Origin of the sequence: Bacillus sp. 204(2023) (genome assembly GCF_037027505.1) — a bacterium.
Classification (GTDB): domain Bacteria; phylum Bacillota; class Bacilli; order Bacillales; family Bacillaceae; genus Bacillus; species Bacillus subtilis.
On record NZ_JAXCHE010000006.1, the window covers coordinates 230,687 to 287,595 of the forward strand.

Annotated in this window: 58 protein-coding genes and 2 pseudogenes (1 of these 60 cut by a window edge); 41 read left to right on the forward strand and 19 right to left on the reverse strand. The window is 45.8% G+C overall.

The features are described from left to right. From acoA to WA279_RS14105, 6 genes are all read left to right on the forward strand, one after another. Positions 1-205, forward strand: partial view of an acetoin:2,6-dichlorophenolindophenol oxidoreductase subunit alpha gene (gene acoA, locus WA279_RS14080; RefSeq protein ID WP_003242898.1) — the 3' end only. 797 nt of this gene lie to the left of the window's left edge; the window shows 205 of its 1,002 coding nt (coding positions 798-1,002); its start codon lies off the left edge, out of view; the stop codon is at positions 203-205. A 3-nt stretch (positions 206-208) separates the two neighbouring features. After that, positions 209-1,237, forward strand: a complete 1,029-nt coding sequence (gene acoB, locus WA279_RS14085; protein WP_047182289.1) for an acetoin:2,6-dichlorophenolindophenol oxidoreductase subunit beta — start codon at positions 209-211, stop codon at positions 1,235-1,237. A 13-nt stretch (positions 1,238-1,250) separates the two neighbouring features. After that, positions 1,251-2,447 carry an acetoin dehydrogenase complex dihydrolipoyllysine-residue acetyltransferase gene (gene acoC / locus WA279_RS14090; protein ID WP_251188088.1) on the forward strand — a complete coding sequence of 399 codons (1,197 nt, stop codon included), beginning with the start codon at positions 1,251-1,253 and terminating at the stop codon, positions 2,445-2,447. 20 nt (positions 2,448-2,467) lie between these two features. After that, complete coding sequence (gene acoL, locus WA279_RS14095; RefSeq protein WP_251188089.1) at positions 2,468-3,844, forward strand: acetoin dehydrogenase complex dihydrolipoyl dehydrogenase; 1,377 nt, start codon at positions 2,468-2,470, stop codon at positions 3,842-3,844. 115 nt (positions 3,845-3,959) lie between these two features. Next, on the forward strand, positions 3,960-5,774 hold the full coding sequence (gene acoR / locus WA279_RS14100; RefSeq protein ID WP_336155714.1) for an acetoin dehydrogenase operon transcriptional activator AcoR: 1,815 nt from the start codon (positions 3,960-3,962) through the stop codon (positions 5,772-5,774). A gap of 54 nt (positions 5,775-5,828) precedes the next feature. Beyond that, positions 5,829-6,008 (forward strand): small acid-soluble spore protein H, encoded by a 180-nt coding sequence (locus tag WA279_RS14105; protein ID WP_015383119.1) that lies wholly within the window; start codon positions 5,829-5,831, stop codon positions 6,006-6,008. 35 nt (positions 6,009-6,043) lie between these two features. Here WA279_RS14105 and WA279_RS14110 read toward each other — a convergent pair whose 3' ends face one another. From WA279_RS14110 to WA279_RS14130, 5 genes are read right to left on the reverse strand one after another with little or no spacing between them, the layout of a single operon-like run. Continuing rightward, positions 6,044-6,373, reverse strand: coding sequence for a YnfA family protein (locus WA279_RS14110; RefSeq protein WP_010886445.1), 330 nt, complete (start codon positions 6,371-6,373; stop codon positions 6,044-6,046). A 49-nt stretch (positions 6,374-6,422) separates the two neighbouring features. After that, entirely contained in the window at positions 6,423-6,980 is a 558-nt protein-coding gene (locus tag WA279_RS14115) for a YfjD family protein (protein ID WP_336155716.1), read from the reverse strand. Positions 6,981-7,003: 23 nt separating this feature from the next. After that, on the reverse strand, positions 7,004-7,771 hold the full coding sequence (locus WA279_RS14120; RefSeq protein ID WP_336155717.1) for a hypothetical protein: 768 nt from the start codon (positions 7,769-7,771) through the stop codon (positions 7,004-7,006). Positions 7,772-7,782: 11 nt separating this feature from the next. Then, a complete protein-coding gene (locus WA279_RS14125) occupies positions 7,783-9,006 on the reverse strand; it encodes a hypothetical protein (RefSeq protein WP_141949807.1) in 1,224 nt (407 codons plus the stop codon). A gap of 5 nt (positions 9,007-9,011) precedes the next feature. Then, the gene (locus WA279_RS14130; RefSeq protein WP_003243177.1) at positions 9,012-9,326 is read right to left on the reverse strand and encodes a WXG100 family type VII secretion target; all 315 of its coding nucleotides are present in this window, start codon (positions 9,324-9,326) and stop codon (positions 9,012-9,014) included. Positions 9,327-9,661: 335 nt separating this feature from the next. On the opposite strand from WA279_RS14130, the gene glvA reads away from it, so the two are divergent. The 8 genes from glvA (at position 9,662) to WA279_RS14170 (ending at position 19,547) form a co-directional block, all read left to right on the forward strand. Next, positions 9,662-11,011 (forward strand): maltose-6'-phosphate glucosidase, encoded by a 1,350-nt coding sequence (gene glvA / locus WA279_RS14135; protein WP_014476180.1) that lies wholly within the window; start codon positions 9,662-9,664, stop codon positions 11,009-11,011. Positions 11,012-11,075: 64 nt separating this feature from the next. Next, complete coding sequence (gene glvR / locus WA279_RS14140; protein WP_336155719.1) at positions 11,076-11,840, forward strand: MurR/RpiR family transcriptional regulator GlvR; 765 nt, start codon at positions 11,076-11,078, stop codon at positions 11,838-11,840. Between the two features lie 14 nt (positions 11,841-11,854). Next, entirely contained in the window at positions 11,855-13,438 is a 1,584-nt protein-coding gene (gene malP / locus WA279_RS14145) for a PTS maltose transporter subunit IIBC (protein WP_003233606.1), read from the forward strand. A 105-nt stretch (positions 13,439-13,543) separates the two neighbouring features. After that, a complete protein-coding gene (locus WA279_RS14150; protein ID WP_336155721.1) occupies positions 13,544-15,265 on the forward strand; it encodes an ABC transporter ATP-binding protein in 1,722 nt (573 codons plus the stop codon). Continuing rightward, positions 15,259-17,073 carry an ABC transporter ATP-binding protein gene (locus tag WA279_RS14155; RefSeq protein ID WP_042978122.1) on the forward strand — a complete coding sequence of 605 codons (1,815 nt, stop codon included), beginning with the start codon at positions 15,259-15,261 and terminating at the stop codon, positions 17,071-17,073. The genes WA279_RS14150 and WA279_RS14155 overlap by 7 nt, the downstream gene beginning before the upstream one ends. A 153-nt stretch (positions 17,074-17,226) precedes the next feature. Next, entirely contained in the window at positions 17,227-17,631 is a 405-nt protein-coding gene (gene catD / locus WA279_RS14160; protein ID WP_015252533.1) for a DoxX family oxidoreductase CatD, read from the forward strand. A 17-nt stretch (positions 17,632-17,648) separates the two neighbouring features. Continuing rightward, a complete protein-coding gene (gene catE, locus WA279_RS14165) occupies positions 17,649-18,506 on the forward strand; it encodes a catechol 2,3-dioxygenase (protein WP_336155724.1) in 858 nt (285 codons plus the stop codon). Between the two features lie 96 nt (positions 18,507-18,602). Next, a complete protein-coding gene (locus WA279_RS14170; RefSeq protein WP_336155726.1) occupies positions 18,603-19,547 on the forward strand; it encodes an AraC family transcriptional regulator in 945 nt (314 codons plus the stop codon). A gap of 66 nt (positions 19,548-19,613) precedes the next feature. On the opposite strand, the pseudogene WA279_RS20890 reads toward WA279_RS14170, so the two are convergent. Continuing rightward, a pseudogene (locus WA279_RS20890) lies at positions 19,614-19,748 on the reverse strand (MFS transporter); the annotation flags it as partial. Between the two features lie 23 nt (positions 19,749-19,771). Between WA279_RS20890 and WA279_RS14175 the strand changes: the two are divergent. The 8 genes and pseudogenes from WA279_RS14175 to lnrN all read left to right on the forward strand — a co-directional run. Beyond that, positions 19,772-19,885, forward strand: a pseudogene (locus WA279_RS14175) (hypothetical protein); the annotation flags it as partial. Between the two features lie 27 nt (positions 19,886-19,912). Then, the gene (locus WA279_RS14180; RefSeq protein ID WP_336155727.1) at positions 19,913-20,854 is read left to right on the forward strand and encodes a sugar phosphate isomerase/epimerase family protein; all 942 of its coding nucleotides are present in this window, start codon (positions 19,913-19,915) and stop codon (positions 20,852-20,854) included. A 9-nt stretch (positions 20,855-20,863) separates the two neighbouring features. Next, positions 20,864-22,045: a Gfo/Idh/MocA family protein gene (locus tag WA279_RS14185; protein WP_336155774.1), complete on the forward strand. Its 1,182-nt coding sequence runs from the start codon at positions 20,864-20,866 to the stop codon at positions 22,043-22,045. A 123-nt stretch (positions 22,046-22,168) separates the two neighbouring features. Continuing rightward, entirely contained in the window at positions 22,169-23,371 is a 1,203-nt protein-coding gene (gene lnrJ / locus WA279_RS14190) for a two-component system sensor histidine kinase LnrJ (RefSeq protein ID WP_336155728.1), read from the forward strand. Then, complete coding sequence (lnrK, locus tag WA279_RS14195; RefSeq protein ID WP_063335709.1) at positions 23,368-24,030, forward strand: two-component system response regulator LnrK; 663 nt, start codon at positions 23,368-23,370, stop codon at positions 24,028-24,030. Before lnrJ ends, lnrK begins: the two co-directional genes overlap by 4 nt. Before the next feature lie 143 nt (positions 24,031-24,173). Then, positions 24,174-25,109: a linearmycin resistance ATP-binding protein LnrL gene (gene lnrL / locus WA279_RS14200; protein WP_336155731.1), complete on the forward strand. Its 936-nt coding sequence runs from the start codon at positions 24,174-24,176 to the stop codon at positions 25,107-25,109. A 12-nt stretch (positions 25,110-25,121) separates the two neighbouring features. Continuing rightward, positions 25,122-26,312 (forward strand): linearmycin resistance permease LnrM, encoded by a 1,191-nt coding sequence (gene lnrM, locus WA279_RS14205; protein WP_327828929.1) that lies wholly within the window; start codon positions 25,122-25,124, stop codon positions 26,310-26,312. 14 nt (positions 26,313-26,326) lie between these two features. Next, on the forward strand, positions 26,327-27,484 hold the full coding sequence (lnrN, locus tag WA279_RS14210) for a linearmycin resistance permease LnrN (protein ID WP_336155733.1): 1,158 nt from the start codon (positions 26,327-26,329) through the stop codon (positions 27,482-27,484). 38 nt (positions 27,485-27,522) lie between these two features. Here the strand turns inward: lnrN and WA279_RS14215 are convergent, their stop codons facing one another. After that, complete coding sequence (locus tag WA279_RS14215; RefSeq protein ID WP_336155735.1) at positions 27,523-28,125, reverse strand: GNAT family N-acetyltransferase; 603 nt, start codon at positions 28,123-28,125, stop codon at positions 27,523-27,525. Between the two features lie 49 nt (positions 28,126-28,174). Then, positions 28,175-28,723: a transcriptional regulator PadR gene (gene padR, locus WA279_RS14220; RefSeq protein WP_187954522.1), complete on the reverse strand. Its 549-nt coding sequence runs from the start codon at positions 28,721-28,723 to the stop codon at positions 28,175-28,177. Positions 28,724-29,000: 277 nt separating this feature from the next. Between padR and estB the strand changes: the two genes are divergently transcribed. Further along, a complete protein-coding gene (gene estB, locus WA279_RS14225) occupies positions 29,001-29,633 on the forward strand; it encodes an esterase EstB (RefSeq protein ID WP_251188104.1) in 633 nt (210 codons plus the stop codon). Between the two features lie 217 nt (positions 29,634-29,850). Then, positions 29,851-30,939 (forward strand): acyltransferase family protein, encoded by a 1,089-nt coding sequence (locus WA279_RS14230; protein ID WP_336155738.1) that lies wholly within the window; start codon positions 29,851-29,853, stop codon positions 30,937-30,939. Between the two features lie 35 nt (positions 30,940-30,974). On the opposite strand, the gene WA279_RS14235 is transcribed toward WA279_RS14230, so the two are convergent. Together WA279_RS14235 and WA279_RS14240 are read right to left on the reverse strand one after the other, a co-directional pair. Next, complete coding sequence (locus WA279_RS14235; RefSeq protein WP_327828925.1) at positions 30,975-31,592, reverse strand: TetR family transcriptional regulator; 618 nt, start codon at positions 31,590-31,592, stop codon at positions 30,975-30,977. Beyond that, complete coding sequence (locus WA279_RS14240) at positions 31,558-32,811, reverse strand: MFS transporter (RefSeq protein WP_336155741.1); 1,254 nt, start codon at positions 32,809-32,811, stop codon at positions 31,558-31,560. The genes WA279_RS14235 and WA279_RS14240 overlap by 35 nt, the downstream gene beginning before the upstream one ends. Positions 32,812-32,935: 124 nt before the next feature. Here WA279_RS14240 and bstA point away from each other — a divergent pair, with 124 nt between their 5' ends. Then, positions 32,936-33,472, forward strand: coding sequence for a bacillithiol transferase BstA (bstA, locus tag WA279_RS14245; RefSeq protein WP_336155743.1), 537 nt, complete (start codon positions 32,936-32,938; stop codon positions 33,470-33,472). Here the strand turns inward: bstA and WA279_RS14250 are convergent. Together WA279_RS14250 and WA279_RS14255 are read right to left on the reverse strand one after the other, a co-directional pair. Then, the gene (locus WA279_RS14250; protein ID WP_336155744.1) at positions 33,469-35,025 is read right to left on the reverse strand and encodes an MFS transporter; all 1,557 of its coding nucleotides are present in this window, start codon (positions 35,023-35,025) and stop codon (positions 33,469-33,471) included. The two genes, bstA and WA279_RS14250, sit on opposite strands and share 4 nt — an antisense overlap. A 112-nt stretch (positions 35,026-35,137) precedes the next feature. Then, positions 35,138-35,620, reverse strand: a complete 483-nt coding sequence (locus WA279_RS14255; protein ID WP_003233577.1) for a MarR family transcriptional regulator — start codon at positions 35,618-35,620, stop codon at positions 35,138-35,140. A 171-nt stretch (positions 35,621-35,791) separates the two neighbouring features. Here WA279_RS14255 and mprF point away from each other — a divergent pair, with 171 nt between their 5' ends. Beyond that, the gene (gene mprF / locus WA279_RS14260; protein WP_336155746.1) at positions 35,792-38,362 is read left to right on the forward strand and encodes a bifunctional lysylphosphatidylglycerol flippase/synthetase MprF; all 2,571 of its coding nucleotides are present in this window, start codon (positions 35,792-35,794) and stop codon (positions 38,360-38,362) included. A gap of 18 nt (positions 38,363-38,380) precedes the next feature. On the opposite strand, the gene WA279_RS14265 is transcribed toward mprF, so the two are convergent. Next, positions 38,381-39,358 carry an ABC transporter substrate-binding protein gene (locus tag WA279_RS14265; RefSeq protein ID WP_088325471.1) on the reverse strand — a complete coding sequence of 326 codons (978 nt, stop codon included), beginning with the start codon at positions 39,356-39,358 and terminating at the stop codon, positions 38,381-38,383. 130 nt (positions 39,359-39,488) lie between these two features. Between WA279_RS14265 and WA279_RS14270 the strand changes: the two genes are divergently transcribed. The 4 genes from WA279_RS14270 to WA279_RS14285 all read left to right on the forward strand — a co-directional run bounded on the left by WA279_RS14270 (position 39,489) and on the right by WA279_RS14285 (position 43,186). Next, complete coding sequence (locus tag WA279_RS14270; protein ID WP_003233570.1) at positions 39,489-40,490, forward strand: FecCD family ABC transporter permease; 1,002 nt, start codon at positions 39,489-39,491, stop codon at positions 40,488-40,490. After that, positions 40,487-41,518: a FecCD family ABC transporter permease gene (locus tag WA279_RS14275; protein WP_336155750.1), complete on the forward strand. Its 1,032-nt coding sequence runs from the start codon at positions 40,487-40,489 to the stop codon at positions 41,516-41,518. Before WA279_RS14270 ends, WA279_RS14275 begins: the two co-directional genes overlap by 4 nt. 114 nt (positions 41,519-41,632) lie before the next feature. Next, positions 41,633-42,514: a PhzF family phenazine biosynthesis isomerase gene (locus WA279_RS14280; RefSeq protein WP_336155751.1), complete on the forward strand. Its 882-nt coding sequence runs from the start codon at positions 41,633-41,635 to the stop codon at positions 42,512-42,514. Positions 42,515-42,601: 87 nt separating this feature from the next. After that, positions 42,602-43,186 carry a nitroreductase family protein gene (locus tag WA279_RS14285; protein WP_003243940.1) on the forward strand — a complete coding sequence of 195 codons (585 nt, stop codon included), beginning with the start codon at positions 42,602-42,604 and terminating at the stop codon, positions 43,184-43,186. Between the two features lie 38 nt (positions 43,187-43,224). On the opposite strand, the gene WA279_RS14290 is transcribed toward WA279_RS14285, so the two are convergent. The 3 genes from WA279_RS14290 to WA279_RS14300 all read right to left on the reverse strand — a co-directional run bounded on the left by WA279_RS14290 (position 43,225) and on the right by WA279_RS14300 (position 44,559). Next, entirely contained in the window at positions 43,225-43,416 is a 192-nt protein-coding gene (locus WA279_RS14290) for a YfhD family protein (RefSeq protein ID WP_003233561.1), read from the reverse strand. Between the two features lie 66 nt (positions 43,417-43,482). Continuing rightward, positions 43,483-43,593: a YfhE family protein gene (locus WA279_RS14295; RefSeq protein ID WP_003223230.1), complete on the reverse strand. Its 111-nt coding sequence runs from the start codon at positions 43,591-43,593 to the stop codon at positions 43,483-43,485. A 54-nt stretch (positions 43,594-43,647) separates the two neighbouring features. Then, entirely contained in the window at positions 43,648-44,559 is a 912-nt protein-coding gene (locus WA279_RS14300) for a TIGR01777 family oxidoreductase (protein WP_336155753.1), read from the reverse strand. Between the two features lie 88 nt (positions 44,560-44,647). On the opposite strand from WA279_RS14300, the gene recX reads away from it, so the two are divergent. The 3 genes from recX (at position 44,648) to WA279_RS14315 (ending at position 47,094) form a co-directional block, all read left to right on the forward strand. Next, the gene (recX, locus tag WA279_RS14305) at positions 44,648-45,442 is read left to right on the forward strand and encodes a recombination regulator RecX (protein WP_336155755.1); all 795 of its coding nucleotides are present in this window, start codon (positions 44,648-44,650) and stop codon (positions 45,440-45,442) included. 1 nt (position 45,443) lies between these two features. Then, entirely contained in the window at positions 45,444-45,758 is a 315-nt protein-coding gene (locus WA279_RS14310; RefSeq protein WP_049140592.1) for a YfhH family protein, read from the forward strand. A gap of 142 nt (positions 45,759-45,900) precedes the next feature. Next, the gene (locus tag WA279_RS14315; RefSeq protein ID WP_336155759.1) at positions 45,901-47,094 is read left to right on the forward strand and encodes an MFS transporter; all 1,194 of its coding nucleotides are present in this window, start codon (positions 45,901-45,903) and stop codon (positions 47,092-47,094) included. Positions 47,095-47,125: 31 nt separating this feature from the next. On the opposite strand, the gene WA279_RS14320 is transcribed toward WA279_RS14315, so the two are convergent. Continuing rightward, positions 47,126-47,278 carry a small, acid-soluble spore protein K gene (locus tag WA279_RS14320; protein WP_003223241.1) on the reverse strand — a complete coding sequence of 51 codons (153 nt, stop codon included), beginning with the start codon at positions 47,276-47,278 and terminating at the stop codon, positions 47,126-47,128. 124 nt (positions 47,279-47,402) lie between these two features. On the opposite strand from WA279_RS14320, the gene WA279_RS14325 reads away from it, so the two are divergent. The 6 genes from WA279_RS14325 to WA279_RS14350 all read left to right on the forward strand — a co-directional run bounded on the left by WA279_RS14325 (position 47,403) and on the right by WA279_RS14350 (position 53,477). Then, positions 47,403-47,672 (forward strand): YfhJ family protein, encoded by a 270-nt coding sequence (locus WA279_RS14325; protein WP_003243789.1) that lies wholly within the window; start codon positions 47,403-47,405, stop codon positions 47,670-47,672. A gap of 144 nt (positions 47,673-47,816) precedes the next feature. Beyond that, on the forward strand, positions 47,817-48,335 hold the full coding sequence (locus WA279_RS14330; RefSeq protein ID WP_336155760.1) for an SH3 domain-containing protein: 519 nt from the start codon (positions 47,817-47,819) through the stop codon (positions 48,333-48,335). Between the two features lie 84 nt (positions 48,336-48,419). Then, positions 48,420-48,752 carry an SdpC immunity protein SpdL gene (spdL, locus tag WA279_RS14335; protein ID WP_336155761.1) on the forward strand — a complete coding sequence of 111 codons (333 nt, stop codon included), beginning with the start codon at positions 48,420-48,422 and terminating at the stop codon, positions 48,750-48,752. Beyond that, positions 48,739-49,599 (forward strand): epoxide hydrolase EphM, encoded by an 861-nt coding sequence (gene ephM, locus WA279_RS14340; RefSeq protein WP_336155762.1) that lies wholly within the window; start codon positions 48,739-48,741, stop codon positions 49,597-49,599. The genes spdL and ephM overlap by 14 nt, the downstream gene beginning before the upstream one ends. A gap of 231 nt (positions 49,600-49,830) precedes the next feature. Then, positions 49,831-50,820, forward strand: coding sequence for a glycosyltransferase family 2 protein (locus WA279_RS14345; RefSeq protein WP_003244113.1), 990 nt, complete (start codon positions 49,831-49,833; stop codon positions 50,818-50,820). A 71-nt stretch (positions 50,821-50,891) separates the two neighbouring features. Continuing rightward, complete coding sequence (locus tag WA279_RS14350) at positions 50,892-53,477, forward strand: YfhO family protein (RefSeq protein ID WP_336155764.1); 2,586 nt, start codon at positions 50,892-50,894, stop codon at positions 53,475-53,477. Here the strand turns inward: WA279_RS14350 and WA279_RS14355 are convergent. Continuing rightward, entirely contained in the window at positions 53,470-54,453 is a 984-nt protein-coding gene (locus WA279_RS14355) for a metal-dependent hydrolase (protein ID WP_014476212.1), read from the reverse strand. The two genes, WA279_RS14350 and WA279_RS14355, sit on opposite strands and share 8 nt — an antisense overlap. Before the next feature lie 215 nt (positions 54,454-54,668). Between WA279_RS14355 and mutY the strand changes: the two genes are divergently transcribed. Then, entirely contained in the window at positions 54,669-55,778 is a 1,110-nt protein-coding gene (gene mutY, locus WA279_RS14360; protein ID WP_336155766.1) for an A/G-specific adenine glycosylase, read from the forward strand. Positions 55,779-55,785: 7 nt separating this feature from the next. Here mutY and WA279_RS14365 read toward each other — a convergent pair whose 3' ends face one another. Continuing rightward, positions 55,786-56,010: a hypothetical protein gene (locus WA279_RS14365; RefSeq protein WP_003233542.1), complete on the reverse strand. Its 225-nt coding sequence runs from the start codon at positions 56,008-56,010 to the stop codon at positions 55,786-55,788. A gap of 81 nt (positions 56,011-56,091) precedes the next feature. Between WA279_RS14365 and fabL the strand changes: the two genes are divergently transcribed. Then, the gene (gene fabL, locus WA279_RS14370) at positions 56,092-56,844 is read left to right on the forward strand and encodes an enoyl-[acyl-carrier-protein] reductase FabL (RefSeq protein ID WP_003223262.1); all 753 of its coding nucleotides are present in this window, start codon (positions 56,092-56,094) and stop codon (positions 56,842-56,844) included. Positions 56,845-56,909: the final 65 nt, after the last annotated feature.

The following is a 56,909-nucleotide window of genomic DNA, read 5'->3' on the forward strand; positions in this document are numbered from 1 at the left end:
TGAGCACCTTGAAGAAAAGGATGCCATTCAAGGTTTTAAAAACTACCTTTTAAAAGAAACAGATGCTAATAAGCTGTCAGACATTGAACAGCGTGTCAGCGAATCGATTGAAAAAGCCGTTTCGTTCAGCGAAGACAGTCCATATCCAAAAGATTCGGAGCTGCTGACAGATGTGTACGTGTCATATGAAAAAGGAGGAATGTAAGAGATGGCGAGAGTCATAAGCATGTCAGACGCGATCAATGAAGCAATGAAGCTTGCGATGAGAAAAGACGAAAATGTGCTTTTGATCGGTGAGGATGTCGCCGGGGGAGCGGCGGTCGATCATTTGCAGGATGATGAAGCATGGGGCGGTGTATTAGGGGTCACAAAGGGACTCGTACAGGAATTCGGGCGTACAAGAGTGCTGGACACTCCGATTTCTGAGGCGGGCTATATGGGTGCGGCTATGGCTGCGGCATCAACCGGTTTGAGACCGATTGCCGAGCTGATGTTTAACGATTTTATCGGCACGTGCTTTGATCAGGTGATCAACCAAGGGGCGAAATTCCGTTATATGTTTGGCGGAAAAGCGCAAGTGCCGATTACTGTCCGCACCACATACGGAGCAGGGTTCCGGGCCGCTGCCCAGCATTCGCAAGCGCTGTATGGCCTTTTCACGAGCATCCCTGGACTGAAGACGGTTGTTCCATCCAATCCGTATGATGCCAAAGGTCTTCTGCTTGCAGCAATAGAAGATAATGATCCGGTGTTCTTCTTTGAAGACAAAACGTCCTACAACATGAAGGGCGAGGTGCCGGAAGATTATTATACAATTCCCCTCGGAAAGGCGGACATCAAACGTGAAGGCAAGGATGTCACGCTATTTGCAGTCGGCAAGCAGGTCAATACCGCGCTTGAAGCGGCTGCACAGCTTTCAGAGAGGGGCATCGAAGCCGAGGTGCTTGATCCCCGCAGTCTGTCTCCTCTGGATGAGGATGCGATTTTCACATCGTTAGAAAAAACAAACCGGCTGATCATCATTGATGAAGCCAATCCGCGATGCAGCATTGCCACGGATATTGCTGCGCTTGTTGCTGACAAGGGCTTTGATTTGCTTGATGCGCCGATTAAACGGATTACAGCGCCGCATACACCGGTTCCGTTTTCACCAGTGCTTGAAGATCAATATTTGCCGACACCAGATAAAATTGTCAGGGTCACGCTTGAATTGCTTGGCGAGCCGGCAATGAATTAAAGGGGGGACACAAATGGCGGTAAAAGTAGTGATGCCAAAATTGGGAATGGCCATGAAACAAGGGGAAGTATCGATATGGAATAAAAAAGTAGGCGACCCGGTTGAAAAGGGAGAAAGCATTGCCAGCATTCAATCGGAGAAAATTGAAATGGAGATCGAAGCGCCTGAAAAAGGAACGCTGATCGATATCAAAGTGAAAGAGGGAGAAGAGGTTCCGCCCGGCACAGCAATCTGCTATATCGGGGACGCCAATGAGTCGGTGCAGGAAGAGGCGAGCGCGCCTGTTGCTGAAGACAGTGTGCCGCAAGCCGTTCAGCCCGTCAAACAAGAAAACAAACCCGCAGCCTCCAAAAAAGATCGAATGAAAATATCTCCAGTCGCCAGGAAAATAGCAGAAAAAGCAGGATTAGACCTAAAACAGCTGAAAGGAACTGGACCAGGCGGACGAATCGTGAAGGATGACGTGACAAAGGCCCTTGCTGAACAGAAAAAAGATCAGGCAAAGCCTGTGTCGGAGCAGAATGCGCAGGAAATCCCGGTGACAGGCATGAGAAAGGTCATCGCTGCCCGAATGCAGGAAAGCTTGGCAAACAGCGCGCAGCTGACGATCACAATGAAAGCTGATATCACCAAGCTTGCCACTCTTCAAAAACAGCTTTCACCAACTGCGGAAGAGAGATACGGCACAAAACTGACGATCACTCATTTTGTCTCAAGAGCCGCCGTTCTCGCTCTGCAAGCTCACCCTGTGCTGAACAGCTTTTATCAAAATGAGCGCATCATCACACATCCTCATGTGCACCTTGGTATGGCTGTAGCCTTGGAAAATGGCTTAGTGGTGCCTGTGATCCGCCATGCTGAAAAGCTATCGCTGATTGAACTGGCTCAATCTATCTCAGAAAATGCCAAAAAAGCACGCGAGGGACGTGCGGGAAGCGAAGAACTGCAAGGCTCTACCTTCTCCATTACAAACCTTGGCGCGTTTGGAGTTGAGCATTTCACACCGATACTAAATCCGCCGGAAACAGGCATTCTCGGCATCGGAGCAAGCTATGACACGCCGGTGTATCAAGGGGAGGAGATCGTCAGAAGCACAATCCTGCCGCTCAGCCTGACATTTGATCACAGAGCGTGTGACGGCGCCCCAGCCGCTGCATTCCTGAAGGCGATGAAAACATATTTGGAAGAACCCGCAGCATTAATTTTATAGGAAAAGCAGGTGAAAACGACATGACATTAGCCATTATCGGCGGCGGACCTGCAGGCTATGCGGCTGCGGTTTCCGCGGCACAGCAGGGCAGAAACGTGCTGCTTATTGACAAAGGCAAGCTTGGGGGGACCTGCCTGAATGAAGGCTGCATCCCGACAAAGTCTTTGTTAGAAAGCGCAAACGTTCTTGATAAAATCAAGCATGCCGACAGCTTTGGGATCGAACTTCCGGCAGGTGCGATATCAGTCGATTGGAGTAAAATGCAAAGCCGAAAACAACAGGTTGTCAGTCAGCTTGTCCAAGGCGTTCAGTACCTAATGAAGAAAAATCAAATACAGGTTGTAAAGGGAACAGCCTCCTTTCTTTCTGAAAGAAAGCTCTTAATCGAAGGAGAAAACGGAAAAGAAATCAGAGAGGCTGATCAAGTATTAATTGCCTCCGGATCAGAGCCAATCGAGCTGCCTTTCGCTCCGTTTGACGGCGAATGGATCCTCGACAGCAAAGACGCGCTTTCTCTTTCCGAGATTCCGTCTTCACTAGTCATTGTCGGCGGCGGTGTCATCGGGTGTGAGTATGCAGGGCTGTTCGCCAGATTGGGATCGAAGGTGACCATCATTGAAACAGCGGACCAGCTGATCCCGGCTGAAGATGAAGATATTGCCCGTCTCTTTCAGGAAAAGCTAGAGGAAGATGGTGTTGAAGTGCATACCTCATCCCGGTTAGAACGGGTGGATCAAACGGCCAAAACGGCAATATGGAAAAGCGGTCAGCGAGAGTTTAAAACGAAGGCCGATTATGTGCTGGTGGCGATCGGCAGAAAACCCCGTCTTGACGGATTGCAGCTGGAACAGGCCGGAGTTGATTTTTCTCCAAAGGGCATTCCGGTGAATGGGCACATGCAGACGAACGTGCCTCATATTTACGCGTGCGGAGATGCTATAGGGGGCATTCAGCTCGCGCATGCCGCTTTCCATGAGGGCATCATCGCTGCTTCTCATGCTTCCGGAAGGGATGTCAAAATCAATGAGAAACATGTGCCGCGCTGCATCTATACGTCCCCGGAAATCGCGTGTATCGGAATGACAGAACGACAGGCAAGAAGCATATACGGCGATGTGAAAATTGGCGAATTTCCTTTTTCCGCAAACGGCAAGGCGCTCATTAAACAACAAGCGGAAGGAAAGGTCAAAATCGTGGCTGAACCGGAATTCGGCGAAATCGTGGGTGTCTCGATGATTGGCCCGGATGTAACCGAGCTCATCGGCCAAGCGGCAGCGATCATGAATGGTGAGATGACGGCAGATATGGCGGAGCATTTTATCGCCGCCCATCCGACTTTATCGGAAACATTGCATGAGGCGCTGTTGAGCACGATCGGCCTTGCGGTACATGCATAATAAAGGAAAAAGCAGGCGCATGGATATAAGGTGCCTGCTTTTTTATTGTTGAAAGCGCTTTATTTTTCCCCTACAATAGATGAAAACGGCGTGTAAGGGAGGAGCGATCAAGGAAATGAATTCGGTCCCAAACGATTTGCAAACCTGGAAACGTTTTGTGAAAGACGGTGTGCTTGACGAAGCCCGATTAAGAAAACGGATTGCCGAGTCATGGCATCGCTGCAAAAAAGCTGAGGTCAATCCTTATTTAGAAAAAGGCCCGAAGGTTTTACAGCAAACGGAGCTGGATCAGCAGTCAAAAAAACATTCATTCTTCTTGACGACCGCAAAGCCTTACCTCGAAAAACTGCTGCCTGCCATAAAAGAAATGGAAATGATGGCGCTGTTAATTGATTCAGACGGTGTTGTTCTGGCATTGGACGGCCATCCCCGCGCGCTCTATGAAGCCAAACGCATCAACTTTGTTGAAGGGGCATGCTGGACGGAAACGGCTGTCGGAACAAATGCGATTGGCACAGCGCTCCACATCAGCGAGCCGGTTGCGATACAAGGATCAGAGCATTACTCCATTGCTTCCCATCTTTGGAACTGTTCAGCCGCTCCGATTCACCATGAGGATGGCAGCCTTGCGGGTGTGATTGACATATCGTGTCCGGCGGCAGGCGCTCATCCTCATATGCTCGGTATTGCCACTGCGATCGCCTATGCAGCTGAACGGGAACTCGCAGCAAAAAGCCGTGAGAAAGAGCTCGAGCTGATCAGCCGTTTTGGAGAGAGGGCTGCATCCAGTGTGCCGATGGTGCTATGCAACAAGCAGCACATCATCAGTGCGAGCATACCGATTCGAACCTCAATGCCTGATTGGCAGGGCCGGCACCTGTATGAGTTGAAGGAACGTGGCTACTCAATCGAAAAAGCTGTCACCATAGGAGATGGCGGCACTTGTTTTTATCTTTCGGAACATAAGAAAAAGAAGGTGTTTCGATTCAATGGAGTGATCGGGCAAAGCGGCCGATCGCAAGCGATGCTGATGAACCTTGAACGTGCAGCTGCGGCAGATGCAACGGTCTGTTTGTCGGGTGAAACTGGTACGGGAAAGGAAGTCGCGGCTCGCGCGATTCATGAGAACAGTGAGAGACGGCACGGTCCGTTTGTTGCTGTCAATTGCGGAGCGATTCCGTCTGATTTGATTGAAAGCGAACTGTTCGGATATGCAGAGGGCGCTTTTACGGGAGCGAAACGAAATGGCTATAAGGGCGCCTTTCAAAAAGCGAATCAAGGCACATTATTTTTAGATGAAATCGGAGAAATTTCCCACTCGATGCAGGTTGCGCTTTTACGAGTGCTTCAGGAACGCAAGATAACGCCAATCGGCGGGACGAAAGAAATTCCGGTTGATATCAGAGTTATTGCCGCCACACATTGTGATTTACGCGAGCTTGCTGAAAACGGAAAAATCAGAGAGGACTTGTTTTACCGTCTTCATGTCTATCCAATTGAACTCCCTCCATTACGCGATCGCACCGAGGATATCCCGGACCTCTTTGAGTACTACAAACAGAAGAATCATTGGCCAGGCGAACTTCCTTCTGATTTTTGTAATGTGCTGAAGCAATGGAAGTGGCCGGGAAATATTCGCGAGCTGTTTAATGTATTTGAACGTCTTTCTATCAGATTTCCGGACGGCAAGCTGAGGGATGAACCGCTACCCGCTTTACTGGAAGCTGCTGGATTGCCGGCCAGCTCTTCAGAAAAAAAGCCGGCTGCTGCCGGAGTGCTTACTTTTCGTGAGCAAATCCAAAAGGATATGATGATCAAAGCACTTGAATCTGCAAAAGGAAACGTCTCTCAAGCTGCCAAAATCAGCGGGATCCCCCGTAGCACTTTCTACAAACGCCTGAAAAAATTCAACTTGTCCGCTGAATCATAAAGCATACTTCCTTCAGGAAATGGAAACGTTATGTATTGAAGGAGGGTGTTTACGATGAATATTCAAAGGGCGAAAGAAATTGTAGAATCTCCCGATATGAAAAAAGTAACATACAACGGCGTTCCTATATACATTCAGCACGTGAATGAAGAAAACGGAACAGCAAGAATTTATCCGCTTGACGAACCGCAAGAGGAGCATGAAGTGCAGCTGACTAACTTAAAAGAGGATTAAACAAAAATGGCCCGCTTCATAAGCAGGCCATTTTGTTATCCGCGCGGCGCAAATAAAATAACACAGACACCGATGAGACAAATGAATGCGCCGATCCAGTCATACAGATCAGGTGTTTTCCGGTCAACAAGCCATCCCCACAGGACAGCAAGCACGATGAATACTCCGCCATAAGCGGCGTATACACGGCCGAAGGAAGGGAAGGACTGAAACGTCGGAAGAATGCCGTATACAATGAGGATCAGCGCCCCGGCGATTCCGTAGCCGGCTGGCTTTGCCTCTCTCAGCCATAGCCAAACCAGATATCCGCCGCCAATTTCAGCAAGCCCTGCCGCGAGAAATAAAAGAATGGTAATCAGCATCATGAGCACTCCTCAATTTGCATTTATCATTCATTATAGAGGAGGAGAGCTTTTAAAGCTTCGGATGATTCTCAAATTCCTTCAAATACGCTTTTCGCTGAACCTCTGTAAATTGGCTGATCCAATTGTTTTGAGCCTCTTCATTCAAATGGGGAAGGATATAGCGTTCAACCGCTTCGAAAAAAAGCGGATTCGCGATGATGTTCCAGGTAGGGATGCGAACGATTTTCCCGTCTGTTTTCTCGATGATAATATCCTCAAAAAAGATCCCTTTCAAACTGTATTGATGACGTCCCATATAAAGCCGCTTCACCTCGGAAAACAGCACGCTGCGCTTTCTCGAAAAGATCTCGCCACTAGGTCCGGTCTTTATGCTGAAAATGACATTTCCACGGCTTGTGAACGCAGGAAAAGCCATAAAGAATGTGATCAATCCATAAATTATCGCCAGTAATCCGCCGCCCAAATAAAGCAGGGCATATTTAGATTCAAACGTGAGAGCTTCAGACACCAGCCAGACTCCCACAATAAAGGCGCCCCCTGTAGCGAGGAACAGCCATATTCTAAAAAACAGTCTGCTTTTGACCTTAATTACTTCATTGTTTTTCAATTGCTATTCTCCTTTATCGCTCTTTAGCAAAAAAGTATTCCTTTTATCACATCTTTATTTGCTGTTACGATAGAAAATTCATTTTGGGTAATACCTGTTACCAGCCAAGTATGATGGCTGCCAGGCAGAACGAAAGCCATGTCAGCCACTTCCGGGGAGTTGTCTTTGTCATAAACCAGCCGCATCAGCGTATCCATTTTTCCTTTTCGCAAAGCCAGATCATTTACAAAACGGGTAACGTCCTCTTGGTGATCATGCTTATCTAGAAACTCCTTGAGATGTGTGGGAGTGTCTGAAGCGCCCTCCAAAAGCAATTCAAATTCAGTTGATGTCAGAGAGATCAGTGATTCTTTGTGATCTTCTGCATCTATTATATTTAAAAACACGGATGTTTTAGAGAGTAATCCATTAGTTGAATCCATTTTTTTGATTCTATGCACCTGTTCATCAAACAGCAATTCATGAGAGTAAGTGCCAAACTTTGAAACATGGCAGGATATATTCTGTTCTTTGCCTTGTTCATCAAATTTGGACAGCTTCACTGTATAGTCGGCGTCGTTTAACACATGGATAAACGGACAGTATTCGTCCTTTAGCCGATATTGATGATTCCGATATTCCGCCGCATCCTTGGCTAAGAGTGAGCGGCACGCGGCTTCAAATAAGGCGCCGAGCTGTTCATCTTCTATTTCGGGAAAATAGGCTTGTTTTAAGGCCATTCCCTGTTCGAAAAACCCTTCGCTGTAAAAACAAAACAAGAGTTCTTCTATGCTGATTGTAAACTGCTTCATTGTTTATTCTCCTATCCAAATGAAAATTTCCCTTTAAGGAAATGGGTTGCGCCGTGTATGAGCGAATCCGCTGTTTTCTTTGCTTTTTCTATTCCTTTTTTCGCACTGTCTATCCCTTTATGTATCGTTTTATTCGCCGCATCTATGCCGTCATTCACTGATTTGACGACTTTGCCGGCTGATTCCAGTCCTTTTTTGGCTGTATCAACGACAGCATGGATCGGTTCTTTAAGTTTTATTGCTGCTTTTTCAGCATAGACTGATGTGAATTTTGCGATTTTTTCCCCAACAAACCCTCCTACTGCCGAACCAATTGTGCCTCCGATTACTGTGCCGACAGGACCTAACACACTTCCTACGGCACCGCCCACAACAGCACCAGCTGTGGCACCGCCGGCAACAAAAATCGTATTATTCACAGCATTCCCGACGGCCTTGGCGTTTTCACGCTTGAGAACTTCGGGTTTGTCCTGGTATTTTGCATAATTTTCAGCAATTTTCACGCCTGCTCCGAATGTTTCGGTCGCACCGGTAATCAGTGTGGCGGTAATGGCATTTCCTTTCGCGAATCTCAAGCCCGTTTTTCCCACATCCTTCAAAGTGGAGCGTACGCCGGCTTCATTAAGAAATCCTTTTGTGTAGCTTCTGACGCTGTTTGAAAAATCCACCGTGTCCTGAGGGAAGTATTTTGTAAACTTTTTATGTACCAAATCTGAAAATGGACGGTTTGTCTTTTTCAACAAATATTTAGGATTCAAAAGCACTCTTGCCGCTTTTTGATAACGTGAGCTGTCAACGGCCCTGGAAATATCCAAGAGCAGTTTTGAGTGCTGGGCTGTATGCAAGCCGCTTGGCTGTTTCACAAATTTCGTAAGCCCTAATCCGTAATATTTTCCCTGCGTCAGCATAAGGGCGGTTAAGCTTGTCATCGTACCGTATTTGTCGTAGGCATTGTAGAGCTTTCGCAAAATATCATCTTGTTCCACAAATTTATCGCCCGTTTTTCTGATGAAAATCTCATTGTCACTCAGCTTAGTGACGAGCGCTTTTCCTGAGCTCCACGCATCGCCCACTCCGGAAAAACAGCTGCTGTAGCGGGGATCGCATTGCAAAATCATCTGCCCCAGCTCCACATGCAGGTCCTTATATTTGTTTTCCATATCAGTTAATTCAGTGACTACATCATTTGCAAGCTGTTCGAGCTTATCCGGATCAATTGCAATGTTTCCTGACACACCGTTCACCTCCCGAGTTTATGTCTTTCCTCTCTTGCTTTACGCTCCAGTTCTTCCATTCTGGCAATTTCAGCTTTTCGTTCTTCTATTTTGACAGCGGCAGCCTTCAGCTCTTGGCTTGTTTCAAGCAGCTCCTGTTCGAATTGATCGTAGGCGGCTTTCGTTTCCTCGAAATCCTGGTCAAACGAATCTCTTGCTTTGCCCTGCCAAGCATCTCCCAATGCAGATAACCGGGATTCAAGCAGCATTTTGGAGCTTCTGACCTCTTCTGCGGCCGCACTGTACTTGTTTGCCAGCTCAATGACTTTATATGAGTCCAACTTTTGTCCCCTGCCTTTTCTAAATTCACGCACAATTGGATGTTTTATATAAATGATTATAAATAATTAGGCATGTATCCGAATCGTACAAAAGAACCTTTTCATAAGAATTGGAAGGGCGTATATTCACTTAAAATTCACAGTTGGTGAGACTTTAAGATTACAAAAAAGGTAAAAAAAACAAATCTCTCAGACATAAGGCAAATGAGAAATTTCCCGCTCTATGGGAAAAAACACTAAAGTTGATCAAATGACCTAAGTGCTCCAACCGTGTTACGGGACGGGCTATCTCATGGTATAAATGGAATTGTAAACGTTATCAAGGAGGTCGTCATATGAAGAAAAAATCATTCTCAATCGTAATAGCGGGCGGAGGGAGCACTTTCACTCCAGGGATCGTACTCATGCTCTTGGACCATTTGGAGGAGTTTCCGATCAGAAAGCTGAAGCTGTATGATAATGATAAGGAGAGACAGGATCGAATTGCAGGCGCCTGTGACGTTTTTATCAGAGAAAAAGCGCCGGATATTGAATTTGCAGCGACGACTGACCCGGAAGAAGCTTTTACAGATGTCGATTTTGTTATGGCGCACATCAGAGTAGGGAAATACGCGATGCGTGCGCTTGATGAGCAAATTCCGTTAAAGTACGGAGTTGTCGGCCAGGAGACGTGCGGGCCGGGCGGGATCGCATACGGTATGCGATCGATCGGCGGTGTGCTTGAAATATTAGATTACATGGAAAAATACTCGCCTGATGCGTGGATGCTCAATTATTCCAATCCGGCGGCAATTGTGGCTGAAGCTACGAGACGCCTTAGACCGAATTCTAAAATTCTCAATATCTGTGATATGCCGGTTGGGATCGAAGACCGGATGGCGCAAATTCTTGGCTTATCCTCAAGAAAAGAAATGAAGGTCCGCTATTACGGATTAAATCACTTCGGCTGGTGGACATCAATTCAGGATCAAGAGGGCAACGATTTAATGCCGAAGCTGAAGGAGCATGTATCTCAATACGGCTATATTCCGAAAACAGAGGCTGAAGCGGTGGAGGCGAGCTGGAATGACACATTCGCCAAAGCGCGTGACGTGCAGGCCGCAGATCCTGACACACTGCCGAATACGTATTTGCAATATTATTTGTTCCCGGATGATATGGTGAAAAAATCAAATCCGAATCATACGCGGGCAAATGAAGTGATGGAAGGTCGCGAAGCTTTTATTTTCAGCCAATGTGACATGATTACACGTGAGCAGTCCACGGAAAACAGCGAAATCAAAATCGATGACCACGCATCATATATCGTTGATCTTGCCCGGGCGATTGCCTACAACACAGGTGAAAGAATGCTGTTGATCGTTGAAAATAACGGCGCAATTGCGAACTTTGACCCGACTGCGATGGTCGAGGTGCCATGCATTGTCGGCTCAAATGGGCCTGAACCTATTACCGTCGGCACCATTCCGCAATTCCAAAAAGGGCTTATGGAGCAGCAGGTATCCGTTGAGAAGCTGACTGTTGAAGCGTGGGCGGAGAAATCGTTCCAAAAGCTGTGGCAGGCGCTAATCCTGTCAAAAACAGTGCCGAACGCGCGTGTGGCAAGACTCATTCTTGAGGATTTAATGGAAGCAAACAAAGACTTCTGGCCTGAGCTTGATCAAAGCCCGACCCGCATATCATAACTGAAATTCCCCCATTTTCGAATCTGTAATTGTATATAATAGAAAGAAAATGGGGGGATCTGATATGCAGCTCGAAGAACTGATCAATCAGCACTACAGCAAATTGAATGACAACGATTTTCATATTTTAAAATATATATTGAATCATAAGCACACATGCTATCACCTTGGAATCGACGCGCTTGCCAAAGCTTGCAGTGTATCGCGTTCCTCAATTTTACGGCTTGCCCAAAAGCTCGGTTTCAGTGGCTACAGTGAATTTCGCGTCTTTTTAAAGTGGGAAGATCAGCCGGAAGAAGGCGAGAGTATGAGTTTTGAAAAGCTGCTTGATGATATTGAAGCAAATTTGAAGTTCTTAAGGACAAAGGAAATGACGGACATGTGCCAGCTGATTGATGAAGCGGACCGCATTTTCGTCTACGGTTCAGGAAATGCGCAAAAGATATGCGCCCGCGACCTGCAAAGAATGTTTATTCCGCGCCATCGCTATCTTATTTTAATTGAAGACACAAATGAATTTAATTTGATGCGCGATGATTTTAAAGTAAACGATCTGTTTATCATCATTTCTCTTTCCGGAGAAACACCGGAGCTGATTCCTCAGGCAAGAATGCTTTCTGCAAAGGGTATTCCCTTTATTTCCATTACGAATTTAAAAAACAATGTCCTCGCCCAGCTGACTCCGCATAATCTTTATGCGACAAGCAAACCTGTGACATTAAGCGATAAAACGGAAATTGTCGCTTTTGCACCGTTTTTTCTCGTTGGCGAAGCATTGTTCCGCGCATATGTTGATTACAAAGAGGCAGAAAAAAATGACAATGAGTAGCAGGGGGTTCTGGTATGATGCAAAAAATTCAGCGCTTTGGAAGCGCGATGTTTGTGCCTGTTTTATTATTCGCGTTCGCCGGCATTATCGTCGGCATCAGCACGCTCTTTAAAAATAAAACCCTCATGGGCCCGCTCGCCGATCCTGACGGTTTTTGGTATCAGTGCTGGTATATCATTGAGCAGGGCGGCTGGACTGTTTTTAACCAAATGCCGCTCTTATTCGCCATCGGCATCCCGGTTGCTTTGGCGAAGAAAGCTCAGGCACGCGCTTGTTTGGAAGCGCTTACTGTTTACCTGACATTCAACTATTTTGTCAGCGCGATATTGACGGTATGGGGAGGAGCATTTGGCGTCGACATGAATCAAGAGGTCGGCGGAACGAGCGGGTTAACGATGATTGCGGGCATAAAAACGCTCGATACCAACATTATCGGAGCCATCTTTATTTCTTCGATTGTCGTCTTTTTGCATAATCGCTATTTTGATAAAAAACTGCCCGATTTTCTCGGCATCTTTCAAGGCTCAACATATATCGTGATGATTTCCTTCTTTATTATGATCCCAATTGCCTTGGCTGTGTCTTATATATGGCCGATGGTTCAATCTGGAATTGGCTCGCTTCAAAGCTTCCTGGTTGCTTCCGGGGCGGTGGGCGTTTGGATATACACGTTTTTGGAACGGATTTTAATTCCGACCGGCCTTCATCACTTTATTTACACGCCGTTTATTTATGGCCCGGCTGTAGCGGAAGGCGGGATCGTCACGTATTGGGCACAGCATCTTGGCGAATATTCGCAAAGCGCCAAACCGCTGAAGGAGCTCTTTCCGCAAGGCGGATTCGCGCTTCACGGCAACTCGAAAATCTTCGGTATTCCGGGTATCGCCCTGGCTTTTTATGTGACAGCCAAAAAGGAAAAGAAAAAACTCGTCGCAGGGCTGCTGATTCCTGTCACACTGACAGCGATTGTCGCCGGGATTACAGAGCCGATTGAGTTTACGTTCTTATTCATTTCACCTTTCTTATTTGCGGTTCACGCCGTGCTTGCCGCCACAATGTCGACAGTTATGTATATGGCCGGCGTCGTCGGAAATATGGGAGGCGGGCTGATTGAGGCGGTGACCTTGAACTGGATTCCGCTCTTTGGCAGCCATGGTATGACATATGTGTATCAAATTTTGATCGGGCTCTCGTTTACAGCAATTTATTTTTTCGTCTTCAGATTTTTAATCCTCAAATTCAATATCGCTACACCAGGACGGGAAAAGGATGAACAGCAGGAAACAAAGCTATATTCGAAAAAGGAATACAGAGAACGAAAAAACAAGGATGAAACGGCCTCCGCTGCTGAAACGGCTGATGACACCGCTTTTCTGTATATTGAAGCGCTGGGCGGAAAAGACAACATCACTGAAGTCACAAACTGCGCCACCCGCCTCAGAGTCAGTGTCAAGGATGAAACAAAGGTCGAGCCCGACAGCGTATTCCGCGCGCTTGGCGCACACGGCGTTGTCAGGAACGGGAAGGCGTTTCAGGTAATTATCGGATTAAGCGTACCGCAGATGCGGGAGCGTGTGGAAAAAATATTGAATCAATAAAGACTGCCCTCCTTTTCGGGAGGGTTTTCGTTTGCCGTCAAAAAGACCGCCATAGTAAAGTAAAGAAAGAGACAATCGAGTAAAAAGGGGTTTGGAGGCTTTTACATGCAAAAGGCTTTGTCGTTTTTAAAACCATATTCATTGCTGGCGGGAATTGCTCTGATTCTTATGTTGACGGAGCTTGCAGTTGAACTGATGCAGCCTTTATTGATTGCAAAAATCATCGACGATGGGATATTGAAGCAAGATCTGCGGCATGTATGGACATGGGGCGCGGTCATGATCGGGCTGACCGTGTTATCCTTTGCGGCGGGGATGCTGAATTCCTTTTATGCCGCCCATGTCAGCCAAAGCTTTTCCTATGATACGAGAAAAGGGCTTTTTCAAAAAATCCAGTCCTTCTCCTATTCCACATTTGGCCAGTTTTCGTCCTCTTCTTATATTACAAGGCTGACAAACGACGTCACACAGGTTCAAAATATGATTTTTATGAGTTTGCGGTTTATGCTGCGGGCTCCGTTAATGATTGTAGGCGGTATTGTGCTGTCACTCACCGTTAACGTGAAGCTCGGCTTATTTCTGCTTGTGACCATTCCGATCCTGATCTTGTTTTTGCTATGGGTATTAAGGAAAGGCGGGGCACTGTTCCGCTCAGTGCAGAAAAGGCTGGATCAAGTGAACACCATCATGCAGGAAAATTTAATCGCAATCAAGCTGATCAAAGCGCTGCTTCGCGGCAGCCACGAAGTCAAACGATTTATCAAAGCCAACACAAGGCTGATGGAAAAAACGGTTTCGGCCTTTCAGCTTGTGGAATTCACGATGCCTGTACTGATGCTGATGATGAATCTCTGCATCCTTTTGATTTTGTGGGCGGGGTCCTACAGTATTACGAGCGGAAGCACTCAGGTTGGCGATGTTGTTGCGATAATTAACTACGCAACACGAATTACAGGTGCGCTTTCGATGTTTCCGTTTTTGATTATGATTTTCACCAGGGCGAAAGCTTCAGGGGATAGAATCGGCGAGGTGCTTGAAACAGAAGGCGATGAGCGGGAGGAAGGCATCATATCCGATCGTTTGTCAGGACGGATTGAGTTTCAGCATGTATCCTTTCGCTATCCTGAAATGGACAGAGAAGCGCTCAGGAATGTCTCATTTTCTACAAAGCCAAGAGAAACGATCGCGATTCTCGGTGCGACGGGCTCGGGCAAGTCCACGCTTTTTCAGCTCATTCCGCGGCTTTATCAGCCGGATTCAGGCCGCATTTACATAGATGAAAAGCCGGTGCAAGATATTCCGGCTGAAGGGCTGCGCAGGCAAATTGGATATGTACCGCAGGAAGTCCTCTTGTTTTCCGGCACAATCAAAGAAAATATCGCTTGGGGCAAAGAAAATGCTTCACTAGATGAAATAATAGATGCGGCCAAACATGCGCAAATTCATGAAACGATTTTGAAGCTCCCAAATGGATATGACACAGTTTTGGGGCAAAGAGGCGTCAACCTGTCCGGCGGCCAAAAACAGCGAATTTCCATTGCGCGGGCACTGATTCGAAAACCGGCTATCCTTCTATTAGATGACAGCACAAGCGCGCTTGATCTGCAAACGGAGGCGAAGCTGCTTGAAGCAATCAGCACATACCATTGCACAACTTTGATCATTACACAAAAAATAACCACGGCGATGAAAGCTGATCAGATTTTGCTGCTTGAGGACGGCGAACTGATTGAAAAAGGCACTCACAGTGAGCTGCTTTCTGAATCTCAGTTATACAAGCGCATTTACGAGTCACAATTCGGAAGAGAGGGGAGCGAGTCATGCTAAAAGACATCCGCAAGCCTTTCCAATATCCCAAACTGCCAATCGACAAAAAAGAAGGAGCGAAAAAGCGGGCGAAAGCAAAGGATACAAAGGGCACACTGAGACGAATCTGGTCTTACTTGGCTGAAAGAAAAGGACTGCTCATACTTGTCATGCTGATGGTTGTCATCAGCGCCATATTCGGGCTCCTTGGCCCCTTTGTGATCGGAAAGGCCATCGACCATTTTATCGTCGGGAAAACGGTCAGCGGCTTGATTCCCGTTTTGCTTCTTCTGCTCGCTATCTATATCATTCAGTCTCTGTCGCTTTGGTTTCAAAACTATTGGATGATTACGATCTCGCAGGGCACGGTTTTCAGAATGAGAAGCGAATTGTTCACCCATCTGCATGAGCTGCCGATTCCATTTTTTGATAAACAGCGGCACGGCGAGCTGATGAGCCGGGTGACGAATGACATCGAAAATGTCAGTTCTACCTTAAACACGTCAGTCATTCAAATTTTGTCAAGCGTGATCACCTTTGTCGGGACGATTGCGGTGATGCTGTACATGAGCCCGCTCCTTACATTGATTACGCTGACCATTATTCCGGTGATGGCAGCGAGCCTGAAATGGATCACCAACCGAACGGGAAAGCTGTTTAAAGAACAGCAGAAAAACCTTGGTGATCTGAATGGGTATATTGAGGAATCTGTTTCAGGCGCAAAGGTCATCAAAGCATATTCACGTGAGAAGCAGATTACTGCTGAATTTCTCGAAAAAAACGCTGCACTCAAGACGTCGGGCTTTTGGGCGCAGACGATTTCCGGGTTTATCCCGAAGGTCATGAACTCTTTGAATAACTTAAGCTTTACAATGATAGCGGCAATCGGCGGTTTGTTTGCGCTGAAAGGCTGGATCTCGATCGGCTCCATCGTCGTCTTTGCCGAGTATTCAAGACAATTTACACGCCCTTTAAACGATCTGGCCAACCAGTTTAATACGATGCTGTCCGCAATCGCCGGCGCTGAACGGGTGTTTGACGTGCTTGATGAAAAAGAAGAGCGCGAGGATGAAAAGAACGCCGTGCATCAGCCCATCCAAACAGGCAGCATTGAATTCCGGGATGTGTCCTTCGGTTACGATAAAGGGCAGCAGACACTGAAGCATTTACAGTTTACCGTGCCTGCGGGGCAGTCCATCGCGTTTGTCGGACCGACGGGGGCGGGGAAGACAACCGTCACTAACCTTCTCGCCCGTTTTTACGAGCCTAACGAAGGAAAAATTTTAATCGACGGTACAGATATTAAAACCCTTACTAGAGCAAGCCTAAGAAAAAACATGGGGTTTGTTCTTCAGGATTCTTTCTTATTTCAGGGAACGATCAGAGAAAACATTCGCTACGGCAGGCTTGATGCTTCTGATCAGGAAGTCGAAGCCGCTGCAAAAACAGCGAATGCCCATAGTTTTATTGAAAGGCTGCCAAAAGGGTATGACACCGTGCTGACGCAAAACGGTTCGGGCATCAGTCAAGGACAGAAGCAGTTGATTTCTATAGCGAGGGCGGTGCTTGCCGATCCGGTTCTTCTCATTTTGGATGAAGCGACAAGCAACATTGATACCGTTACAGAAGTCAACATTCAAGAAGCGCTCGCCCGTTTAATGGAAGGAAGAACAAGCGTCATCATTGCCCACAGGCTGAACACCATTCAAAGAGCGGACCAGATTGTGGTGCTAAAAGACGGTGAAATGATTGAAAAAGGCAGCCATGACGAGCTGATTCGGCAAAAAGGATTTTACAGTGACTTATATGAAAGCCAATTTGAGAAATAGACCTTTGTCCTGCACAGAGGTCTTTTTTGTTACAGTTTTATAGTACTTTTATTTCATTTTCGTAAAATGTAACAAAATTACTTGACGTAAACAAGTTATGTATATATACTAGCTTACATTAAGTAAGTGATAACATTTATCAAGGAGGATAAAATGAATAAATCATTTGAAATTGGCACATTACTTTTAAGAGTTATTACAGGTATTATCTTTTTTGTTCACGGTTTATCAAAGTTTCAGGGGATGGAGGGCACCATCCAATTTTTCGGCAGCATAGGCCTTCCAAGCTTTATGGCGTATGTCATCGCAGCGATTGAACTCATTGGCGGAGTGCTTGTCTTCTTCGGATTGGCTACACGTATTGTCGGTGTACTGTTCGCTCTTACACTGATCGGCGCCATCATCACTGTTAAGCTGAAAGCGCCATTCATGGGCAATGCAGAATTTGATTACCTTCTGCTTTTGACATCCATTCATCTGGCGCTTACTGGAAGTCGATTCCTGGCGCTGGACCCATTTGTGTTTAAAGGAAAAAAGAACGAAAACGTGTCAGCATAAGAAAAGAGGCATGCAGCATGACCAGCATTCATGAGGATACACACATTGGCTATGCCAAACTCACAATTCGCAGTCTGGAGCGTTCGCTTCAGTTCTACTGTAACGTCATCGGTTTTCAAGTCTTAAAAAAGACGGATCGCCAAGCTGAATTAACGGCTGACGGGAAACGCGTACTGCTTATTCTTGAAGAAAATCCGAGCGCTGTCGTCTTGCCTGAACGGTCTGTGACAGGCCTTTATCACTTTGCGATTCTTCTTCCGGACAGGAAAGAACTTGGGATCGCGCTCGCCCGCCTGATTGAACACGGCATTGCTATCGGACATGGAGACCATGCTGTCAGCGAAGCGCTCTACCTGTCTGATCCTGACGGAAACGGCATTGAAATATACGCTGACCGCCCCCGCAGCACGTGGCAGCGTGATCAGGAAGGAAACTACGTCATGACGACAACCGCTGTTGACATTGAGGGCCTTCTGGAAGAGGCAGGAGATGAGCGGAAATCATCGCTTCCGAACGATACAATCATCGGACACATTCATCTGCATGTCAGTGATTTGAAAGAAGCAAAAGCGTTTTATACAGATGTACTGGGCTTTGACATTGTCGGAAACTATGCGGGCATGTCCGCCCTCTTCGTTTCAGCCGGGGGGTACCACCATCATATCGGCTTAAACATTTGGGCGGGAAGAAATGCGCCGCCTAAACCGACAAATGCCAGCGGACTAGACTATTACACTGTTGTCCTGCCTCACCAAGAGGAGCTGGATTTGGTGGCAAACCGAGTCAAACATGCCGGGTATTCAATTGAAGAGACGGAAAACAGCTTTCGTGTGAAAGACCCTGTTTCCGGCGCCTATATTAGATTTGTGATTTGACTGTAATCCCCTTGCCGAAAAAACGGCAGGGGGATTTTTTATTTTTGTCCGCCTTGTTATGATGAGAGAACCACCAACTTGTTAGGAGGCGTTTACATGGAACTCGATTACCTTGTGACAGGCAAAATCGCTTTAAATCAGTATGTGCATCGCTTAGAACAAAAGGATGTTTCATTTTACGTCCATTATTGGGGAGCAATGACGAACCACTATAACACACTGCTTCATAAGCATTCCTTTTATGAAATTTGTTACGTGGTAAGAGGTGAAGGATATTACCTTGAAGGCGATCGTACATATCCGCTTCGGGAACAGACGATTTTTTTGTCAAAGCCGGATCATTTGCACCAAATCAAAAGTGAAACAGGACTGTTCATTCTTTATGTCGCTTTTGAGCTGAGTGAGGATCAATCAAGCGCTGAATGGATCAACGTGATGGAAGAAGTGAAACAAAGCCCCCTTGTCACAGTGCAAATAAAAGATGGCGAACCTCCGGGCATTCTTTGGAAAACGTTAATGCTGCAAGCAACTCAGCCAGTCAATGCTTTTGACAAAGAGATCCTATCCCAATTGTCGCACGCATTGATCCTGTCATTAATCCAAACCTTTCTCCCGTCCGCCCGCCGCCCGAAAAACAAGCAGCTCATTCAAAGCTCATCTGCTTTGCTGACGGAGGTCAAACTGCACATTAAAGACAATCTGACACAGCCGTTAAAGCTGACGGATGTCGCCGGCCATTTTCATATCTCAGGCAGGCACTTATCACGTTTATTTGCAGCAGAACTGGGTGTCAGCTACTCTGAGTTTGTCCAAAATGAAAAAATCAATAAAGCCGCCGCGCTGCTGAAGTCAACGAATCTATCGATAAAGGAAATAGCAGAAGAAATAGGATTCTCTGTACATTATTTTACACGCGTATTTTCTGCCAAAATCGGCAGCTCTCCAGGGCTTTTCCGTTCCCTTTATAAAGACTCAAAAATGACCGCATTTCAAATCAATAAGCCTTTTCAAAAAATCGAACAGGCCGAGCCGCACGAATAAGATGTCCTGAAATGACAAAACAATGTCTCCATATGATAAAGACGCGAGAAATCTTGTTGTCTTATAATTTTTTAAGAAAGCGGTTTCTGTTTGAAAGCCGTCTTTTCTTAACATTTCTGTCCCATGTACATGATCGAATTGACATCGGTAATTTGCTGTACGATCGCGGATTCCTATCCCAATGAATAGACTGCGCCTGATCTACAGCTCTTGAAAATCTTTTAAAATATGTGCCTGAAACAAAAGGGCGGTCACTTGAACAGCTTGAGCATTCATTCCGCCAGTATGGCCGCCAAGCTGATCAGGAAATGCCGACTCAATTGACTCACTTATCGTAATCCGCAGAGATCAGGAGGAATCTATCTATGAAACTATCTTATGTAACAGACAGCCTAGGGCATTTGCCTTTTGAAGACATGCTCGATTTTGCTGCAGAGCTTGGGATCGATACACTTGAAATGACAACCGGGGGCTGGTCGCTTGCGCCTCACTTGAATCTTGATGAACTGCTGCAAAGCAGCGAAAAAAGAAAAGAATTTTCACAAGCGCTGGAAAAGCGGAACATGACACTTTGCGCATTAAACTGCTCGGGGAATCCTTTAGATCCAGGCGAACTGGGCAAATCGCACAGAGAAGTAACGGACAAAACGATGGAGCTGGCTGGATTATTAGGCGTCAAAAAAGTGATCATGATGAGCGGCCTGCCAGCCGGCGGCCCGGACGACAAAGTGCCGAATTGGATCACATACACAGTGAGCTGGCCTCCCGTTTTAAAAGATATCCTCAACTATCAATGGGAAGATGTTGCGATTCCTTATTGGAAGGAGCTTGTCCAAAAAGCGGAGGCCTGCGGTGTTGAAAAAATCGCGCTTGAAAATTTCAGCTCTCAATTAGTCTATAATCCTGAGACTCTCTTTCGGCTCAGAAATGCAGTCGGCCCGATGGTCGGTTTGAATCTTGACCCGAGCCATTTATTATGGATGGGCGCAGACCCGATCATCGCGGCAAGGGAGCTCGGAGAAGCCATTCACCATGTTCACGGAAAAGATGTCAGAATTGAAAGACATTTAGCTGCGGTTAACGGGCTGTTAGAAACAAAAGAAGTGACAGATCCTGCAAACCGGGCATGGAATTATGCAGCTGTCGGCTGCGGACAGGATTTACAGTGGTGGAAGGAATTTTTTTCAGTCGTAAAAATGATGGGGTACGACGGTGAGGTTTCCTTAGAAATGGAGGACTTAACGATGTCACCGGAAGCGGGCATCCGCACATCGATAGAAGCTTTAAAACAAGCCATCAGCCAATAGGAGGTTTTTCTGATGCTAAATGGAGAAAGAATCATTTCAAAACCGCTGCGCTGGGCAATGGTAGGCGGCGGGCGGCTCAGCCAGGTTGGATATAAACATCGTATTGGAGCGCTGAGAGACAATACTGCCTATCAATTAACCGCAGGTGCCTTTGATATCAATGCCGAAAGAGGAAAAGACTTCGGGGTGAACCTCGGAGTGGATGCGGAACGCTGTTATCCCGACTATCAAACAATGTTTGCGGAGGAAGCGAAAAGAGAGGATGGCATAGAGGTAGTATCGATTGCCACTCCGAACGGCACTCATTATGAGATTTGTAAGGCGGCGCTTGAAGCAGGACTGCATGTCATCTGTGAAAAACCGCTGTTCTTCACTTCAGCAGAGGGTTATGAAATTAAAGCGCTCGCAGAGAAAAAAGGGAAAATTGTCGGCGTGACGTATGGTTTTTCAGGCAATCAAATGCTTCTTCAAATGCGTGCGATGATTGAACAAGGAATGATCGGAGATATTCGCGTGGTTGACTTGCAGTACACACACGGTTTTTGTTCAGCAGATGAGGGCGAAAACATAAGCGCTGCACAGAAATGGCGTGTCGATCCCGCGATCGCCGGGCCAAGCTTTGTGCTGGGCGATTTATCTACCCACACGTATTATATGTCGCAGCTTATTATGCCGCAGATGAAAATGAAAGAGCTGCTGTGTGACCGCCAGAGCTTCGTCGGCAGCCGCGCGCCGCTAGAGGACAATGCCCATGTGCTGATGCATTATGAAAACGGGGCGGTTGGAACAATGTGGACATCATCAATCAATGCAGGGTGTATGGATGGCCACAGAATCCGGATTGTCGGCTCAAAAGCAAGCCTCGAATGGTGGGACAGCAAACCGAACGAACTGACGTATGAAGTGCAGGGAGAGCCGAGCCAGACACTCGTTCGCGGCATGCCGTATTTAGATGATGTTTGCAGCGCCGATGAACGACTGGGCGCCTTACACAGCGAAGGGCTGTCCGAAGCATGGGCCAATATTTATCTTAAATTTGCCATTGCGATAGACGCCAAAAACCGTAAAGATGAAGAAATCTTGAACAACTTGGTTTATCCTGACATTGATGCAGGGATCGAGGGCATTCGCTGGATTGAGAACTGCGTGCGCTCGGCAAACCAAGGGTCAGTTTGGGTTGAATTTAAATAAATGAGGGAATGCGCCGCATATGACATAAAGTTCATATGCGGTTTTTATTTTCCAGAAACTCCTGTCAAAAATGCCCTCAGGCAGGTATGATAAGAAGGGAATTGGGTAACGGGAGTGATGAGCGTGAAGGCTCTTTTTTTTACGAGAATGTTCACCTTGATGGTGAGCTGTTTAATGTATCTGTCCATTGTGAAAGAGGATAACTGGTTTGGATATGTATTTATAGCAGCAGGTGCTGCCATGTATGCAGCCAATCATGTTTTGCTGACAAAAGAGACAAATGCCATCTGGTTCTGCCTGATTGATATTGCAATCGGCTTTTCGTTCGGATTTATCTTTCCCGGCACAGGTTTGTTCATTATTATGCTTTGTCCGGTTGCGGTCGCCTTTTTTCTGCGGGGGTTTCCTAAAAGAACAGCATGGTCTGTCTTATGTCTTTCCTCTATTTTATTTTTAACCGTCCTCATCCGTACATATGCGATGTTCGGCAATGAATTTGTCATTGATCATTTGACTAGCATGACATTCGTTGTCTTCTGCGGTGTCGTGGGCAAATTAATCCGCAAGCTGTTGGATGCGCAGGATACGGCAAAACAGCAGTTTCAGGAACTGACGGAGTCCCATCTGGCGCTGTCTGCTGCACATCAGGAGCTCCATTTATATGCGAAGCATGTTGAAGAGCTGACTGCCATTTACGAGCGGAACAGAATGGCGCGGGAAATCCATGATACAGTGGGGCATAAAATGACGGCCCTTCTCGTCCAGCTGCAGCTTTTGCGTGAATGGCAAAAAAGAGACAGCCAAAAAGCGGATGAGACAGTAGGTGTCTGTGAAACACTTGCCCGTGAAGCGCTTGATGATGTCCGCTTATCAGTACGCACTCTGCAAACTGAAAACGATCCTTCGCTAATCGAATCGCTGAAACAGCTGACAGAGGACTTTTGCAAAAATGCAGGAGTCACAACAGAATTTGCGGTCAGCGGTGATCCTGCAATCATCCCGCTGTCTCTCCATCCGACCCTGATCAGAACGGTGCAGGAAGCACTGACCAATGCCAAACGGCACGGCGGCGCCACAGCCTGTTCGATACAGCTTGCCTGCACAACGGACAGCATCAGCCTTGTCATTAAGGATGACGGCAAAGGCAATCCCGAGGCAGCACTTGGCTTTGGCCTCTTGAATATGAAAAAGCGGGCAGCGGAGCATGGCGGAATGATCCGCTTTGAAAGCGAACAGGATCAAGGATTTACTGTGAATGCAGAATTTTCACTTGCCAATAAAAAATGGAGCTTCAGGCCCGTGCAGCAAAAGGAGAGTTTATCATGATTAAGATCATCATTACCGACGATCAGGATATCGTCAGAGAAGGGCTGGCATCCCTGCTCCAGCTCCGAGAAGAGCTCGATGTGATCGCAACGGCGCGAAACGGACAGGAAGCCTTCGAAAAGGCGAAAGAGCTGGAGCCGGATATCGTGTTAATGGACATCCGCATGCCGGTTTCCAACGGGGTGGAGGGAACAAAATTAATCACAAGCTCACTGCCCGGCGTAAAGGTTTTGATGCTGACAACCTTTAAGGATTCAGCACTGATTGCTGAAGCGCTTGAAGAAGGAGCAAGCGGGTATCTGCTGAAGGATATGTCGGCAGATACGATTGTAAAAGCAGTGATGACTGTTCATTCTGGCGGAATGGTGCTTCCGCCGGAATTGACTGCCCAAATGCTGAATGAATGGAAGCGTGAAAAACAGCTGAAAGGAATAAATGAGATAGAAAAACCTAAGGAACTGCTCGACCTGACCGAGCGCGAATTCGAAGTTCTGGCTGAGCTGGGGTACGGGCTGAATAACAAAGAAATTGCCGAAAAGCTTTACATTACAGAAGGCACAGTCAAAAACCACGTTTCAAATATTATCAGCAAGCTGGCTGTCAGGGACAGAACCCAAGCCGCCATTTACTCGGTCAGATATGGTGTATCTGTCTTTTGACATATGACGTTTTGCATATACGCTTCTCTGAAAAGGCCTTTTACAGGCCTTTTTTTCATGCCCTATGTTCTATCTGCCGCTACATGCCGCACGCCTTTCTTTCTTCTACAATGGCAATGGATCAAAAAAAGGAGTGAGACGACGTGCTGCAAGCAGAAAACATCAAAAAGGCATACGAAAAAAAAACAATTGTGAAAGGCATTTCTTTTTCCCTCCAAAAGGGGGAGTCGTTCGGTCTGCTCGGGCCTAACGGTGCGGGGAAATCCACAACCATCTCGATGATTTCCGGCCTTGTGCCGCATGACAGCGGGAACATCACGGTGGGCGGCTATGTTATCGGAAAAGAAACGGCCAAAGCGAAACAAAAAATCGGCATTGTTCCTCAGGAAATTGCATTATATCCGACGCTGACGGCTCATGAGAATCTTATGTTTTGGGGGAAAATGTACGGACTTACGCACGGTGAGGCCAAAAAAAGATCGGCTGAGGTCCTTGAATATGTCGGTCTGACTGAGCGGGCTAAAGATAAGATTGAAACGTTCTCCGGGGGGATGAAACGAAGAATCAACATCGGTGCGGCTTTAATGCATAAGCCCGAGCTGCTGATTATGGATGAACCGACTGTCGGTATTGACCCTCAATCGAGAAATCACATTTTAGAAACGGTCAAACAGCTCAACGAAACGGGCATGACGGTGATCTATACGAGTCATTACATGGAAGAAGTTGAGTTTTTATGCGACCGGATCGGGATAATTGATCAGGGGGAAATGATTGCGATTGGCACAAAAACTGATTTGTGCAGCCGCCTTGGGGGCGATACCATCATTCAGCTCACGGTCAGCGGGATCAATGAAGCGTTTCTTGTGGCGATCCGATCTCTGGCCCATGTGAATGATATAACAGTACATGAATTAGAGCTCAAAATTGACATTTCTGCGGCTCATCATGAGAAAGTCGTCACCAGCCTGCTTGCTGAAGCTGCTGCACATCATATAAACCTGCTCTCCCTTCAGGTGCAGGAACCGAATCTGGAGCGCCTGTTTCTGAATCTGACCGGCCGCACGTTGCGGGATTGAGGAGGGACGGCCATGAAAAAAAGCATATGGATCGCATGGAAAGATGTCAAAATCAGAATCACGGACAGAAAAGGGTTTATGATGCTTATCCTAATGCCGCTGATCCTAACGTGTATTTTAGGGGCGGCGCTCGGATCAGTTGTTGACGGAGGCAGCCGGATTGATGACATCAAAGTCGGCTACATTCAATCAGACCAGTCAGATGCAGCGAACATGTTTACAAAAGATGTTCTCAAAAAAATGAAGTCGATAAAGGCCACAAAAGCCGGCAGCGAAGACAAGATGAAGAAGCTGATTGATGAAAAGAAAATCGATGTAGGCATCGTCATCCCGAACCATTGGGAAGCCGGCAAAACCTCAGCTGTTGTTTATGCCGCACCTGATCAAACATTGAAAAGTTCCATCATCGAAACAGCTGCCAGCTCTTTTATAGAGCAATATAAAGCGGTAAAGGAAGCCGCGTCAGCCTCAATGGACTACATCAGCAAAACGGAAGCTGTAAAGCAAGGAAAACTTGACCCTGCACAGTTTGCAGAAAAGCTGGCAAAGACGCTAGAAAAAGAAACAGGTGACAAGCTGACTATTGCAGAAAAATCTGTCGGCAGCAAGGCCGTTACCAGTTTTCAATACTATTCGGCGGCAATGCTTTGCATGTTTATGCTGTTTCATATGACAGTCGGGGCGAAATCGTTTTTACAGGAAAAGGATACGGAGACGCTTGCCAGAATGCTGATGACGCCTGCGCAAAAATCCGTCATTCTCTTCGGAAAATGGCTTGGGACGTATCTGTTTGCCATCATACAATTTTTCATATTTCTGATCGTCACAATCAATGTATTTGGTGTGGACTGGGGCGGTAATCTGCTGTTTGTGAGTGTACTCGGGCTTTCTTACGCCGCAGCTGTATCTGGTATTTCAATGCTGCTTGCGTCGTGCATCAGCGATATGAAATCTGCAGATGCGATAGGCGGCTTCGGCATTCAATTGCTTGCGGTTCTCGGCGGGTCCATGCTGCCGCTGTACCAATTTCCGGACGTCTTGCAGTCTGTATCCAAAGCGGTGCCAAATCGCTGGGCGCTTGACGGCTTTCTTTCTTTAATGGAAGGGGGAGGCTGGGCTGACCTTCAAAAGCCTGTGCTTCTTTTTGCGGCGATCGGCCTTTGTTCACTTGTAATTGGTATCAGACGGCTTCATACAAGATAAGGAGGTACACTAGGGTGAAAAAAATCATAGCCATTTGCGGCATTGAGCTTTCTCTCATTTTTAAGAAGCCGCAGAACTATTTGATCATGTTTGCTGCCCCGCTTTTGCTTACCTTTGTATTTGGGAGTATGCTCGGCGGCAATGATGATAAGGTGCGGCTTGCAATCGTTGATCAGGACGATACGATTCTCTCACAGCATTATATTCGGCAGCTGAAGGCACACGATGATATGTATACATTCGAAAACATGTCTGAAAACAAAGCGTCAGAAAAGCTGAAACAAAAGAAAATTGCCGGGATCATCGTCATTTCCCGCTCGTTCCAGACACAGCTGGAAAAAGGCAAAAATCCTGAGCTGATTTTCCGTCATGGCCCCGAGCTGTCGGAAGCGCCGATGGTCAAACAATATGCAGAAAGCACATTGGCAACGCTCAATATTCAGGTGACCGCGGCGAAAACGGCATCTCAGACAGCAGGAGAAAACTGGAAGTCGGCGTATAAAACGGTTTTCGCCAAAAAACATGAAGATACAGTTCCGGCTGTAAAACGACAGACGCTCAGTGATAAAAAAGAGGGTGCGGAAGCAAGTGACACAGCCTCCAGAGCAGCAGGTTTTTCCATCCTGTTTGTCATGCTGACCATGATGGGAGCGGCTGGAACCATTTTAGAAGCAAGAAAAAACGGCGTCTGGTCCAGATTGCTTACAGCCTCTGTCAGTCGAGCTGAAATCGGTGCTGGGTATGTGCTTTCCTTCTTTGTCATTGGCTGGATTCAATTTGGCATATTGCTTCTTTCCACCCATTGGCTGTTTGGCATCAACTGGGGGAATCCGACTGCGGTTATTGTATTAGTGTCACTTTTTCTATTGACCGTTGTCGGCATTGGATTGATGATAGCGGCCAATGTCAGAACGCCAGAACAGCAGCTTGCATTCGGTAACTTGTTCGTCATCGCAACATGTATGGTGAGCGGGATGTATTGGCCGATCGACATTGAACCGAAATTTATGCAATCCATCGCTGAATTTCTTCCGCAAAAGTGGGCGATGAGCGGGCTGACGGAGATTATCGCTAACGGTGCCCGCGTCACAGATATTCTCGGAATCTGCGGCATTTTGCTTGCATTTGCTGCGATCACTTTCGCAGCGGGGCTTAAGGCGCTCCGAGCCTAAAAAAAATCATCTGTCCCTCGGACAGATGATTATTGCAATTATTTTGTTTCTTTTTCTGACAGCTGCAGCCTCTGTTCCAAATGCTGTTTCACGGATGGCCACTCACTGTCGATGATGCTGTAAAATACCGAATTGCGGAATGTTCCGTCTTTTCTGATCATTTGGTTTCGCAATATGCCTTCTTTAACTGCCCCCAGCCGTTCAATTGCCTTTTGTGATCTGATGTTCCTCTCATCCGTTTTGAATTGCACCCGAATCGTCTTCAGCTGTTCAAAGCAATACTGTAACAGCAAATATTTGCATTCAGTGTTGACCGAGGTGCCCCAGACTGAAGGATGAAACCATGTCCAGCCGATCTCAAGGCTCCTTGAAGCGGATGACATATACAGAAACCGTGTCGTGCCGACCATTTTTCCAGTCTTACGATGAATAATCACGAATGGAAATTCTGTTCCTGTTTCTTTCGTTTGCAGCGCCTCCTCAACCAAAGCCTCCATACCACGCAGTGTTGTGATCGTTTTCGGTAAATGGGTCCAGATGTTTTCATCATTTGCCGCTTCATATAAACCTTGAATATGGCTTTTGTCCATCGGCACCACTCGAATCAGTTCCCCTGTTAATTCGTGCAATGTCACATTCATCGTTCTTCCCCCGCATTGCGTATTGGAGCAGCCTGAAGGCCGCTCCCGGTTATTCCTTATCTATCATAGCTAAAATTGATTCCAGCCATGAAACGTAATTTTTCTCCCGCTCCAGCGCTTTCGTCAGCACAAGATAGTGGCCGAAGTCCGGTGAAGAAAATGACATCGGCTCTGCTGAAGCCATAAGCTTTTCATAGCTTCCCTGTAAGTCAGAAAGCTTGGCCTGGCGTTTTTGCAGCTGGTCTTTGAACAAATCAGAAGCCTCCTGGCGCGATAGACAAGAAATGAAATAAGCCTTCAGCATAAATTCATCTTTTACCGTCTCGGGTATCGGCTGGTGGCGGATCAGCCAGTCATGCAGCTCCTGCTTTCCGCTGTCTGTCAGGGTGTACATCTTTTTCTCCAGCTTTGTGCCCTGAATCGTTGTCCGGAACGTGATAAACCCTTCATCCGTCAGCTTTTTGAGCTCAGGGTAAATCTGGCTGTGCTTGGCGCTCCAAAATTGGCCGAGCTCCTCTTTAAAATAACTAGTAATATCGTATCCGCTCAATTCGCCTTTTCGCAAAAGCCCTAATATGGCGTATTTTAATACTCTCATGCGATCCTCCATGTCTATGGCTGTTTCACAAAAAAGATGAGACCGTGCTCATCTGTGATCCTAACTGCCTATTCCCCTTATTATAGAAAAGGGAGAAAGGGAACACAACCGGGCTCTTTGGAAATGAAAATAAAATTTTTGTCAGAAGGTATCCGATTTATCTCCGTCAATAATATAAAAGAGATTTAAATTTAATTTTCAGAAAAAATATTAACTATATTGATTTTTTATGTATAATAGGAAATTGGTGGTATGAACATTTTAAGGGGGAATAAACGTGAAAAAAGTACTTATGTCATTCATTATTTGTTTATCGCTGATTCTATCTGTTTTAGCCGCTCCGCCGTCAAGTGCAAAAGCTGAATCAGTACATAATCCTGTCGTTCTTGTTCATGGAATAAGTGGTGCATCATACAACTTTTTCGCTATTAAAAACTACTTAATTTCTCAAGGCTGGCAAAGCAACAAACTGTACGCAATTGATTTTTATGATAAAACAGGAAACAACCTAAATAACGGCCCGCAGCTTGCTTCATATGTTGACCGTGTTTTAAAAGAGACGGGGGCCAAAAAAGTAGATATTGTGGCTCATAGTATGGGAGGCGCCAATACGCTGTACTATATTAAATATTTAGGCGGGGGCAATAAGATTCAAAATGTCGTAACGCTTGGAGGGGCTAATGGTTTAGTATCATCAACCGCGCTGCCGGGTACAGATCCTAATCAAAAGATCCTCTATACATCTATTTACAGTCTCAATGATCAAATTGTCATCAATAGCTTGTCTCGGTTACAAGGAGCGCGAAACATCCAGCTTTATGGCATCGGTCATATTGGCTTGCTCTCTAATAGCCAAGTGAACGGCTATATCAAAGAAGGGCTGAATGGCGGAGGCCTCAATACAAATTAATATCTTCATAAAAAACCTGCAGTCTATGTTACGGCAGGTTTTTTGCATTTTTCTAGCAATCTCGTCTGAGAAAGATACATCAAAAAGCCATAGGGGTTTATGACCTTAGTCTATCATGCATACGTCAATTTAAGACATCAGGCACTTTTTCAAATAGAACAGACATGTTAAGGTACAACCATCGTTTCTATCAATTTGAAATAAAAGGAGCGCTGTTATGCAAATTAAAGAAATTTTTATGATCCGCTGCATTTCTTGCTTAAGTGTCGTCTTGCTCCATATCATTTCAATGGTCCTGATGCTTCAGGCAGAAGCTCTTGCAGATATTTCTCACACTGTTGATTCTTTCCGCACACTCCTGATGTTCAGCACGCCCGCTTTTATTTTCATCTCTGAATTTTTACTGGCCCGTTCTTATCCTGATGGGGTGCCTGACGGTTTTTTAAAGAAGCGGGGAAAAGTGATTTTTGTTCCTTTTTTATTTATCGCGGCCATCGATGCGCTGCTGATGACCAGTGCGATGGGGGGAGAGGTAACCTTTCTCGCGTTTGTGCAAAAATATCTGGCGAACGTATTCTTAGGAAACTTTATCGGATACTTCATTCTCGTCATCTTTCAATTTTACATGCTGCATATGCTGTTTCATGGGTATTTGAAAAAAGCATCGCCGAAATGGGTGCTGTCTATCTCATTTGTGGTGACAGCCGCTTATTTAGGCTATTTCTCCGCAGCCAGCCCGGCTCCTGCTTCTGAAGAGGGAGGGGCATTTCCGTTCTTCTGGGTTCCGTTCGCAGGCTGGCTTTTCTACTTTTGTCTAGCCTACTATTGCGGAAAAGAATACAAGCGTTTTTTAGCGTTGCTGAACCAATACCGCTGGGTGGTGTACGGCGCCGCAATTGCTTCTGGGGCGCTGGTTGTCACTGTTTCTTATGTGGGTGAAATCGGCATGATCAGCTCGAAGCGGCCTGATATCATGCTGTATTCAACAAGCATGATTTTCCTGTGTTTTCACTTGTTTTCCAAAATGAAGCATGTGCCGAAAATCATGATGTTTATCAGCAACTATTCCTTTTCGATTTATCTGCTTCATGCCTATTTTATGATTATAGGCTACGTGTTGCTTTTGAATATGCCCGAAATTCCTGCCGTACCAGCTGTTCTCCTGTTGTTTGCCGTGTGCACAGCCGGCCCGATTCTGACCTCGTGGGCACTGAATAAATTCAAATACGGGTATTTATTTGTGGGGAAAATTTATCAGCCAAAACAGAAGAAGGTAACAGTCGAAGTGCGTGATCACGCAGGGTGAAAAGCAAGCGGCAGGAGGGCTCCTGCCGCGTTTCTTTACTTCTCATCCGCTTGCAGAACTGTTTTTAAATATAGTTTTGCAGACTCAGCAAGTCCAGATACATCAGCCTTTTCTTCATCGAAATACAGGGCGTTTTGAATGATGCCGTCATTCATATTGAGGAAAAACTTGGCGATAGTCGCAATAGGCTGAACCGGCTGAAACTCTCCCTGATCGATCCCTTTTTGCAATAGCCTTGAAAACCTTTCCACAAAAAGATCATACCGATTCTCCAAGTACTGCCTACGTTCTTCATTGCGCCAAGCTGTCACTAAATATTCAAATTGCACCGGCGCCAGCGTATCTGCTACATCACGCAGACCCTCAGTCAGTTCGTCCAAATAGATTGAAATGGCGGCCCAAACACTTTGGTGTTCAGCTGATTTATCAAGCTTTCGGAGTCCTTCATCCAGCCCTGTTTCAATAATGCGGCGAAACATCTCCTCAGTGCTTGAAAAATAAAGATAGACACCGCCTCGGCTGAAACCTGATTCTTCCACAACGTCCTTCATTGTCGTTAATTCGAATCCTTTTCGTTTAAAAACCGTTTTGGCAGCCTCTAAAATCTCTGCCTGCCGTTTATCCTTGTGCTCCTTTGTTACTTTCGGTGACAAGATATCGCCTGCTTTCTGAAACTTTCTTACCTATAAGTGTAATCAACCCAATCATGATCAGCAAGCAGCCACAGACAAGAAAAGCAAGTGAAACACCGATCCATTCCGCCAGCACGCCCCCGCCCGCCATGCCGAGGATGGAGGCGAGGGTTGTCGCGCTCTGAATGGCGCCAAACACCCTGCCGCTGTAATCAACCGGCACTGTTGTTTGCACGAGAATTTGAAATGGAATATGGACCAGACCAAAAGCCGCTCCCATGATGAAAAAAGCGAAAATAAAAAGAGCAATGCCGGCAATTCCCATTCCGCTCAGAAATGGCACGCCTCCAGTTGCTAGTCCAAGCAGAAAGGTCCCAGCTGAGAAATAAAGCAAATAAGAGGTGATTCGCCGTCTGCCGGCAATTGCCGCCGTAAGGAGCATGCCGGCTCCGCTGACGGCCATGCACCAGCCTGCAAGCTCAGGCGGAGCGCCTGAAAAAGAACGGATAAGAATGATAGCCTGGGAATCACCAATCTGCAAAACAAAGAGAACGACGCAAGCTGTGAGTAAACCTGTTAAAAGCAGCGGCATCCGTTTCAAATACTGAAGGCCTTCTTTAATAGAAGCAAGTGCTGATGTTTTTTCTTGAGGTGTATTGGCTTTTTGTAAAAAAGCATCTTTGGGGAGGAAAAACAAAATGACAGCGGAAAGAAGAAAGGCGCCGGCGTTAATATAGAAAACAGAATGTATAGAGACAGCAGCGATCAGCATGCCGCCAAGGGCAGGGCCGAAGATTTTTGCACTGTTATCAATGATGCTGCTGGCGGAAACAGCCTGCTGAATGTGTGCTTCCGGAGCCAATTCCTTAAGCTTTCCGTTTTTAGCAGGTGAAAAAAGTGAAGAAAAACAGCTCTGAAGGCATAGCAATACGTAAAGCTGCCAAAGCTCACTGACATAAACGCAGCTGATAACGGTGAGGGCACGTCCGATTTCAGACAGAAGCATGATCGTTTTTCTGTCAAAACGGTCGGCAAGCAGACCCGATACAGGTCCGAGTACAATGACAGGCAAAGCAAACGACATCATTAAAAGCGACATATCTAATGGAGAAGCATGAAGCTGAAAAGCGGCTAATGTTAGCACGGCCAAAATGTGAAGCCAGTCTCCAAGTGAAGAAATGGTTTGCGAGGCTAACAGTGTCATCAGTCCTTTTTGATTGCGAAACAACGGTTTTTCCATGATTCATCCTCCTGATTATTAAAATGACACTAGTGTCGTTTTTTTATTGTATGGGAAAAAGACACAATATACAATCTTTTTCTTGTAAAATAAAGGAGAAGCTTGAATAGAAGGGGGAACATGCATGACAACAGACAACCTAAGCTACCCAATAGGAGAATACAAGCCGAGGGAATCCATATCGAAGGAGCAAAAAGATGAATGGATACAAGCCCTTGAAAAAGTGCCTGTCCAACTGAAGCAAGCCGTAGAAGGCATGACGGACAGCCAGCTTGACACACCGTACCGGGACGGTGGATGGACCGTTCGGCAAGTTATTCATCATCTGGCTGACAGTCATATGAACAGCTATATTCGTTTTAAATTGAGCTTGACGGAAGAGACACCGGCTATCCGTCCGTATGATGAAAAAGCATGGTCGGAGCTAAAAGACTCGAAAACGGCAGATCCGAGCGGCTCACTCGCGCTTTTGCAGGAGCTTCACGGAAGATGGACGGCTCTGCTCCGCACTTTGACGGATCAGCAATTTAAGCGCGGATTTTATCACCCTGATACAAAGGAAATCATTAATCTGGAGAACGCGCTCGGCCTGTATGTCTGGCACTCACATCACCATATCGCTCATATTACGGAGCTTTCCAGACGGATGGGGTGGTCTTAACGCTTTTGCCGGCGGAAAGCCGGAATACTGATAGCAGCAATCACCAGAAGTGAGATCACAGCAGCCGCTACATATAAATGATCATAGCCGCTGGCGACACTCGCATGAATGGCGTCGCTTATCACGGTTTTGACTTCAGGAACGGGAATGCGTTCGATTTGTTCTTGTAAAGAAGAAACATCAGAACTGTCGATCTCCGGAATCATCTGCATCGCCTTTTCTGAATATCCGCTGTCCGATAAGCGGCTGCTGATCTCATCACCTATTTGGTCAAACCCGGCTGTGATAAAACCTGCATAAAGAGTAGGCGCCAAGGTCAGTCCAATTTGTCTTACTAATGAAAGCGTGCCAAGAGCTGTACCCTTATTTGTTTTTGCCGCTTCTGATACAAGGACGTTCAGCGGAGCGCCTAACAGAAAGCCAAAACCGATGCCAGCGACTACACTAGCGATTACAAACTCCCATTTTTCCGTCACCCAGAGCGGAAATAAAGCAAACCCCGCACATGAGATGATTCCCGAAAGAATAACGGTTTTTACAGGACCTTTTTTGTCGGTAAGCGCTCCGCCAAGCCAAGCGCCGATTCCGGAAGCCAACGCAAGCGGTGTCATCCAATAGCCTGCTTTTGCGGTAGGGACACCTAAATACTGCTCGACATATGACGGGATAAAAATGACTGCCGCCAAGAGCCCCCCGGATAACAAACCGATGATAAGCGTGCGCTGAAACATATGGTTTCGCAGCAGAGAATACGCCAAAATGGGATCGCCTCCTCGCATTTCAACTCTCTTTTCATACGAGATAAGCGCTGCAAAACAAAGTATGCCAAAAATAATACATCCATAAACCTCCGGATTCCCCAAGCTGTGTAAGAGATTTGCCCCGTCAAGGTTCGTCATGCCGTACATCACGGCTAAAATCGACAGGGATAGAAGGAAGATACCGGCCGTGTCGAGGCGCTTAGCTTCAGGTGCTTTTGTTTCCGCGATAAAGTATGCGCCGAAAACAACCAATAGCACGGCAATCGGCAAATTAATCAAAAATAGCCAATGCCAAGACCCGGTCCAATCAAGCAGAAAGCTTCCGATATTTGGCCCGAGCACAGCGGCCATCCCGTTCATTGCGCCAAGCAGCCCAAGGGCCTTCCCCTGTTTTTCCTTTGGGAGAGTCGCGAGAATGTGAGAGCTGCCGATGATGAAAATCCCGCCGCCTCCAAGCGCCTGAATCAGCCGCGATATCAGAAAGAGCGGGAAGCTTTGGCTCAAAGCAACAAGCAAAGAACCAAGTCCGAACAGGCAAACCTCAATGAGAAAGAGTTTTTTTCTGCCGTAGCGGTCGGAAAGCTTTCCGACGATTGGCACACTGACGCTAAGACCAAGCGTATAAAGGGTAATGCCCCATGATCCCCAGGAAGGAGAAACGGAAAACGACTCGTTTATCGTTGTTAAGGCAGCTGAAATAATTCCGTTATCTAGCGCAGCCATAAATACACCAATTGTAAACAGGCTGATCGCCCACTTTTGGCCTTTCTGCTCTGTTAATGCTTCAGACATATTCATCAACCCCTTTTTTGATTCACTCAAAATATATTATTCATTTTAAATGAACTAAATGTCAAATAAAAAAAGCCTGCTCCCGCAGTTTGCGGATGACAGACTTACAGATTTATTCTTTTTTCGCTTTCTCTAATGCTCTTGAAAGGATAGACAGCCCTTCGGAAACAGCCTGCTTTTCTTCAGGGGACAGCAGCTCTAATGAACGCTTCAATTTCAGGTGGCCTTTTTCATACAAACCCCGAAAAATCTTTTTCGCATTCTCTGTCAACTGAACAACTACAGAGCGGCGGTCCTCTTCAGAATGTGAGCGTTTGACAAATCCTGATTTTTCAAGCCGGTCAAGCAGCCCAGTTGTATTGGACAGGGAAGCCCCCATTTTTTCAGCAATGTCGCTCACTTTCAATGTTCCATGGTTGTTTAATAGCATCAGCACCTTCATTTGCGGCATGCTCATATCCAGCTTCATCCACTCGGACACATCACCGAGCCCGGCGGAAGTTAAGACTTTCATATAGAGCACCCATATTTCCCGTTCCTCCGATGAAAGAATGTTTTCGTTTAATACTGTTGTATCGTGTAAATTATATTCCATTTCATCACTTCCTCATCATTCACTCCTCTTACCATATTACTCGATTTTCATACCTGAAAGAAAGTGAGCAGAAACCGCATGCGGGACTTTGTCCGAAAAATAACGGTAGTGTATAATGAGTTGGAGATTATTGGGGGAGAGGATCGAACTAGAATATGATTGGAGAGACCATTGCTGAATAAAAAGAATGCTATATCAATATTAAAAATCGTTTTTCCTATTGCTGTTTTGCTATTTGTTATTTATCAATCGAAAAAAGAACTGACAAATCTGTCATTCAAACGTACGCTCATGGTCATCAACGGACTGGAACGAACGGACTTATTCATGCTTGTGTTGATCGGCTTGCTGGCTGTTGCGGCTATGTCGCTGTATGATTACGTCCTGAAATACTCACTGCGCCTATCGATCACAAACGGAAAAGTATTCAGGGTTTCCTGGATCGCCAATTCATTTAATAATGTGCTGGGCTTCGGCGGTTTAGCCGGAGTCGGGTTAAGAATGATGTTCTATAAGGAGCATACGAAAGACCATAAGGCACTCGTGAAAGGAATCGCCTGGCTCACATCATCTATGCTGCTCGGATTATCTGTTTTCAGCATTTTCGTCGCTGCGAGAGTGCTGCCAGTGGATGAAGTGATTCATGAAAAGCCTTGGCTATGGGCGGTCGTTATCGGTTTTGCGCTGATATTGCCGCTGTCTTTGGCGGTGTCCAAAATAAAAGACCGCAAAGCTGGGGACGAAGAGAATGCGGATAAAGTGAAAAATCCGATTTTCGCATATATTGGAGCTTCAGTTGTTGAATGGCTCATGGCCGGGATCGTCATCTATTTTGCTTTGTTCGCTATGGGCATTCATGCAGATATCAGGTATGTGTTCGGGGTGTTCGTCATTGCGGCGATCGGAGGAATGATCAGCCTCGTGCCGGGCGGCTTCGGCTCGTTTGACCTTTTATTTTTGCTGGGGATGGAGCAGCTTGGCTATCATCAGGAGGCCATCGTTACTTCTATTGTGTTGTACAGGCTCGCCTATTCATTTATCCCATTTATCTTGGGACTGTTCTTTGCCGCAGGCGACCTGACGGAAAATACAATGAAGCGGCTTGAAACGAACCCGCGCATCGCACCGGCAATTGAGACGACAAACGTTCTGCTTGTTGTTCAGCGTGCGGTATTAGTGAGAATTTTGCAAGGCTCGCTTTCCCTTATTGTGTTCGTAGCAGGTCTGATTGTCCTGGCCTCAGTTTCCTTGCCGATTGACAGGCTGACGGTTATACCGCACATTCCGCGCCCGGCGCTTTTGCTGTTCAACGGCCTGTCCTTAAGCTCAGCGCTCATTCTGCTGATTTTGCCTATCGAGCTTTATAAACGGACAAAACGTTCCTATACGATGGCCATTACAGCGCTTGTCGGCGGCTTTGTGTTCAGCTTTTTAAAAGGGCTTAACATCAGCGCGATATTCGTACTGCCGATGATTATCGTATTGCTTGTGCTATTGAAAAAACAATTTGTCCGCGAACAGGCATCCTATACACTGGGACAATTGATATTCGCTGTGGCGCTGTTTACTGTGGCGCTCTTTAACTACAATCTGATCGCGGGCTTTATTTGGGACCGGATGAAGAAGGTGCTGCGTCACGAATATTTCGTCCACAGCACCTCGCATATTACACATGCAACCATCATGGCGATCATCATTGTGCCACTGTTCTTCTTGATATTTACAGTGGTCTATCATAAGAGAACGAAACCGATCGGAGAGAAAGCTGACCCTGAGCGTCTTGCTGCGTTTCTCAATGAAAAAGGCGGCAACGCGCTGAGCCATCTTGGTTTTCTTGGAGATAAGCGGTTTTATTTTTCCAGTGATGGGAATGCACTGCTTCTATTCGGGAAAATCGCCAGAAGGCTGGTCGTGCTCGGCGATCCGTCTGGCCAAAGAGAATCATTCCCGCTCGTGCTGGAAGAATTTCTGAACGAAGCGCATCAGAAGGGATTCAGTGTTTTGTTCTATCAAATTGAACGAGAGGACATGGCGCTGTATCACGATTTTGGCTACAACTTCTTTAAACTTGGCGAGGAAGCATATGTAGATTTAAATACATTTACCTTGACTGGGAAGAAAAAAGCCGGCCTTCGGGCAATCAATAACCGCTTTGAGCGGGAGGAGTATACTTTCCATGTGGATCATCCCCCATTTTCTGATGCGTTTTTGGAGGAGCTGAAGCAAATCTCAGACGAATGGCTCGGCTCGAAAAAGGAGAAGGGATTCTCGCTCGGATTTTTTGATCCTTCCTATTTACAGAAAGCGCCGATCGCCTATATGAAAAATGCAGAAGGAGAGATCGTTGCATTCGCAAATGTCATGCCGATGTACCAGGAGGGAGAGATATCGGTTGACCTAATGCGCTATCGCGGCGACGCTCCAAATGGCATTATGGACGCATTGTTCATCCGCATGTTTTTATGGGCAAAGGAAGAGGGCTGCACGTCTTTTAATATGGGAATGGCACCCTTGGCCAATGTTGGCACTGCCTTTACATCCTTCTGGTCCGAAAGGTTTGCCGCTGTCATTTTTAATAATGTCAGATACATGTACAGCTTCAGCGGCCTAAGAGCCTTTAAAGAAAAATACAAACCGGAGTGGCGAGGGAAATACTTGGCGTATCGGAAAAACAGATCTCTTTCTGTCACCATGTTCCTCGTTACACGTCTGATTGGCAAAAGCAAAAAAGACTCCGTCTAATAAGACGGAGTCTTTTTTTTATTTCGTTTTTAAGAAGTAGGTTTCAATATCATCAAGCAGGTAGTTTGCGGCTTTAATTCCGCCTGCGGTTGTCCACACGACGTCATCGACTTCATGTGCATTACCTGATTTCACAGCCTTTAGGTTTTTCCATAGTGAACTGCTTGTCCACTGATTGGCCCATTTTTCATTTTCCTTTGCATTATCGGCTTTATAAGTGAAATAAAACAGCACATCAGCATCCATATCAGGAATAGATTCTTTACTGTCGGTTGAGAACGTAAATTGGTCCTTTTGTTTCTTGAACAGTTCTACTTGTTTTTCAGGGCGTTTGAAGCCAAGCTGGTCTAAAATAATCCCAGGGAATGAATCGGTATAATAGATTCTTGACTCACCGGATAAAAAGCGTACGACAGAAACGGTTTTGTTTGTCTGGTCGCCCAGCTTGTTTTTTAAATCAGAAACGCGTTTATCAAAATCGGCAATGACTTCCTTGCCTTTGTCCGCCTTATTCACCGCGTTGGCGTATAGAGTCAGGTTATCCTTCCAGTTCCCGGCCAAAGATTCAGCGAAAACAGTCGGCGCAATCGCATTTAACTGATCATAAATTTTTTCCTGGCGCACTTTGTTTCCAATGATCAAATCAGGCTTTAATTCTGCGATGGCTTCCACATTCGGTTCCGTTTCAAGACCGACGTTTTTAACACCTTTCATGTCATCTTTCAGATAGTCATACCACGGGTCGCCCTTCCATGACTTTACGGCTCCGACCGGCTTAATGCCAAGCGCTAAGAGCGCCTCTGTTCCTTCATTAGTTAAAACAACAATCCGTTTTGGATTGGCGGGAATGTTGTCTGATGTCCCCATTGCATGTTTGACCGTTCTTGTTTTGCTGCTTGACCCCTCGCTGTTGCTTGAACTTTCTGAACTATTACAGGCAGAAAGTACCATAACGGCCATTAAAAATACGAATAGCATGCTGATATGCTTTTTCATCTTTTTCCTCCCAATATTGAAATTCATTATCATTTAGATCATAATAAGCAGTGTTAAGAGTGTCAATCCCTAATTGAGGATTATTCTCAAAAACAAACATTACATAGTAAATAACTAGGAGAATTAGATCATGATCTGCAAAAAGGCATCTTCAAAATGGATTGTGTTAGTATGTCTGATTTTCATTTTACTGGCGGCTGTCTGCGCAAGCGTCGTGTATGGCTATACAGGTACGTCATGGAGACAGGTCTATCAGGCGTTTACTTCCTTCAATGGAACAAATGAGCATGTCATCATCAAGGATGTCAGGCTTCCGCGCGCTTTGGTTGCGACAGTCGTCGGCGCCTCGCTGGCAGCCGCGGGCGCTCTCATGCAGGCGCTCACAAAAAATCCGCTTGCGTCACCGGGGATTTTCGGAATTAACGCCGGTGCAGGTTTTTTTATTGTTGCCGGATCGTTTTTTCTGCATATTCAGTCACCTCAGGCATTAGTATGGAGCTCGTTTCTAGGGGCAGCATTTACCGCCGCGATCGTCTATGCAGCAGGCTCGCTTGGGAGGGAAGGGCTGACGCCAATCAAACTGACGCTGGCGGGAGCTGCCATGGCAGCCATGTTTTCTTCTCTGACACAGGGCTTGCTGTCTGTCAACGAACTCGAGCTTGCCCAGGTGCTTTTTTGGCTGACTGGCTCTGTGCAGGGCCGGAGTCTGGATCTGTTGATGACGATGTTTCCATATGCAGCGGCAGCGCTGGTAATCTGCTTCTTTCTCGGCCAAAAAATTAATCTCCTCGTTATGGGAGAAGATGTGGCAAAAGGACTCGGCCAAAAAACAGGCCTGCTGAAATTTGTGATGGCGCTTTGTGTTGTCATGCTTGCAGGGTCCGCTGTCGCCATTGCCGGGCCGATTTCTTTTATTGGCATCATTATTCCGCATTTTGCCCGCTTTGTCGTTGGTAATGATTATCGCTGGGTTCTGCCATTTTCCGCTGTTTTGGGTGCCATTTTGCTTGTTTGCGCGGATATCGGTGCGCGATATATCATTATGCCTCAGGAAGTTCCTGTCGGGGTCATGACCGCCATCATCGGAATGCCTGTGTTTGTGTACATCGCAAGAAGGGGGGCGAAGCTATGAAACTTCGTTTTGGCGTTACTGCGGCTGAAAAGAAAGCGTGGATCGTCTTTTTGGTTTTACTGGGGTTAACAGCTGCTGTACTCATCATAAGCGCAGGTCTCGGACAAAGGTTTATTCCTCCCTGGGATGTAGCAAAAACATTCTTTGGTGCAGGTTCCAAGCTGGATGAACTGATGATCATGTCGTTCCGCATGCCAAGAATTTTGACCGCTTTATGCGCCGGCGTCTGTCTGGCAGCGGCAGGCGCGATATTGCAGGGGCTCGTCAGAAACCCTCTCGCATCTCCGGATATTATCGGAATAACAGGAGGAGCGGCGGTAGCGGTCGTGCTTTTAATGATGTTCTTCTCAGACCGCAGCAGTTCACTTACGATCAGTCTGTCATGGCTTCCAGCAGCCGCATTTATCGGCGCATCGGCTGTCGGGCTCATCGTCTATTTACTGGCATACAAAAATGGCGCCTCCACATTTCGGCTGGTGCTTATCGGAATCGGATTTTCAATGTCGGCGCAGGCGATGACTACCCTGCTGATGATCAAAGGCCCGATTTACCGGGCATCACAAGCCAATGTATATATCACTGGGTCAGTTTATGGGTCAAACTGGCAGCATGTAAAAATAGCTATTATCTTATCTGTCATTCTCTTATTCATTTGTTTTGTCGCGCTAAAAAATATGAATATACAGGTGCTGGGTGAAGATATTGCGGCGGGTGCAGGAAGCGTTGTGCAGCGAAATCGTTTTTTCTTGCTCCTTTTGAGTACGGCTCTTACTGGTTGTGCAGTTTCAGTTGCCGGCACAATCGGTTTTGTCGGGCTGATGGCGCCCCATATTGCAAGACGGCTTGTCGGTTCATCTTATGGCGCCCTACTCCCAGCGTCGGCACTTATTGGAGCTCTGCTCGTTTTAACAGCTGATATCGTCGGCAGAACCTTATTTGCTCCGGTGGAAGTGCCGGCCGGCGTCTTTACAGCGGCTATCGGCGCCCCTTATTTTATTTATTTGCTCTATAAAACAAGAAATTCTTAATCGTTACACCCATTTTCTTAAAAAAGAAAATGGGTTTTTTTGATAATGACTGAAGATTCGTAATTATTTTTGCTATACTGACAAAGACATTGATAAAGAAAGGGCGGCAGATGAATGAAAGAAGCAGAGGTATTAAAATATGAAGCATTTACAAGCAGTCCCGGCAAAGGAAACCCCGCAGGCGTCGTTTTGCAGGGAGACGATTATACGGAAGACGAGATGCAGATCATAGCTGAGCGTGCCGGGTATTCAGAAACCTCCTTTATCCGAAAAAGCGAGTCGGCCGATCTTGAACTCCGTTACTTTACCCCTGGACACGAAATGAATTTGTGCGGTCATGCGACAGTTGCTTCTCTTTACGCATTATGTGAGAAAGGAATGCTGGAGAGCGGTAAAACGTACAGCATCCAAACGAAAGCGGGTATCCTGCCTGTGAAGATTTCTGAAAAAGATGGCCGTATTCATATCACGCTTGAACAGGCCTCTCCGCAATTCAAACCATTTACAGGCGATCGGAAAAAACTTGCGGACGCACTGGGTATCACCGAAGAGGATTTTCATGAAGACCTTCCGATTGTGTTTGGCAGCACTGGCATATGGACAGCCATCGTTCCGCTTAAATCATTGGAGGCTTCCAAAAAAATGGTGCCAGATAACAAACAATTTCCGGAAGTGTTAATTGATCTGCCAAAAGCTTCAGTCCATCCGTTTACCTTTGAAACCGTTCATCCCGACAGCGACCTGCACGGACGCCACTTTTCATCCCCGTATTCGGGAACGATTGAAGACCCCGTGACCGGCACAGCATCCGGCGTGATGGGGGCTTATATGAAACAATACGGCAATGCCAAGCAGCATAAATTTATCATTGAACAAGGGCAGGAAATTGGTAAAGACGGAAAAGTGGAGATCGAAGTGAACGAAGCCGGCGGCCATGTGAAAGTGAACATGACAGGAACAGCCGTTTACTCAGAAACCCGTATTCTTAAAATCTAATACGGATGATGGTTTACAAAAAGATGCACTTTCCGTTATCATTATGAAATGATAATCATTTTCAATTGCATAGGAAGGTGAGACGGTATGCCTCAAACCGAACAAATACATCAGCATTCAGTACTGCGGGACATCATACGCAGCAGAAGATCGATTCGAAAGTTTAAACAAGAGCCAGTACCTTCAGCAGTCATTCTTGACATGCTTGAAACGGCAAAATATGCGCCAAATCACAGAGTGACAGAGCCATGGAGATTTATTTACGTTTCCAGTGAGACAGGTAAAGCGAACCTCATCAATACATTTGCAGCGTTCTCTAAGAAATCCAAGCCGGATATGACAGAGGAAAAGCTTCAAAATTTCAAAAACACACTTGGGCGTGTTCCGGGATTTCTCCTCGTCGTGTTTCAGGAAGATGAAAACGAAAGAGCGCGGGACGACGATTTTGCGGCAACAAGCTCGTTGATTCAAAATCTTCAGCTTCTTGCTTGGGAAAAAGGAATCGGCATGGTTTGGAAAAGCGGAAAAATCCTTTATGACAAAGAAGTCCATCAGGCCTTTGGTTTGCAGGATAATGAGCGTTTCGCCGCCATCATACAAACAGGTTATCCTGACGAGGCGCCGGAAGTGAAAAAACGCACACCGATCCGCGACCGGTTCACTGAAATGTAAAAAACCCCTTGTCTCAAACGGAGACAAGGGGTTTTTCATTAACGAGATTTCTTTTTCGCTCTGTTGTCGGCTGCTTTCGCACGCTCTTGCGCTTCGCGGTCATCTGCATCAGCAAGCTCGGTTGAATATTCTTCGTAAACGCCGTCAGTTTCCCTTTTTAATGCATCGGGAACTTGTGGAAGCTTTTGTTTGTTTTTATCACGGTTTTTGTGGATATGATTTCTGCCCATATCAAATTCCCCCTAAAAAGTGATATCAAACAAAGATAGTATTTGGTTTTAAGGGGCTATGTATTCCTACTTTCGCTTAGCAGCTTTTTCCGCTTTTTTAAATTCGCCTGAATAAAGAACTTCCTGCATTTTTTTCAGGTTGGCGCCTTGCTGGTGCTTCTCCCTCTTTTTTTCCATAAAAAGGACCTCCTTCAACCATGTTATTCTTAAGGTTGACGCTTCCTGCTGTTTTTATACAGTCTTTCGGTCCGCTATCAGCTGTGAGAGTGCAAATTCAAGATCCGAATATGTAAAACGAAATCCAGAGGTTATCGCTTTTTTAGGAAGAGCGCGCTGTCCTTTCACAATCAAAAGACTCATTTCACCCAATGCTTTTGATAAAAAGAATTCCGGGACGGGGAGCCAGTGCGGGCGGTGCTTCACCCGTGCAATCGCTTTTCCGAATTGCTCCATGTCCGCAGGATTGGGCGCGGTGACATTCATTGGGCCTGAGATGCCGGCATTTTCCACCGCATATCGGATCATCTGGGCCGCATCCTCGACATGAATCCATGACAGCCACTGCCTTCCCGTTCCAATCGTTCCGCCGGCCAGAAACTTATAGGGGAGCACCATAAGCGGTAGAGCGCCTTTTTCTCCAAGCATCACGCCAAATCTTGCATAAACCGTCCGGATACCCATCGCTTCAATATGCTGTCCTTCCTTTTCCCACAGGTGTGCAGTATGGCTGAGAAAATCCTCATCTGACGTTGCAGAATCCTCTGTGAAAGTTTTCTCAAGGCTTGTGCCGTAAATGCCCACGGCACTGGCTTGGATCAATGTCTTCGGCTTCTCCTTCTGTTTCTGAATAAGCCGCTGCACTTCACGCGTCGCATTGATACGGCTGGAGAGAATGTGCTGCTTTGTTTTATTTGTCCAGCGGCCAAAAATCGATTTTCCCGCAAGGTTTATCCAGACATCAATATGAGGAAGTTCCTGCTCCGGGGCGGCTCCTTCCGTCAGCCATTGGACATATGTCATATTTTTTTGTTCAGTTTCCCTTGCGTTTCTTGATAAAATATAAACATGGTGTCCCTGGCGGGTAAGAACGCCTGTCAGATGCTGGCCGAGAAAACCGGTTCCGCCCGTCATTGCGATATTCATGAACATCTCTCCTCATCGTTCTAATAAATATACTTTACCTCATTGTAATAAAAGAAAACGCGTTTCAGGCCTGAGAAGGGAGATTAAGATGCCGTTTATTACAAAAATATCAACACAAAAAAAGAATACGGAACGCTTCAATATTTTTCTGGATGATAAATACGCCTTCAGCGTGGACGCGGATGTGCTCGTGAAATTTGAGCTCAAGAAGGGAAAAGAACTCGATGATCTTGACATCATTGAGATTCAATACGGCGATGAAGTGAAGAAAGGCTTCAACCGTGCGCTTGACTTTTTATCCTTTCGAATGCGGTCGACGAAAGAGGTCGAGGACCACTTAAAGAAAAAAGAAACCTCGCCCCCCGTCATTGCGGAAGTCATCCATAGGCTTAACGATTACAAGTACTTAAACGACCAGGAATTTGCCGCAGCCTATGTCAGCACTCACAAAAAAACAAACGGAAAAGGCCCTGATGTTTTGTTCAGAGAGCTAAGAGCGAAGGGAATTGATGACGATACAATTAAGGAGGCGCTAAGTTCCTTTTCCTTTGAAGATCAGACAAGAGAAGCGGTCAAGCATGTTGAAAAGCTTCTCAAAAAAGATAAAAAGCTTTCGACGAAAGAACTCAAACAGCGCGCCCAGCTGCAGCTTCAGCGCAAGGGCTTCTCATTTGATGTTATCAGCGCGGCGATGGATCAGATTGAATATGAAAATGATGAAGACACAGAGAAAGAAGCGCTGCGCCTTCACGCGGAAAAAGCGTTTAGAAAATACCGCTACGACGGCTCATATGAAAGCGCCATGAAGGTCAAACAATTTTTATTCCGCAAAGGATTCTCACTCGATTTAATCGAGCAATTACTGCAGGAAGAGGAGTACTGAAATGGAGAAACGATACAGCCAAATGACACCGCACGAACTCAATACCGAAATCGCATTACTTTCTGAAAAAGCAAGAAAAGCCGAACAGCATGGAATCATAAACGAACTGGCAGTGCTCGAACGGAAAATTACGATGGCAAAAGCATATTTACTGAACCCGGAAGATTACTCACCGGGAGAAACATATCGTGTGGAAGACACTGAGGACGAGTTTACCATCAGTTATTTAAATGGCGTTTTCGCATGGGGATACAGAACCTCTTCCCCTCAGCAAGAGGAAGCGCTGCCAATCTCAGTATTGCAAGAAAAAGAATAAAGCGTAACAGGAGGCTGATGATCAGCCTCTTTTTGTTTGCAGCACATTTACACGAATTCTTAAAGAAAAAATCATTGAATTGACTTGAAAAATCTTTTAAGATGAAACTCGTTGTTTTTTAAAATCAAAGGAGGCGATGACGTTGAGTATCAAAAACCCATCTGTAAAATTTATTATATTTGTTCTTATGATTTGTACATTTTCAATCGGCTATACAGAATACGCGGTGATGGGTATTTTGACGTCGATTGCCAATGACTTTCATATACAGGTTTCATCCGCAGGGCTTCTTGTTACGGCTTATGCGGCAAGCGTTTGTTTGACAGGACCGCTCGTCACCATCATTTCCGTCAAGCTTCCGAGAAAGCCTGTGCTTCTTGGGCTGATGGCGGTTTTTATCCTTTCAAACCTGATGAGCGCACTGGCGTCGAATTTTGCGGTATTGGCCATTTCTAGAATTTTATCTGCGTCCATTCACGGCGCTTTCTTCGCGATTGCCATGGTATTCGCAAGTGAAATGGTTCCGCCGGAAAAGCGTGCTGCAGCTGCTGCTTCAATGAACGGCGGACTGACAGTGGCTCTAATGCTTGGTGTTCCATTCGGCTCTTATCTCGGAGATGTCTTGAATTGGAGAGCGGTGTTTTCCATCATTACGGCACTTGGTGTCATCGGATTTTTAGGCCTTATGGCTGCCGTGCCGAACAGAAAACCAAAAGTGATCCCAATGCTTATGAATGAGTGGGGGGTTTTTAAACACAAACAAGTGCTGTTTTCCTTCGCGATTACCATTTTAGGCTATTCCGGTGTCTTTATCGCCTACACCTTTATCGAACCCATTTTAAGGCATTCAGCCGGATTCAGCACGGTTGGCATTACAGGTGCTCTCTTTGCGTATGGATTGGGAGGCGTTGCCGGGAATTTCTTTGCGGGAAAAGTACCGCTGCCTTTGCTGACTCGGACGATGATCGGCGTAATGATCGGTTTAATCGGTGTTCTGGCTGTATTTCCTTACATCGCCATTTACCCGGCTGCAGCCATTGTGGCAACGTTCCTATTCGGGGCATGCGCATTCGGCACGCCGCCTCTTCTGCAAACAAAGGTCATTTCCTCATCTGAGGGCGGCACAACCATTGCCGCAGCTGTCAGCGTATCAGCATTTAACCTTGCCAATGCCCTTGGTGCATGGATCGGGGGAATGATTTTAAACGGAACAGGCTCTTATTCCTGGCTGTTTGCAGGAGGTGCGCTTATGACTGCATGCGGACTTGTGCTTTCTACCTTCGCACACTTATCAGAAAAGAAGAGCGTCTACGAATATCAAGTCAATAAAGGGTAAAAACAGCTGCAGTGTATGCAGCTGTTCTTCTTTACCGTTTGCCTGAGGCTCTCATTCTTTCTTGAGGATGCTGATTGATAGATCCGTCAGCACGCTTTGAAGCATAGTCGTCCTTTGCTCTCGGTTCACCCTGAAATTTGTTTTCGTTTTCGTAAGGAAATCCTTTTTCTTTATTTCGGACCATGTCATATCCCCCTAGATTCGAGATCAAAAAGTTGCGTCTTTCCAGATGAAGACGTAAGGTTAGTATATGGAGAACACCACGTAATAAAGCGTTATTTTTTTCCTGAAGAAAGGAGACTGCACACATGAATATGTACATTGAGAAACTGACTAATCTGCTTCTGGAAAAGAACGAGATGATCAGCTATATACAGGCAAAAACGTGGGTGGAATTGTTATGGAGCGATTTCGAAGCAACCTATGCAAAAGCCGGACACGCCTATCAAGGTGAAAAAATGACTGAAAAAATCGTCACACAATGGATTGAAAACTATGGCGGCCAGCTCCACCTTTTTCAAAGCTCCCGTAACGACGTGAATGATTACTTAAATCAAAGCAGAGGCCTTTTGCATTAAAAACCTGCCGTTAACGACCGGCAGGTTTTTTCATTTTCTTAAAATTACCTTAACAGGAAGAAATCATAAACAAAACATGTTTCACCAGTCTGTCAATCAGGGAATACCACTTATATCTTGTCAAAATGCGAGGAGGAGCTTTATATGAAAAAGAAACAAGTAATGCTCGCTTTAACAGCTGCCGCAGGACTGGGTTTGACAGCACTTCATTCCGCTCCCGCAGCAAAAGCTGCGCCCCTTCACGACATATCTGTCAGCATGCCATCATCCGATTCTTACATCATAAAAACAGGAAAGCTGAATGTCCGGACTGAGCCAAATCATAAAGGTGACATTCTCGGCACTGTATCATCAGAACAAAAAGTAAAAGTCTATGGATTTGTAAATGCCGATTGGGCTCAAATTTATTTCAAAGGAAAAAAAGCGTATATTTCAACCCACTTTTTAATGAAAACCGCAAGCCAAGCGAAAACAACGAAACAGACAGCCTTCTATGCACCGACGCCCGAAAATGGAAAAGCTAAGCAGCTCTCATCTGGAACAGAGGTGACAATACTCGGGTGGGGATTCAGTGAAAACGGCGGATTTGACTTCACTTGGGCGTTCGTGGATTATGGCGGAGTTAAAGGCTATATTCACACAAAGGATTTACAAATGCGATAAAAAGGCAGGCCGAGGCTTGTCTTTTTGCCTATGCATGAAACATTTCTTCTTTCTGCACGTAACAATGAGAAAGGAGATGATGATATGACGGGTTTAGTCGGCGGAGGGCTTATGATCATTGCGGGCATACTGATCAAACTGTTTCCTCCCAAATCGATCAACAGTGTGTACGGATACAGAACGAGACGCTCAATGTCAGATCAAAGATTATGGAATGAAGCGAACCGTTACAGTGCATCATTAATGATCCTGTCAGGCTTGGTGATTGCGGGAATGGGTTTGCTGCTGGGATCAAACTTGTTTTTTCTTCAGCTTATCATGCTGATTGCCGCCTGTGCCGTAACATTTATGCTGACGGAGAAAAGGCTGAAAATCATGACGCACAGTCAAGGAGGAGATAGAAGTGGACGGAGTTAAATGCCAGTTTGTCAATACGAACGGAATCACGCTCCACGTTGCATCCGCAGGACCGGAAGACGGCCCGTTAATTGTCCTGCTCCATGGATTTCCTGAGTTTTGGTACGGCTGGAAAAATCAAATCAAACCGCTTGTTGATGCGGGTTACCGGGTCATTGCTCCTGATCAGCGGGGCTACAATCTCAGTGACAAACCGGAAGGAATTGATTCGTATCGGATTGATACATTAAGAGATGATATCATCGGGCTCATTACGCAATTCACTGATGAAAAAGCAATTGTCATCGGGCATGACTGGGGAGGGGCTGTTGCATGGCATTTGGCTTCCACACGCCCGGAGTATCTTGAAAAACTGATCGCGATTAATATCCCGCACCCGCACGTCATGAAAACCGTAACGCCGCTTTATCCGCCGCAATGGCTGAAAAGCTCGTATATCGCATACTTCCAGCTCCCCGATATACCGGAGGCATCACTAAGGGAAAATGATTATGAAACATTAGATAAAGCGATTGGATTATCCGACCGTCCCGCGCTTTTTACATCCGAGGATGTCAGCAGGTACAAAGAAGCGTGGAAACAGCCGGGCGCGCTGACAGCTATGCTGAACTGGTACAGAGCCATCAGAAAAGGAAGCTTGGCAGAGAAACCCTCTTACGAAACAGTACCTTACCGAATGATCTGGGGAATGGAAGACCGCTTTTTGAGCAGAAAACTTGCGAAAGAGACGGAAAGGCATTGCCCGAATGGACATCTCATCTTTGTTGATGAAGCTTCCCATTGGATTAACCACGAAAAGCCAGCCATCGTCAATCAGCTGATTTTGGAATATCTTAAGAACCAATAAGCCAAAATTTCTCTCCATCCGTCTGTCATAATGGCAGACTTTTTTTGTGCGTTTTTTTCATAGTCTGTTTTAAACATGACAAAATAACATTAAAAATCATGAATGTCACCATAAAATTGTAACAAAAAACAGGTTTAAACGACTTTAAAAAAAGGAATAGCCTTACTGAAGATTTGTGTAAAACTCCCCTAAGGCAATACTTAAAAAGAATAATAAAAAGAAGGTGCCTTAATGAAGCAAGGATTAATCTCGATTATTATCCCGTCTTACAATGAAGGGTATAATGTCAAACTCATTCATGAATCTTTAAAAAAGGAATTTAAAAACATTCATTATGACTATGAAATATTCTTCATAAACGACGGAAGTGTTGATGACACGCTTCAGCAGATCAAAGACTTGGCAGCGACGTGCAGCCGGGTAAAATATATATCTTTTTCTCGAAACTTTGGAAAAGAAGCCGCAATTTTGGCGGGCTTTGAGCATGTTCAGGGCGAGGCGGTTATTGTAATGGATGCCGATCTGCAGCATCCGACATATTTGCTGAAGGAATTTATCAAAGGCTACGAAGAAGGGTATGACCAAGTCATTGCCCAAAGGAACAGAAAAGGGGACAGCTTTGTCCGCTCACTCTTATCATCTATGTATTACAAGTTCATTAATAAAGCGGTGGAGGTCGATTTGCGTGACGGTGTCGGTGACTTCAGATTGTTAAGCCGCCAAGCTGTGAATGCACTTTTGAAGCTGAGCGAAGGAAACCGCTTTTCAAAAGGCCTTTTTTGCTGGATTGGCTTTGATCAGAAAATTGTATTTTATGAAAATGTCGAACGAAAAAACGGCACCTCCAAATGGTCGTTCAGCAGTCTGTTTAACTACGGAATGGACGGCGTCGTTTCATTTAATCATAAGCCGCTGAGATTATGTTTTTATACAGGCATTTTCATCCTGCTGCTTTCCATCATTTATATCATTGCCACATTCGTTAAAATTCTGACTAACGGTATTTCTGTGCCTGGGTATTTCACCATTATCTCAGCAGTGTTATTTCTCGGCGGAGTACAGCTGTTAAGCCTCGGAATTATAGGCGAATATATCGGCCGAATCTATTATGAAACAAAAAAACGCCCGCATTATTTGATCAAAGAAGCGAATATCCCGAACAAAGACCTGCCTGAAACGAACGAATTAAAAAGCATGCGGCGTCTGACAAAAATGCACTGAAAATACCAAGCGCCATTGGCAGTGCTTTTTTTGCGTGTCTATTATCTTAAAAGCAAGACTGGAGAATTCATATGAAAAGAAAACATATCATGATCTATGCGGCCAGTTTGCTGGTGTCCGTTCTGGCACACGCTTTTTTTGTGAAAGAATGGGCGGAAGGCAGGTATATGACAGGTCCGGGTGACGGGCTTGCGCAAATGATCGTATTTAAAAAATTATTATTTGACCAATATACACACGGGAATTTTTTCTACAATTATTCATTCGGACTTGGCGGCGGCACATTCAGTCAGCTCGGCTATTATTTTTCTGCGTCTTTTCTTTTTCTTGCTGTATCCGCCGCTGTTTGGATGCTTCAAGCCGTCCAGCTGATCGGAGAAGCGGATACGCTTTTTTGGGCTGAGTCAGCTGTTTTTATCAGTATTTTCAAATTGAGCTTGATCATCTTTACGTCCGCTTCTGTTTTTCATTATCTTATTAAGCACAGGGCGGCATCGTTCACGGGAGCCGTGTTATACGGCGTCTCAATTATTTATTTCCGTCACGAAGCGTATTGGGAATTTTTCACCGATACAATGGTTTGGCTTCCGCTGCTTGTGCTTGGCGCAGAAAAAATTATTAGAGAGCGGCGTCCGGCGTGGTTTATCGTTGCGTGTTCGCTGACGTTAATCAACAATTTTTACTTTGCATACATAAACCTTATATTCATCGGAATCTATGTGCTGTTCAGATGGCTGATTAGTTTGGAACCACATGAAGAGAAAAGATGGATTCAAATCAGATTATTTCTCGTTTCAGGCTTCATTTCTTTTGGCATCAGTGCGGCGGCGTTTGTGCCGGTAGTATACGGTTTTTTAAACAACCTGCGCCCTCCATACAGCCAGAAAATAGAGTGGCTCAATTTCGATGATAATATCTTATTTTCGAGCCGGATCATCATTGTGCCGGCCGCTTTTCTGCTGTTTTTGTTTATGATTTCTTTTTACAAAAACCGTGTGTTTCGTCTCTTTGCCGGGTTGAGCCTGCTGTTTATTCTGTTTCATTTCAGTCCGTATGCGGCAAGCGTCTTTAACGGTTTTTCCGCCCCGCAAAACCGGTTTGAATATATTCTGGCCTTTACCATTGCGGGAGCAGCTGCGGCTGGTTTGTCACAGCTGTCTGAATTGAAACGGAAAGAACTGCTCCCGGCCGCAGCTGTCGTCCTGCTTCTTTACTTGTATCATATTCAAAGGTATAAGCTCGATATATGGAAGCCTGCGAATGAAAGTATTCTATTGCTCTTACTCATGACAATCGCAGCCTTGTTTGCTGCAGCTTTTGCGAAAAAACGGGCAAAAATGGCTGTGTACGGTATAATCATTCTTTCTTCGCTGTTTGTCGCCAACTCCTATCAAAAATACGCGCTCTCAGAAGGCGGCGATTTGGACAGTGTGACAAAAGAATATCTTACAAGTGAGGAATACAGAGGGCGGGAATCATCTGAGCTCATCAGACGTTTACAGAAGGAAAACGATGATCCGCTCATGAGAATCGACTGGATGAACGGGGTCCGCAATAATACGCCAATCATTTACGGGTTTAATGGCTTCAGCGCCTATTCCAGCATTTTAAACAAAGATCTGCTGGCCTTCTATTGGAATGATTTAAGCATCGATATGGGCAGGGAAAGCGTCAGCCGTTACGCGTCATTGGGAGACAGGGCGAATTTATACAGCCTGCTTTACGGCAAATATTATATGACCGAAAAAACAAACGAAGCCAGCGTTCCGTACGGCTTCAAAAAGCATTTAGAAACAGAGCATTATGCAGTTTATGAGAATCAGTACATGCTTCCATTCGTCAAAACAGCGGATGCCATATACAGCGAAAGTGAGCTGGACCGATTGCCCGCTCTTGCGAAAGAACAGGCGATGTTGAAAGGAATTATATTAAAAGAACCATCAGGGAAAACGGAGCAGACACCAAAACCGTCCAATTTGATCACCAAGTCGGACATCACCGCAAAACAAGCCCAGTATCAAAACGGGCTGCTAACCGTAACTGGAGAAAACGGAGGAGAGCTGATCATCACCCCGAAACAGCCATCATCCGCTCCGGGAGACTACTATGTCAGCTTTTATTTGAAAAGCAAAGCAAAAGACAAAGGATTTACGTTAAAGGTAAATGATTATGTCACAACAAGGAAATCGAACAAATCGATATATAAAACCGGAGTAAATAATATAACGGTAAGAGTGCCTAAATCAGGCCATATCTCAATCAATCTTCCGAAAGGAACCTATGAGCTGAGAAACATAGCGCTCTATGAAGAAAATTACAAAACGCTGAAAAACGCTGTAATGCAAAATAAAACAGAGAAAGCAGACAAACTGAATTGGAACAAAAATCGACTGACCTTTGCCTATCATTTGTCAAAAGACCAGTACATCATGCTTCCCATCCCATATGAAAAAGGCTGGGAGCTGAAGATCAACGGAAAAACACAGAAGATCGAAAAAGCGGATTATGCTTTTATAGGCTTCAAGGCGCAAAAGGGAGACAATCACATTGAGCTGACTTACTATCCGCCATACTTCAAAATATCGGCGATCATATCTATCGTCAGTCTGCTGCTTGCTGTTTTTTATATAAGACGTAAAAAGCCCGGCTCTATATAGAGCCGAGCTTTAATTTTTTCTGAAGTTTTTCTTCGCTGAATATCCATCCTGTATAGGACGAACGAATCGTGAGATCATGGCCGATGTGAACAATTGCGACAAACGGATAATGGCCTTTGCTCCGATAACGCAGGTCGATAAATCTCACCTCATAATGATCTTTAAACGTATCCACTTCCCACCGGTAAACCGGAGAAAAGGACAGAAACGCCGCGATGTTATCATCCTGCTTTGCCGCATGCATTACATCGGTTTCAGGAACAGGCACCCGATTAAATGTATCCAGAATCACGACATGTCCTTCCATGCTTCTTCCTACATAGAAAGCATGTGCTGTCGTCACTGCGATTCGCCATTGCCTGAATTTCATCGTTGGAGAAATAATAATGCTTTCGATCTCATCATGAATCATCTCATGAAGCTTCCGTTTAATTCTCAGCTGCATGATCAGGCGCACCAAGTAGTAGCCTGCCAATATGATATATAAGCTGAGAAACGTGATGCCGGGACTCCCGCCTGCATACCAAATCGCGATAGCTGCCAGATGGCTGATAAAAATAAACGGATCAAACGTATTAATCAGCCCGAGCGCAACCCATTTTTTCGAAAACGGACGAATGGCTTGTGTTCCATAGGCGTTGAATATATCAACAAAGACATGCAGAACGACTGCCAGCAGTGTCCACAGCCACAGGTGCAGAAAATCGGCCTGAGGATAAAATAAATACAGAATCGCCGGGATGATGACAGACCAAAACAAAACGGCGGGAATTGAATGGGTAAATCCTCTGTGATTCCTTATATAAACAGCATTGTTTTTAAGCTTTAACACAGTATCAATATCCGGAGCCTGAGAGCCCGCAAGCGTTGCGATCATAACAGCGTGAGCCATTGCCGGATCTGATCCGACAACAGGATCAAGCGTCGCAATACCGCCCAGTGCGATGCCCATAACGACATGTGTGCCCGTATCCATAGGTGACCTCCTTGCAGGGTGATCCTGCACATTCACTTTGTAAGAAATTCCCCATTTTCATATACCCAATTTTTAAACTGATTCAATCGTTCTCATATGTTTCCGCTTTTTCTTTATTACTATTTAATGTAACATATTATCGTACTGTGCCCTTAGTGTACAACAAAAAACAGTCTAAAGAAAAGCGGGGCGCGAAAGACTGGGGAGAAACACATATGAACGTACTTGAAGACAAATTAAAACAAAAAGACATACAGCAATTTCGCGATGATTTAATCTCATGGTTTGAACGAGAGCAGCGCGTTCTGCCGTGGAGAAAGGACCAAGATCCATATAAGGTGTGGGTATCTGAAGTGATGCTGCAGCAAACGAGAGTAGAGACAGTGATTCCTTACTTTCTCCGGTTTGTGGAACAATTCCCGACAGTGGAAGCGCTCGCTGATGCTGATGAAGAAAAGGTGCTGAAAGCATGGGAAGGGCTCGGCTATTATTCGCGAGTCAGAAACCTGCAAAGCGCGGTAAAAGAAGTGAAACAGGAATACGGCGGCATTGTTCCTCCAGACGAGAAAGATTTTGGCGGGTTAAAAGGCGTCGGCCCTTATACAAAGGGAGCGGTGCTCAGCATTGCCTACAATAAACCCATTCCCGCGGTTGACGGAAATGTGATGCGTGTCATGTCCAGAATTCTTTCTATTTGGGATGATATTGCCAAACCAAAAACAAGAACGATCTTTGAAGACGCCATACGAGCTTTTATTTCCAAAGAAAAACCATCTGAATTTAATCAGGGCTTGATGGAGCTTGGAGCCTTGATCTGTACGCCAAAATCACCCTCATGCCTGCTATGCCCGGTTCAGCAGCATTGCTCGGCATTTGAAGAAGGCACTGAACGGGAGCTTCCGGTAAAAAGCAAAAAGAAAAAGCCCGGGATCAAAACCATGGCCGCGATCGTACTGACTGATGAAGACGGACAAGTGTATATCCACAAACGGCCGTCTAAAGGTTTGCTCGCCAACCTGTGGGAATTCCCTAATCTTGAAACACAAAAAGGGATCAAAACTGAGCGTGAACAGCTCATTGCTTTCTTAGAAAACGAATATGGCATACAAGCTGATATCAGTGATCTGCAAGGTGTAGTCGAGCATGTTTTCACCCACCTGGTATGGAATATTTCAGTGTTTTTCGGTAAAGTAAAACAAGTGTCGGATACCAGCAAGCTGAAAAAAGTAACGAAAGAAGAGCTCGAACAATTTGCGTTCCCGGTGTCACATCAAAAAATCTGGAAGATGGCAGTAGAAGCAGCCGTCATCTCGGCTGCTCCGTAAACCATTCTTAATCGTAAGAGACGCGCGTGCCGTGGCTGTAGTCCGCTTCATTGCGCTTCATTCCGCCGCGCGCTTCAATTTCTTGCGTTAATTCCCGGTATTTTGATTGGCCTTCTTCGTTCAAATAAGGCATAATTTGCTGAAAGGCATGATGAAAATAAGCGAGTTCACTGTTCTTCCAATCTTTTTTGGAAACCATGTTCAATTCGCTCATATCACGTCCGACATACATAACCGAAGACCCCCTTTAAAGTTCTTGCCATTATTGTTTGTGGAAATAAAAGAACTATACGCTACAAGGAGATGAGGAAAAATGGAACAAAATAAATGTGCACTCGTAACAGGAAGCAGCCGCGGTGTCGGAAAAGCGGCCGCGATCAGACTTGCTGAGAACGGCTATAACATCGTCATTAACTATGCACGCAGCAAAAAAGCAGCATTAGAAACAGCGGAAGAAATCGAAAAGCTTGGCGTTAAAGTGCTTGTCGTAAAAGCAAACGTAGGACAGCCTGCAAAAATCAAAGAAATGTTTCAGCAAATTGATGAAACGTTCGGCAGACTTGATGTTTTTGTCAATAATGCCGCTTCAGGAGTACTAAGACCTGTCATGGAATTAGAAGAAACACACTGGGACTGGACGATGAACATTAATGCGAAAGCATTGCTTTTCTGCGCTCAGGAAGCTGCCAAGCTAATGGAGAAGAACGGGGGCGGGCATATTGTCAGCATTAGTTCATTAGGCTCTATCCGCTATCTTGAAAACTACACCACGGTCGGTGTATCAAAAGCAGCGTTAGAGGCTTTAACCCGTTATCTTGCCGTTGAGCTTTCACCAAAACAAATTATCGTCAATGCTGTTTCAGGCGGAGCGATCGACACAGATGCGCTGAAGCACTTCCCGAATAGAGAAGATCTGCTTGAGGATGCGCGCCAAAATACGCCGGCGGGACGCATGGTCGAAATTAAAGACATGGTTGATACTGTGGAGTTTCTAGTGTCTTCCAAGGCTGACATGATCCGCGGACAGACAATTATCGTTGACGGCGGACGCTCACTGCTCGTTTAAAAATTTTTAAAAAAGAGGAATAGCTATACGATCACCTGCACATTCTAATGACCGTGGAGGTGATA

Bases quoted from the DNA above. Each gene is read 5' to 3' on its own strand.
- acoB (WP_047182289.1), top strand. From the start codon at position 209: ATGGCGAGAGTCATAAGCATGTCAGACGCGATCAATGAAGCAATGAAG.
- acoC (WP_251188088.1), top strand. From the start codon at position 1,251: ATGGCGGTAAAAGTAGTGATGCCAAAATTGGGAATGGCCATGAAACAA.
- acoL (WP_251188089.1), top strand. From the start codon at position 2,468: ATGACATTAGCCATTATCGGCGGCGGACCTGCAGGCTATGCGGCTGCG.
- acoR (WP_336155714.1), top strand. From the start codon at position 3,960: ATGAATTCGGTCCCAAACGATTTGCAAACCTGGAAACGTTTTGTGAAA.
- WA279_RS14105 (WP_015383119.1), top strand. From the start codon at position 5,829: ATGAATATTCAAAGGGCGAAAGAAATTGTAGAATCTCCCGATATGAAA.
- WA279_RS14110 (WP_010886445.1), bottom strand. From the start codon at position 6,373: ATGATGCTGATTACCATTCTTTTATTTCTCGCGGCAGGGCTTGCTGAA.
- WA279_RS14120 (WP_336155717.1), bottom strand. From the start codon at position 7,771: ATGAAGCAGTTTACAATCAGCATAGAAGAACTCTTGTTTTGTTTTTAC.
- glvA (WP_014476180.1), top strand. From the start codon at position 9,662: ATGAAGAAAAAATCATTCTCAATCGTAATAGCGGGCGGAGGGAGCACT.
- glvR (WP_336155719.1), top strand. From the start codon at position 11,076: ATGCAGCTCGAAGAACTGATCAATCAGCACTACAGCAAATTGAATGAC.
- malP (WP_003233606.1), top strand. From the start codon at position 11,855: ATGATGCAAAAAATTCAGCGCTTTGGAAGCGCGATGTTTGTGCCTGTT.
- WA279_RS14150 (WP_336155721.1), top strand. From the start codon at position 13,544: ATGCAAAAGGCTTTGTCGTTTTTAAAACCATATTCATTGCTGGCGGGA.
- WA279_RS14155 (WP_042978122.1), top strand. From the start codon at position 15,259: ATGCTAAAAGACATCCGCAAGCCTTTCCAATATCCCAAACTGCCAATC.
- catD (WP_015252533.1), top strand. From the start codon at position 17,227: ATGAATAAATCATTTGAAATTGGCACATTACTTTTAAGAGTTATTACA.
- catE (WP_336155724.1), top strand. From the start codon at position 17,649: ATGACCAGCATTCATGAGGATACACACATTGGCTATGCCAAACTCACA.
- WA279_RS14170 (WP_336155726.1), top strand. From the start codon at position 18,603: ATGGAACTCGATTACCTTGTGACAGGCAAAATCGCTTTAAATCAGTAT.
- WA279_RS14180 (WP_336155727.1), top strand. From the start codon at position 19,913: ATGAAACTATCTTATGTAACAGACAGCCTAGGGCATTTGCCTTTTGAA.
- lnrK (WP_063335709.1), top strand. From the start codon at position 23,368: ATGATTAAGATCATCATTACCGACGATCAGGATATCGTCAGAGAAGGG.
- lnrM (WP_327828929.1), top strand. From the start codon at position 25,122: ATGAAAAAAAGCATATGGATCGCATGGAAAGATGTCAAAATCAGAATC.
- WA279_RS14215 (WP_336155735.1), bottom strand. From the start codon at position 28,125: ATGAATGTGACATTGCACGAATTAACAGGGGAACTGATTCGAGTGGTG.
- padR (WP_187954522.1), bottom strand. From the start codon at position 28,723: ATGAGAGTATTAAAATACGCCATATTAGGGCTTTTGCGAAAAGGCGAA.
- WA279_RS14230 (WP_336155738.1), top strand. From the start codon at position 29,851: ATGCAAATTAAAGAAATTTTTATGATCCGCTGCATTTCTTGCTTAAGT.
- WA279_RS14240 (WP_336155741.1), bottom strand. From the start codon at position 32,811: ATGGAAAAACCGTTGTTTCGCAATCAAAAAGGACTGATGACACTGTTA.
- bstA (WP_336155743.1), top strand. From the start codon at position 32,936: ATGACAACAGACAACCTAAGCTACCCAATAGGAGAATACAAGCCGAGG.
- WA279_RS14250 (WP_336155744.1), bottom strand. From the start codon at position 35,025: ATGTCTGAAGCATTAACAGAGCAGAAAGGCCAAAAGTGGGCGATCAGC.
- WA279_RS14255 (WP_003233577.1), bottom strand. From the start codon at position 35,620: ATGGAATATAATTTACACGATACAACAGTATTAAACGAAAACATTCTT.
- WA279_RS14265 (WP_088325471.1), bottom strand. From the start codon at position 39,358: ATGAAAAAGCATATCAGCATGCTATTCGTATTTTTAATGGCCGTTATG.
- WA279_RS14270 (WP_003233570.1), top strand. From the start codon at position 39,489: ATGATCTGCAAAAAGGCATCTTCAAAATGGATTGTGTTAGTATGTCTG.
- WA279_RS14275 (WP_336155750.1), top strand. From the start codon at position 40,487: ATGAAACTTCGTTTTGGCGTTACTGCGGCTGAAAAGAAAGCGTGGATC.
- WA279_RS14280 (WP_336155751.1), top strand. From the start codon at position 41,633: ATGAAAGAAGCAGAGGTATTAAAATATGAAGCATTTACAAGCAGTCCC.
- WA279_RS14285 (WP_003243940.1), top strand. From the start codon at position 42,602: ATGCCTCAAACCGAACAAATACATCAGCATTCAGTACTGCGGGACATC.
- WA279_RS14290 (WP_003233561.1), bottom strand. From the start codon at position 43,416: ATGGGCAGAAATCATATCCACAAAAACCGTGATAAAAACAAACAAAAG.
- WA279_RS14295 (WP_003223230.1), bottom strand. From the start codon at position 43,593: ATGGAAAAAAAGAGGGAGAAGCACCAGCAAGGCGCCAACCTGAAAAAA.
- WA279_RS14300 (WP_336155753.1), bottom strand. From the start codon at position 44,559: ATGAATATCGCAATGACGGGCGGAACCGGTTTTCTCGGCCAGCATCTG.
- recX (WP_336155755.1), top strand. From the start codon at position 44,648: ATGCCGTTTATTACAAAAATATCAACACAAAAAAAGAATACGGAACGC.
- WA279_RS14310 (WP_049140592.1), top strand. From the start codon at position 45,444: ATGGAGAAACGATACAGCCAAATGACACCGCACGAACTCAATACCGAA.
- WA279_RS14320 (WP_003223241.1), bottom strand. From the start codon at position 47,278: ATGGTCCGAAATAAAGAAAAAGGATTTCCTTACGAAAACGAAAACAAA.
- WA279_RS14325 (WP_003243789.1), top strand. From the start codon at position 47,403: ATGAATATGTACATTGAGAAACTGACTAATCTGCTTCTGGAAAAGAAC.
- WA279_RS14330 (WP_336155760.1), top strand. From the start codon at position 47,817: ATGAAAAAGAAACAAGTAATGCTCGCTTTAACAGCTGCCGCAGGACTG.
- spdL (WP_336155761.1), top strand. From the start codon at position 48,420: ATGACGGGTTTAGTCGGCGGAGGGCTTATGATCATTGCGGGCATACTG.
- WA279_RS14345 (WP_003244113.1), top strand. From the start codon at position 49,831: ATGAAGCAAGGATTAATCTCGATTATTATCCCGTCTTACAATGAAGGG.
- WA279_RS14350 (WP_336155764.1), top strand. From the start codon at position 50,892: ATGAAAAGAAAACATATCATGATCTATGCGGCCAGTTTGCTGGTGTCC.
- WA279_RS14355 (WP_014476212.1), bottom strand. From the start codon at position 54,453: ATGGATACGGGCACACATGTCGTTATGGGCATCGCACTGGGCGGTATT.
- mutY (WP_336155766.1), top strand. From the start codon at position 54,669: ATGAACGTACTTGAAGACAAATTAAAACAAAAAGACATACAGCAATTT.
- WA279_RS14365 (WP_003233542.1), bottom strand. From the start codon at position 56,010: ATGTATGTCGGACGTGATATGAGCGAATTGAACATGGTTTCCAAAAAA.
- fabL (WP_003223262.1), top strand. From the start codon at position 56,092: ATGGAACAAAATAAATGTGCACTCGTAACAGGAAGCAGCCGCGGTGTC.